Here is a 55,999-nt window from a genome sequence, read left to right as displayed (position 1 = left end):
CTATTATGATCCTCGTGCTGACCGTGGGCGGCGTCACGGCGCTCCTGCGCCGGAGCGTCTTTCTGCCGTTGCAGAGACTGCGCCACCTGGCCGACCAGGTGGAGGCGGGTGAGACCCCCACGGCCCATCCCACCCACTTTCCCCGTGAACTTGACAGAATTGCCCAATCCCTCTATAACCTGAGCCAGAGGATTCGTCCCGCCGGGAAAGAACCGGCCACTACCGAACAGGGAACCGTCCCGAAGGATGTCTAGGTGCTGCAAGAAACCCACAACCGGGGTCTGGCTCCGGTTTCGCGCACATCGGATTATGCGATGACACAGACCGTCGACAATCAGCCGGCAACCGACCTGGCGCCGCAGCAGAGCCAGGTCGAGCTGTTCGAACAGCAGCTCAGGGCTGACATCAAGCGTCTCGGCCGTTTCTCCAACCGGGGTCTGTGGGCCTTTTCCCTGTTCATGCTCGTCTGCATGACGGCATGGCGCGACTTCCCCATGCTCCCCCTGCCCGACACGGTCGTGGCAGCCCTCGGCCCGCCGCCGGCGCCCCACATCATCAGCATCGTCCTCCTGTTCTACACCTTCTCCGCCATCATCCTGAGCCTCTCGCGCATGACGGCGGGCCTGGAGCACAAGAGCAGCTTCTGCCATGTGGGCTACCTGACCGGCTTCTTTCTCTTCTACCACTTCGCCAAGGCGCTGGACGACAACTTCTGGGCCGTCCTCGGCTCCGGGGTCACCATCCTGTCGGTGGAGAGCTACCGTATCTGGAGCTTCTGCCGGGAGGCCCTCGGCCGCAAGGCCGAACAGCTGGAATTCGTCCAGAGGACCGGCCGGATACCGCCGGAGGACGAGTAAGCAGCAGCCCCTCCCCGGCCTCCGGCTCTGGGACCTATGGGTCCTATGGGACGCATAAGTCCCATGAGGGAGAGTTGGGAAGAGGTAATTAATCCACTAGCCACCGGGAACCCAATTAATGCACATCATCAGCATCGACTCCTCCACCGCCATCGCCAGCATCGCCCTGACCTCCGACGAAACCATCGTCGCCGAGACCCTGTTCAGCGCCAACAAGACCCTGTCGGCGCGCCTCATACCGGAGATCGAACGCATGCTGGCCGCCGCGGGGCTCACGATCGACGCCATCGACCTCTTTACCTGCGCCGTCGGCCCCGGCTCCTTTACCGGGGTGCGGGCCGGCGTCGCCACGATTCAGGGGCTGGCCCTGGCCACCGGCAGGCCGTGCGTCGGCTTCTCCACCCTGGCCCTGCTTGCCATGAACTTCCCCCTGGCCTCCCTGCCGGTCTGCCCCCTGCTGGACGCCCGCAAGAACGAGGTCTACGCCGCTCTGTACGACTGCTCCGCCCCGCTCCCCGCCCCCCTCATGGCGGAGTGCGTCATGGGGCCGGAGGCGTTTTTGGATAAACTCTCCGCCGCCACCCATACGCCGGTCATCTTTGCCGGCGACGGCGCGCTCCGCTACCGCCAGGTCATCGCCGAACGCATGGGCGAACTGGCCCGCTTCCCCTCCCCCTTCCACCACGCGGGCCACGCCGCCAACGGCGCGCTCCTGGCCCTTCACGCCTACCGGAACAGCGCCGCCCTGACGCCGGAGCGCCTCCTGCCGGTCTACCTGCGCCCCTCCGAGGCGGAATACGCCAAGATCGACCAACAGAATACCCGCCAGTCACGGTAATTTCAGAACGAAAGCCCAAAAATCGGTAATGTCCGGTTCGTTTCTTTGTACAAGTCAAAATGCCCCTCATCCGCCCCTTCGGGGCACCTTCTCCCGAGAGGAGAAGGGATGCTGATGCGCCCCTCTCCCTGCGGGAGAGGGTGGCCGCAGGGAGAGGGGTCTTTTGAACTTCTGCAAGAGCCTCAAACCTTTCTTCGGTTATCTCCAGGCAAAATAAATTTTATTTAAAATAAAACATTTCACCCATAGTAAAATCCCCTTGTCTCCACCATATTTCTTGGTATACTCCATCAAAATCCCGACGGACGGAGCTTGCCATGAACATCCATGAGTACCAGGCCAAGGAGATCTTCAGCACCTTCGGCATCCCCGTGCCCCGCAGCCGGGTGGCCCTAACCGCCGACCAGGTGGAGCGGGCCGCCAAGGAGATGGGGGGCCACTGCGTAGTCAAGGCCCAGATCTATGCGGGGGGCCGCGGCAAGGCGGGGGGCGTCAAGATCGTCCACCACCCGGAGCAGGCCAACGACGTGGCCAAGGAGCTGTTCGGCAAGAAGCTCGTCACCCCCCAGACCGGGCCGGAAGGGCTCAAGGTCCGCCGCATCCTGGTGGAGGAGGCGGTGGAGATCGCCCGCGAGTTCTACCTTTCCATCACCCTGGACCGGGCCACGTCGCGCTACTGCCTCATCGCCTCCCCCGAGGGGGGGATGGACATCGAGGAGGTGGCCCACAAATCCCCGGAAAAGATCCACGTCCTGACCATTGACCCGCTCATGGGGCTGCGTCCCTACCAGGCCCGCAAGATGGCCCTGGCCCTGGGGCTCTCCGGGGTGGTGTGCGAGGACTGCGTGGAGTTGATCCTCAACCTGTACCGCTGCTGCCTGGACAAGGACTGCAACCTGGTGGAGATCAACCCCCTGGTGGTCACCAAGGCCGGGTGGCTTCTGGCCATGGACGGCAAGGTGGCCTTCGACGACAACGCCGTGTACCGCCATCGGGAATACCCGGACATGGTGGACTACTCCCAGCTCGACCCGCTGGAGATCAACGCCGGCAAGTACGACCTGGCCTACATCAAGCTGGAAGGCTCCATCGGCTGCATGGTCAACGGCGCGGGGCTGGCCATGGCCACCCTGGACGTGCTCAAGGAGTTCGGCGGCGAACCGGCCAATTTCCTGGACGTGGGGGGCGGGGCCACGCGGGAGAAGGTCACCGAGGCGTTCAAGATCATCCTGGAGGACTGCGACGTACGGGCGGTCTTCGTCAACATCTTCGGCGGCATCATGCGCTGCGACGTCATCGCCCAGGGGATCATCGAGGCGGCCAACGAGGTGCAGTGCCACCTCCCCATCGTGGTGCGCATGGACGGCAGCAACGTGGAGGAGGGCAAACGCCTCCTCATGGAATCGGGGCTGAACGTGCAGGTGGGCGACAACCTGGGGGACGGCGCCAAGCGGATCGTCAAGATGCTGGGGGGGGTAAAGTAATATGTCCATTCTTATCGATAAGAATTCGCGGATCGTCGTGCAGGGGATCACCGGCCGCAGCGGCCTGTTCCATACCCAGCAGTGCCGGGCCTACGGCACCAACATCGTGGCCGGCGTCACCCCCGGCAAGGGGGGCATCCACATCGACGGCATCCCGGTGTTCAACACCGTGGAAGAGGCGGTGCGCTACACCAGGGCCAACGTCTCCATGATCTTCGTCCCGCCCCCGGCGGCGGCCGACGCCATCCTGGAGGCCTGCGCCGCCGAGTTGGACCTGGCAGTGTGCATCACCGAGGGGATACCGGTGCGGGACATGGTCCTGGCCCGGTCGGTGCAGGAGCGGAGCCGGACCCTGCTGGTGGGTCCCAACTGCCCCGGCGTCATCACCCCGGGCCAGTGCAAGCTGGGCATCATGCCGGGCTACATCCACAAGCCGGGCAAGGTGGGGGTGGTCTCCCGCAGCGGCACCCTGACCTACGAGGCGGTGAAGCAGTTGACCGACATGGGGCTGGGGCAGTCCACCTGCGTCGGCATCGGCGGCGACCCGATCATCGGCATGAAGTTCATCGACGTGCTGGAGCAGTTCAACAACGACCCGAACACCGAGGCGGTGTTCATGATCGGCGAGATCGGCGGCGGGGCCGAGGAAGAGGCGGCCTACTGGATCAGGGAGAACATGAAGAAGCCGGTGGCGGCGTTCATCGCCGGGGTCACGGCACCTCCGGGCAAGCGCATGGGCCATGCCGGGGCCATCATCACCGGCGGCAAGGGAAAAGCCGAGGACAAGATCCGCACCCTGAACGAATGCGGGGTCGTGGTGGCCGAGAGCCCGACCAGGATGGGGCACGCCATGAAGGAAGCGTTGAAGGCGGCGGGCAAGCACACCGCGCACCCGGCGAAACCGGCGGCGAAAAAGGCGAAGAAGTAGCGTAACGATAGCAAGGGTGTGAGCAAGCCCCGTTTCCCGTGAGGGAGGCGGGGCTTTGTTCGTTGCGAGGGGTGGCGTGAGACATTTTGGAGGGATTTTTGTGGCAATAAATGATATTTCAGCTAAAATTCTGGACGAGTGCCGCGATCATATATCCCTTTGGTTCGATGAATGTGAAATAATCCGAGAAATAATCATAGGCAAAACAATCAGTGACTTTTCGATCATGGAGCATGGATTCTGTTCTTTGTCCTTCGGCAATGGCTATACAATTCCTGATACAGTAAGCGAGGTAACGCTATGGACGCAGCAACATTGACAGCGGTGATCTCTGCGGGTACAGCAATTACTGTCGTGGCACTCACGAACTACTTTGCCAAAAGCCGAGAACATGAAGCTGATTGGAGGAGGTTGAAACTAGAGTTGTATCGAGAGTACATATTTGCGTTATCAGGAATGGTAGAAGGTCGAAATTCACTCGCCGCACAAGAGAGGCATTCGGATGCCGTCAATGGCCTAAAATTGGTTGCGCCGCCTGCCGTTATGCGTTCTCTCAACGCATTTATCGAGTACAACTCATATAGTAATCCAAACAAGAGCCTTGAGCACCATGATCGACTTATCAATGATCTGATAAAAACAATGAGAGCAGACTTACGGCCAAAGTTCCAACGCGGAGATGCCGAACTTACTTTCTACCTGATGGGGATACCGCCTCAAAACACTTAGCAGGTATAAGCAAAAACCGTATCGAAGGGGCTGACGGATATATGATAGGCGGGTTTACAAACGACGATAAACTTCCCTGCGGTGGCGTACATAGTGAATTATGACCGTGCGGTTGGCAAGGTCCAGTTCATAGACGATGCGATAATCACCGATTCTGTGGCGCCAGGTTCGCTCGGTGCCGGATAGTTTGCGGTCGGGAGGGACGGCGGGATCTTCGGCCAATCGTTCAAAAGCTTCAAATACCTGCCGCACAACGGATGCGGGAAGTTTGCGCAGATCTTTCTCAACCGAAGGTTTTAGCAGGATGCTAAACGGGGGCATGGTCGGCCAGGCGTTTCTTCATTTCATCAAGCGAAATGGGATATTCCTCACGCCGTTCGGCAACTACCGTCAGATCATGCAAATCCTCAAGCAGCCGCTGGTATTCGCGGATAGGCAGGATAACGGCTTTTTTCCTGCCGGTGCTGCTGGTGATGTATTGCGCTTCCCCAGGTTGCATGGCGCTGCTCCTTTTTGTACTCTCCTTCATTCCGGCAGGGCTATCATATCATAATTTTTGCAAGAACAAAAACACATGGTCAGACCGACAAACATCAAAAACTTGAAAACTACGCCCTCCCCTGCCTCTCCCCCCACAACGGATCGGTCTTGAACTGCCGCCACATGCGCCTTTGGTGACGGGCCTTGATCTCCACGATGGCCGCACGTTCGCCAAGGCCGAAGAGGTGCAGCGACGTCTTCAAATCCGCAGAGGTCAAGGCCGGCTTCCTTTAGGAACAGCGGCAATCGGCATCCTGTTCGTTGTTGTACATAAGCTTTAATCCGCACTTCTGGCACCGCCAGAAGAGGCCGCCTCAGCCGGGCAGCAGGATCATCTTGCCCTGACATTCGGGACACTGTTTTTCTGTTACCATGATGTGTTCCTCCCCTATTCTGTGATATGCTCCTCACCGCATGAGGCAGCCTTTTAATGGGTGGCCCTCATGGTGTATTCTTACCTATAACAGTAACAAACAAGCATCAATTATTCAATGCCGCCCCGCCTTGCTCAACATCCAGCCAGGCGGCGCGCATCGTTCGAGGCACGTACCATGAAGATCGGCCGCAATGATCCCTGCTCCTGCGGCAGCGGGAAAAAATATAAGAACTGCTGCGGCTCGGGCCACACCCTCCCCTTCAACGAGGATCGCCGGTGGGTGGAGGAGCAGGTCATCAAAGACGGCGACATGCTCCTGTACGGCAATCTAGCGGACGAACCGGCGGATATCCCGGCGGAAGCGCTCTGGAAAGAGTTCCGGCGGATCGGGGAAAGCTATCTGGGCGGCGGCAGGGAGCGAACGCGCGTGGTGCACGAGCTGGTGGATGCCACCATCGACTCCCTGATCGAACGGGACAGGAGGTTCGGCTACGCCCCCCCGTTCTGCCACAAGGGGTGCGGTAATTGCTGCCATGAAGTGGTCTATTGCACTGCCGAGGAAGCGGCGGATATTCATGACTACTGCCGGGAAAACGGCGTCGGGATCGATTACGAAAAACTCGCGCGCCAGCTTGATTACCTGGAATTCGACACCAGCCAGGATCACACGGGGAAAACCACCTGGAATGACCAGAAAACGGAAGACCAGTCGTGCGTCTTTCTGGACCGGGTGGACAACGGCTGCGCCATCTGGCCGGTCAGGCCGCTGGTCTGCCGGGTGCATCTGGCCGAGGATACGGACCGGCACTGCGCGCCGCACAACGGCGTCGTAAACCCTGATGCCCACGGGATCAATTATATCGAACTGAGCTATATCCTGAGCGTCGTTTTCACCATCCACCGGGATTCCATCAAGAAAACCATGGGGAGATTGCTGCTTGACGCACAACCAGGGGGATCGGATGAGGCCGGGCTCCCCGAGTGACAAATCGGGAAGCCTCCCCCCAGAACACAAAAAAATAATGCCAACATTCCGGCCTGTTACGCATAAGTATTTGTAATAAACCGATAACTCCCGATTGACGTACCGCCCGAAACGGGGCATACTATCCCCCACATATCACCGAACGGGAACTCAGAGAGGTCCCGTTCTTTTTTGCATCCGGCTCCGCTTCCCCTTCGTCATTAACGCTGTTCGCTCTCAAAAGGTCGCCCATGGAAACACCGCCCTTCGTCCATCTGCATCTCCATACCCAGTATTCCCTGCTGGACGGCGCCATCCGCGTCGAAGACCTGGTCCACAAGGCCGAGGATTACCACATGCCGGCCCTGGCCATCACCGACCACGGCAACATGTTCGGCGCGGTGGAGTTCTACCTCAAGTGCCAGAAGGCCCACATCAAGCCAATCCTCGGCTGCGAGGTCTACCTGGCACCCGAGTCCCGCTTCTCCAAGGAGGCCAGGGGGATCTCCGACGCGGCCTACCACCTGATCCTGCTCTGCCAGAACCTGGAGGGATACCGGAACCTCTCCTACCTCACCTCGGCCGGCTACAAGGAGGGGTTCTACTATCGCCCCCGCATCGACCGGGAGTTGTTGAAGGAACACAGCAGCGGGCTCATCGCCCTGTCGGCCTGTCTCAAGGGCGAGGTGGCCATGCAGTGCGGCCGGAACAAGATGGAGGATGCGCTGGCCACGGCCCGCTGGTACAGCGAGTTGTTCGAGGATCGCTATTACATCGAGTTGCAGGAAAACACCCTGGCCGAACAGGATGTGGTCAACAAACGCCTGTTGGAGATTGCGGGCGAACTGAAACTGCCGCTCGTGGCCACCAACGACTGCCACTACCTGAACCGGGAGGATGCCCGCGCCCACGAGGTGCTGCTCTGCATCCAGACCGGCAAGACCATGAGCGACCCGACCCACATGAAGTTCACGGCGGACGAGTTCTACGTCAAGTCGCCGGAGGAGATGGCCCGCGCCTTTTCCTACGCCCCCGAGGCCATCGCCAACACCGTGGCCATCGCCGAGCGCTGCGACTTGGAACTCCCCCTGGGCAAGGAATACTTCTTCCCCCACTTCGAGCCGCCGGCCGGCAAAACTCACGGCGAGATGCTGGAGCACCTGGCCACGGAGGGGCTCAAGGAGCGCATGGTCACCATCCTGGCCAAGTACCCGGACATGCCCCTGGAACGGCAGCAGGCCTACTTCGACCGCCTGCGCATCGAGTTGGACTGCATCCACCAGATGCAGTTCCCGGCCTACTTCCTGATCGTGTCCGACTTCATCAACTGGGCCAAGGACCACGGCATCCCGGTCGGTCCGGGCAGGGGTTCGGCCGCCGGCTCGCTGGTGGCCTACTCCATCAAGATCACCGACCTCGATCCCATGCCCTATAACCTGCTGTTCGAACGTTTCCTCAACCCGGAACGCATCTCCATGCCCGATATCGACGTCGACTTCTGCATGGACCGCCGGGAAGAGGTCATCCAGTACGTGGTGGAAAAATACGGGCGGGAGCGGGTCTGCCAGATCATCACCTTCGGGACCATGAAGGCCAAGGCCGTGGTGCGTGACGTGGGGCGGGCGCTGAACATGACCTATGGGGACGTGGACCGCATCGCCAAGCTGATCCCGGACGACCTGAAGATGACCCTGGCCAAGGCCATGGAGCAGGAACCGCAACTGAAGGAACTGGCGGCGGCCGACCCGCAGATCAAGAATCTGCTGGAAACCGCCGTCTGCCTGGAAGGCTTGGCCCGCCACGCCGGCACCCATGCCGCCGGGGTGGTGGTGGCCCCCCGGCAGTTGGAGGAGTTCCTGCCGGTGTACAAGGACCAGAAGACCGGTTCCATCAATACCCAGTACTCCATGAAGTACGTGGAGATGGTCGGCTTGGTCAAGTTCGACTTCCTGGGGCTCAAGAACCTTACGGTGATCCAGAACGCCGTCAGGCTGGTGCGGGAGGGCAAGGACCCGGATTTCGACATCACCCGCCTGCGGGACGACGACAAGGCCAGCTACGAGCTCATCTCCTCGGGCAACACCACCGGCATCTTCCAGCTCGAAGGCAGCGGCATGAAGGAGATGCTGGTCAAGCTCAAGCCCTCCTGCTTCGAGGACGTGATCGCCGCCTGCGCCCTGTACCGGCCGGGCCCCCTGGGGTGCGGCATGGTGGACGAGTTCATCGAGCGCAAGCACGGCCGCCAGAAGGTGGTCTACGACCTGCCCCAACTGGAGCCGATCCTGAAGGATACCTACGGCGTCATCGTCTACCAGGAACAGGTCATGCAGATCTCCCGCACCCTGGCCGGCTATTCCCTGGGGCGCGCCGACCTGCTGCGCCGCGCCATGGGCAAGAAAGACCCGGCGGTCATGGCCAAGGAGAAGGAGCCGTTTTTGGCCGGAGCCAAGGCCCAGAACATCGACCCGAAAAAGGCCGAGGCGATCTTCGACCAGATGGCCAAGTTTGCCGAATACGGCTTCAACAAGTCCCACTCGGCCGCCTACGCCCTCATCGCCTACCAGACCGCCTACCTCAAGTCCTACTACCCGGTGGAGTTCATGGCCGCGCTTCTCACCTGCGACATGGACAACACGGACAAGGTGATCAAGAGCATCGGCGACTGCCGCGAGCAGGGGATCGAGGTGCTGCCGCCGGACGTGAACAAGTCCGGCCTCTCCTTCACCGTGGTGGGCAAATCCATGCGCTTCGGCCTGGGCGCGGTCAAGGGGATCGGCACCGGCGCCGTGGAGGCGATCCTGGAGGCGCGGGCCGAGGGTCCCTTCAAGGATATCTACGACTTCTGCGAGCGGGTCGATATGCGCCGCGCCAACAAGAAGGTGTTCGAGGCCCTCATCAAGTGCGGCGCCTTCGACTCCACCGGCGCCTTCCGCTCGGCCCTCATGGAAGGGCTGGAGCAGGCCATGTCCTACGGCCAGAAGATCCAGGAGGAGAAGGCCAGCGCCCAGGTTTCCCTGTTCGACACCGCCGAGGTGGTGAAACACAACGGCAACGGCGGCATGCACCTCCCCGACGTCCAGGAATGGCCGGACAAGGAAAAACTGGGGTACGAGAAGGAGGCGCTGGGCTTCCTGATCACCGGCCACCCCCTGGACCGCTACGTGGACGACATCAAGCGCCTGGCCAACTCGGAGATCGCCCATCTGGGCGAGATGCCGGACGGTTGCGAGGTGCGGGTCTGCGGCATCGTCTCCGCCTTCCGGGAGATCCCCACCAAGAAGGGGGACCGCATGTGCTTCGCCACCATCGAGGACCTGACCGGCTCGGTGGAGATCACCGTGTTCCCCGACACCTATGTGGAGACCTCCACCCTGCTTAAATCCGACGACCCGCTGTTGGTGACCGGCAAGCTGGAAAAGACGGAAAAGGGGGCCAAGATTCTGGTCAGCCGCCCCAGTCACGACAACGGGCGCCGGGGGGGCCATCACCGCGACCCCGGCCCGGCAGGCGACGTCAAATTGCTCCAGGATGCCCGGGCCATGACCACCAAGCGGGTCTGCTTCACCCTGCGCACGGACGACCTGCCGGTGGAGCGTCTGGATGCCCTCAAGACGATCATCCAGCGCTACCACGGCAGCGTGCCGGCCTGCATCCAGTTTCTCATCCCGCAGCGGAGCCGCGCGACCATGCCGCTCCCGCCGGATTTGAGCGTCATGGCCAGCGATGATTTAAGGCTGGAAGTGGAGCGACTGTTCGGCTATAATGCCGCGACTTTCGAGTAGAATCTTATAGGACCTCTGAGACTCATAGATCCTATAAGTCATATCCCGGCAAAAACACTATTGAGGTATCACTATGGCGACCCCGTTTCATCTGGAATTCGAAAAACCGGTTGTGGAACTTGAGAAGAAGATCGAGGAGTTGAACGCCCTGGCCGCGGACGGCCTGGACATCAGCGCCGACGTGGCCACCCTGGAAGGGCATGTGGAGAAGACACGCAAGGATATCTTCGCCAACCTCTCCCGCTGGCAGACCGCCCAGGTGGCGCGCCACATCAACCGCCCCTTCACCCTCGACTATGTCAAACACATGTTCACCGAATTCGTGGAACTGCACGGCGACCGCAACTTCGGCGACGACCACGCCATCGTCGGCGGCCTGGCCCGCTTCGACGGCCAGCCGGTCGTGGTGATCGGCCACCAGAAAGGGCGCGACACCAAGGAGAAGGTCTACCGCAACTTCGGCATGCCCAACCCGGAAGGGTACCGCAAGGCGCTGCGCCTGATGCAGATGGCCGAACAGTTCAAACTGCCGGTCATCACCTTCGTGGATACGCCCGGCGCCTACCCCGGCATCGGCGCCGAGGAGCGCGGCCAGGCCGAGGCCATTGCCCGCAACCTGCGCGAGATGGCCAGCCTGCGCACCCCGATCATCGTCTGCGTCACCGGCGAAGGCGGCTCCGGCGGGGCCCTGGCCATCGCCGTTGGCGACCGCATCCTGATGCTGGAGCACTCGGTCTACGCCGTCATCTCCCCGGAAGGGTGCGCCGCCATCCTCTGGTCCGACGGCACCAAGGGCGAGCAGGCCGCCGAGGCGCTCAAACCGACCGCCAAGGACATCATCGGCCTGGGGGTCATCGACGAGATCGTCACCGAGCCCGTAGGCGGCGCCCACCGGGACCACGAAGCCATGGCCGCGACCCTGAAGAAGGCCATTGCCCGCAACCTGGCGGAGCTGAACAAGCTTTCCCCGGACGATCTGGTGGAGAAGCGTTACCAGAAGTTCCGCGCCATGACGCGCTGCGCGGAGTAGGGAAAAGATTGGGGGTTAGATGGGACTTATGGGACCTATAGGACTTATGGGACCTATGAAAGGCCTGTCTTTTTGTGACTCTAAACAATTTTTTGGGGCGGCTTGACCGCCCCGTTTTCATTTCAGAGGTCCCCATATGCAAGAACGTCTGCAAAAACTCATCTCCCAGGCCGGCATCACCTCCCGCCGGGCCGCCGAGGAACTGATCGTGAACGGCCGGGTCACGGTCAACGGTGTAGTGGTCACCGAACTGGGGAGCAAGGCCGACCCGGCCACAGACCGCGTCGCCGTGGACGGCAAGCCGCTCCAGTTCAGCGCAAAGCACCTGTATATCCTGCTCAACAAGCCGACCGGCTACATCACCGCCCTGAAGGACTCCCAGGACCGGCCGCTGGTGACCGACCTTTTGCACGGGGTGGAGGAACGGGTCTACCCGGTGGGGAGGCTGGACTACAACACCGAAGGGCTTCTGCTGCTGACCAACGACGGGGATTGGGCCAACCGCCTGATGCACCCGCGCCACGAGGTGGAGAAGGAGTACCACGTCCGGGTGCGGGGCAAGGTGTTGGAACAACAGCTGAAACGGCTGGCGGGCGGGGTGGAGCTGGAGGACGGCGTCACCGCTCCGGCAACGGTGCGCATGGTGAAGAGCAGCGACCAGAACGACTGGATCTCGGTGACGATCCACGAGGGGAGAAACCGCCAGGTGCGGCGCATGTGCGAGGTGGTCAGCCTCTCCGTGGTGCGCCTGCGGCGGGTACGCTACGGCAGTCTGGAGATCGGGGCGCTGAAGCCGGGGCAGTTCCGCTACCTGACCGATGCCGAGGTACGGGGGTTGCTCCAGCCGGGAGGGATATCGGAGCCAGAGCCGCAGAAGGTGCAGAAGCCGCGTCCCCCCCGCAGCACGAACACGACAAAGACCGGCACAGGAGCGCCAGGAAGCCCTCGGAAACCGCGCGACACGACAAAAACCGGTACGGCAACAGGACGCCCCTCCGTCCGGACGGCCGAGAAACAGACCAAAAGGCAGCCCTCCCGCACGAAGCCCGGCGCCCCCCCGCGGACACGCCACCGATAATCTGCCCAAATAACACGACGTAGGGGTGGGAGCCCCCGCCCCTACGAGTAGGCTAGTCCCTCACAGCATATCCATCGGCAATGCCCTGACGACTACGGACTCCTGCCTGAAAAGGCGCTCCAGCCTCTCCCGGAACGCTTTCCACCACCCGCGGTCCAATTCCTTTGCCATGACTTCGTAGATAACGATTTCGTCCTTGACCGCGTCGCTCTGCCCCTCTTTCCATACCCCTTCGGCGGGAGACCTGACGTAGGTGGTTATCCCCCCGAACCGTTCGGTGAGTTCGTCCCTGACCTGGAGATACATTGATTGCGGGAAGGGATGGCCATCGTTGTCGCACAGGGGGAGCAGCAGTTGGATCAGATTCATGGAATCACCTCGTGCCATGTGTATAACGGCTGGAGTGGCTATTTGCCCGTTTTCCTCAGTTGTTCATTCTCTGTCGTGAGGTGGTTAATCTCTGCCTTGAGGCGCACATTTTCGTCCTTGAGCTGCTCGCAGGTGCTTTCCGGGTGCGGTGCTACAGGTTCCGGCTTCTTTACTTCGACTGCCGGGTTGCCCCCGCCACCGTTGCCGCCGCTGACGGCTTGCTTCGCCGGGACAACAGGCAAAACGCCGGAATCGGCATTTTCGGCGCTGCCGATCTTGTTGCATTTATCGGTAGCGGTATACTCCCTCAATGCCTTCTGAGTCGCAAAGCATGCGCTCGGATTCAGGAGATAGCTGAAACCGCTGCACGCGCCGGCCTCCTTCTTCTTCAAGGCATCCTGTTCCTTGATGCAGCGGTCATACCCGCTGCCGGCCAGAGCATTTCCCGAGAGCACAAGAAGTAGGACGGAAAGGGGCAGAAGTATTCTCATAGAACTATAATCCTCGTTTCTCCGCTGTCCAGCGTTCTGCCGGACAGCAAAATTTGTCATTTATATACACTGCTGCGCAAAGAAGTCGTCAAGTTCCCTGATCCATCCCGCCTTGACGCTTTCATCCACAAAACTGGCCTGAAAACTGTTGCGGGCCAACCGGTATGCCTCATGCGCCCCCAGCTCCGGCAGCGCGGCGAAGGTGGCCAGGTAATTTTCGTTCAGGTAACCGCCGAAATAGGCCGGATCGTCGGAGTTGATCGTTGCGGCGATACCGGCAGCCAGCAATCTGCCGATGGTGTGGGCGGCAAGGTCCGGGAATACGCAGAGCTTTACGTTGGACAGGGGGCATACGGTCAAGGGTATCCGCTGCTCCGCCAGCCGCGCCACAAGCAGGGGATTTTCCAGGCAGCGCACGCCGTGGTCGATGCGCTCCGCCTTCAGCAGATCGAGGGCTTGGCTGATGTAGCCGGCCGGTCCCTCCTCCCCGGCATGGGCCACCAGCCGCAGCCCCAACTCCCGGCAGCGGGCGAACACCCGGGCGAATTTCTCCGGCGGATTGCCGCGCTCATTGCTGTCCAGGCCGACACCGATGAACCGGTCGCGGAACGGCAGGGCCTCTTCCAGGGTCGCAAAAGCGGCCTCTTCGCTCAGGTGGCGCAGAAAGCAGAGGATCAGCGAGGCGCTTACCCCCAACTCTTCGCGGCCACGCCGGACCGCCCGGTCCAGCCCGTTGATGACGGTGGCAAAGGGAATTCCCCTCTCCGTATGGGTCTGGGGGTCGAAGAAGATCTCCGCATGGCGGATATTCTCGGCTTTGGCGCGTTTCAGGTACGCCCAGGCCATGGCGAAGAAATCGTCTTCCGTTTGCAGCACGCCGGCCCCGGCGTAGTAGATATCCAGAAAGCTCTGCAGATCGGTGAAGGCATAGGCGACACGCAGGTCGTCCACGGTTGCATAGGGGAGCGGGATATTGTTCCGCGTTGCCAGTGCAAAGATCAGTTCCGGCTCCAGGGAGCCTTCGATGTGAATGTGCAGCTCCGCTTTGGGCATGCGGCAGAGAATGTCGGGCAGGCTCTCCCGCGGGATACAAGCGAAATTCATGGTGACGTGGTTACTCCTGATATTCTTGAGATCACGCTTACAACAAAAGGCCGCGCGATCAACCCATGTTGACCGACACGGCCTTTTTTATACTCATTGAGAGACCGCGTCCCGGACGAAATCATTCTTCCTCCTGCGCCTGCTCTATCGCTACTTTTTCGCCTGGGCCTTCTTGAGATTCTCCTGGAACGACTCCGGCGTAAAGCCGTGCATGACGATCTCGTTCTGCCCCGTTCCCAAGACAATCACCGGAATTCCCTTGCTCTTGTATTTGCCGGTCAAGAGCTTCATGGCCTGGTCATCCTGCTCCACGTCGCGGTTGGTATAGGGGATGTTGTTCTTGGCGAAGTACTCCTTGGTCGCGCGGCAATGGGGGCACCAGGAGGTGGAGTAGAGCACGATCTGGGGGTACTTCCGGGCCTCTACCGCCTTGGCGGGGTTGAGCCTGCTCTGGGGGGCCTGTCCGGCGGCCACGGCCCCGGACGCCACCAGCAGCGTCAGCATGACGGCGGCCAAAATCCTCTTTATCATTATCATTTCTCCTTGGGTGTGGTTACCACCAGTTGTTGTCGCTGCATGGTGAAGGTCAGCGGCTTTTCCACGCCTTCCCGCCTGACCTTCAAGACGACCGGGGTCCCGGCGCGCCCCCGCAGCCGTTTGTGAACCATCTGCCGGAAATCGCTGCCCCGGGTCGGCTTGCCGTCGATATGGGTAATGACATCCCCCACCTTGATCCCGGCCACATGGGCAGGTCCGCCGGCAACAAGCTGCCGGACCGTGATCTGCCCGTCGGGGGCAGCCACGCCGTCGATGCCGACGCCGCCGAAGTTCTTCTCGCCGTTGGCCGCCGCTGCGGAGAGCGCCATCATAGCCACGAATAACATAACCAGCACGGTTTTCATGGATTAAATGTAACACAGGGCAACGGTGGGGTCAAACGAACAAGGGCCTTGAACCCGTGCCCGATTGCACGTATCATCGGGTATTACTCTATCCATGACGCGGGGAACGATAGCTATGAAAACTCGGATACGGACACTTCTGGCGGGCGGCGCAAGCGGCCGGGAATGCGTGGTTGCGGGATGGGTGCGCTCGGTGCGCGCCGCAAAAGAGGTGGCTTTCGTCACCCTGAACGACGGCTCGGACATGGCTGGGCTCCAGGTGGTGGCCGGGAAAGATCTGGCGAACTTCGACGCGGTGTGCCGCCTCGGCACCGGCGCGGCCCTGCGGGTGCACGGCACGCTGGTGGAATCCCCGGCGGCCGGGCAGCAGTGGGAGTTGCACGCCACCAGCGTGGAGATCGTCGGCGAGACCGACGACGCCTACCCGTTGCAGAAGAAGCGCCACACCTTCGAGTACCTGCGCACCATCGCCCACCTGCGGCCCCGGACCAACACCCTGGGCGCCGTGTTCCGCCTCCGTTCGCGCCTGGCCCAGGCCGTGCACCGGTTCTTTGCGGAGCGGGATTTCCTCTACGCCCACACGCCGATCATCACGGCCAGCGATTGCGAGGGGGCCGGCGAGCTGTTCCGCGTAACCACCCTGGATGCGGGCGCGCCGCCCGACTTCGACCAGGATTTCTTCGGCCAGCGGACCGGCCTCACGGTCAGTGGCCAACTGGAGGGGGAACTCCTGGCCCTGGCCTTTTCCGATATCTACACCTTCGGCCCCACCTTTCGCGCCGAAAACTCCAACACGCCGCGCCATGCCGCGGAATTCTGGATGATCGAACCGGAGATGGCCTTTGCCGACCTTGCCGACGACGCCGAACTGGCCGAGGAGTTCATTCGCTATCTGTGCCGTTTCAGCCTGGAGGAGTGCGCCGACGACATGGCGTTTTTCGACAAGCAGATCGAGAAGGGGCTGCTGGAACGCATCCGGCAGGTGGCCGAGGCCGACTTCGTCCGCATGGACTACGGCGACGCCATCGAACGGCTCCAACGATCGGGCGTCAGTTTTTCCTATCCGGTGGAATGGGGCCTGGACCTGCAGACCGAGCACGAACGCTATCTGAGCGAGCAGGTGGTGGGTGGCCCGGTGTTCATCCTCAACTACCCCAAGGAGATCAAGGCCTTTTACATGCGCCAGAACAACGACGGCCGCACCGTGGCCGCCATGGACCTGCTGGTGCCCAAGGTGGGCGAGATCATCGGCGGCAGTCAGCGCGAAGAGCGGCTGGACCGGCTGACGGCGCGCATGGCCGAGATGGGCGTCTCCCAGGAACCGCTCTGGTGGTATCTGGACAGCCGCCGCTGGGGGAGCTGCCCCCACGCCGGTTTTGGTCTGGGCTTCGAGCGGCTGGTGATGTACCTCACCGGCATGGACAACATCCGGGACGTGATCCCCTTCCCGCGCACGCCGCGACACGCCGAGTTCTAGGGAAAAACGGGCCTTGAGTCCAAAGAATAGTTTCACAGAAGGCCGTTAAGGCTCTTCTCCGCGTCCATGCGCCACCTCTCCGTGCGTCGGCGCAATGGCGGAGTTGTACCGCTCGATGGTGGCGTTGCACTTATCCAGGGCGCCCCGATAGATCTCCAGATTCGCCAGGATACCGATGCGTCCTTGATTGCTCAGGCAATATTCCGCCCCCGGCTCCGAGGGGTCGAGGGTATCGACCTCGTTCAAAAGCGGCTGCGGCTCAGTGGGCAGTATGGGCCGGACGCAGGGCGGGCAGGTCCGGCAACCGGCCAGCAGGCACCAGCACGCCATGACGAGCAGGCCGTGGTTGAACACGGAGAGAGCTGATGCGCTGTTGTGTAACCATGTCGATGCTCTGTTTCTCATGCTGAATCCCCCCCAGTAATGTCACGGAACCTTGTGCGGCCTGTACCTGCGCCTTGAGCTCCTGATTTTGCATTTGAAGCTGATCGCGCTCGGCCGGCACATGGAAACCGAACCACCAGACAAGCCCTACCAGCGCGGCACTCCCCGTCACCTCAACAACAACCCTGCGGTTGTCCCACAGCCATGCGGCTAGTGCGGCGGCGGTCATGGTTCCCCACCCGGCTCGGTATGGGCTTTCTGCCCAATACCGAAACCTCCGGCCCCCAGGATCGCGGCAACCGCTCCCCCGAACGCGAGCAGGTCCACCGGCTGTCCCTTCACCAACTGCGTGATGATGGCGCCAATGGCCGTGACCAGGGCGGCGGCGATCCCCACCCTGATGTTGTCATACGTCTGGCCGTCGATGCCGGTCAGAATGTCCCGAATTAATTTCATTGGCCCTCCTTTACGCCTCACGGCGTTATTGTGCGCATCAGGCACGCGCCTTGATCATCTCCTTGAGCCCGGCAACCTCGGCATAGGTCAGCCCGTCCCTGGCGGCCCGCATGACCTGCGTGATCTCTTCAGCCGACACCCCGTCGCGCCGGAGCCAGGACGGGAGGAACTGCACCTGTGACGGATCGGCGGCGGCCCGGTCCAGCCGATAGAAGGCGGCCACGTCCTCGGCCTCCTGCAGGAGCTCGACGGGGTCGGCGGCATTGATGGCCACGATGGTGGCTGGCCCCACCTTGCCGTCCGCCGTCACCCCGGCCGCCTCCTGCAGCCACATGGCACCCCTGGCTCCCCCGTTGACCACGTGATCGTAAAGCCAGGCCGCCACGGACTGGTCGTTGATCTCGGACAGACGGTACTTGTCCCAAAAATTTCGGCGATAGAAGTCGAGCACAACCTGTTGCAGAGAGGCGAGCCCAGCCAGACAACAGTTCAAATGAGAGGCATAGTTGCGATACGCCGTAGTGCCGTAGGCCGGTTGCGGAACGGTATTGGCCTTGACGCCATCCACATACTTCCACCCGACCCAATTCGGCCAGGACTTGCGGGCAATGCCCTTGTAGGTCTCCCCGCCGGCGTCAGCTGGGTTGTTGGCGTAGCCGCCTTCATTACCCATTGCCTTTGCGTGCGCCATGGTGAAATCAGCCATCATTGTCCTCCTTTTAAATAATCGTTCCATCCATCAACCCCGACGGTTTGCCATTTTTCTTCCGCAGGTTGCCGCTACCATCTACCCACAGGTAGTAACTCCCCAGCTTCAACATCTGTTGCGCTTCCAGGATGGCCGGCGCCTGCTCGGTCGCATAGGAGGAGTTTACCGCCAGCCGCTGGATGGCGATCATGAAAGCGGCGTCGACGATGAACATGGTGCCGAGCGGTGAGAATCCCTGGCGCAGATGCAACCGCTTTGCCTTCTCTACCGCCTCCAGGGCCTTGCTGATCTCCCCCCGATATCTGGCCGCGATAAAGGCGGGCATCAATGTGGGGAAGGCATCCATGTTGCGCCCCCACCACGAGGGTTGATCCCGGTCGAGCTTTTCCCAGCCGTGGTTCCACTTCACCCGGTAGATCTCCGGGGTCGTGCCCACCGGTACCTGATAGAGTTCCGGGAAGACCCCGGCCATACATGACGGATACCACTCGCTACCGATCTCATCGGGGATCAGGTTTGTCGTTGACCAGCTCCATTCCTTGCTGGAGGTTTGGTAAAAGAGGCCGATCCCTACGGCCAGGGGCGCGAGGAAAGCGGTATAATAGGCGGTATCCGCATCGCCCCGCGCCGTCATCTCGGCAAGCAGCGCCCGGAGTCCGGCGTACACCTCGCAGTTGTCCATCAGGTAGGAGGTGCCCCAGATGGCATGGTCCCCGGTGAAATCGTTCTGGAAGGTCTTGGTCAGCCCGGTGTAGGTCGGGTTGACGTACATCCATTGGGTGCTGCCGTCTACGATGATCGCCCCGTAAATAGTGCCCGACGGCGCCACGGTCCCCGTGGTCCCCGACAGGATGCAGCGATATGTGTTGCCGTTGGCGGTGTATTCGTCCCCGATCTTCACCGCGGCCGTAGCCGCCCAGGGCGCATAGCCTTTGATCTGGGTCAGCACGTTGTAGTACATCAGGTTCTTCATGGTGGATAAGTTGGTTTCCCCGGCCGCGTTCAGCGTGTCGAACCACGCGAAGTCCATGGTGTTGTTGACGTAGGCGCAGGACAGGGCCACGAACATGGAGGCGTAGGAATCATGGGAATCCGGGTTGCGGTACTGACTCATATCCGCGAGGGTGTCGTACCAGTAATATTTCCACCCGGGCGCGTTCGCCCGCAACCATGTCCACGTGATGCCGCTGTCGGAGAACGTCCCGCCGTTGGCGTTGGTCGATCTGTTGGGCGAGGTGGAGCCACACGCCTGGGTAACCGCCGTTGTCGCCTTCCAGATATCACCATTGGCGACGCGCAGGTCCCCGCTTGCGATCATCTCCCCGGACGCAAAGTTCGGATAATCACCCGGGTTCCTGAAAAGATATTTCCAGGCCACCGTCCCGTCGGTGATCCCGACGCCGGTGCCGCTGGGAGCCGTCACCCCCGTGGTGCCGGCAGTGGTGCATTCGTAAACGCCATGGTTGGCAATCCGCTTGTTGCCGACAACAACCGCCACGCCACTGAGCCACGGGATGACGATGTGTTTTGTCGCGCAGTTCAACAGGGCTTTGATCCGCGCCGGGTTGTAATCAGCGATGGAGTAGAGGGCGCTGAAAACGAAGTACCAAAGGACCCCGTTGTTCTGCCCGTAGCGGAATGCGCCCTTATAGGGGGAGTCGGCGAAGTAGGCCCACCTGACGCTGCCGTCCTCGATCACGTAGACCCCCAGGGCGGCATCCCACGTTGACGGCATACCCGTGGGGGCGAGGGCGCCGGTCAGCCCGTAGGTAAACGCCTGGTAGATCCGCCCGTTGTTCTCCCGCAGGTCGCCGTAAAAGATGGTTTCGTTCGCCGTCCAGGGGGCAATGGTTTCCGGGATATCGAAGGTCTGCATCACGGAATCGGCGTGGAACGCGCCCTGGACCGGTTGCTTTGGTGTTGGCGAGGTCAGACGCCAGTCAAGCACCCCCTGGATGGTATTGACGCCGCTGCTGATGATCCGGGCGATCTTTAGCTTGTCCACGTACCCCTTCAGCTTCCAATAGTTATCACCGGATTCGATTACCACGCCGCCGGCGGAATCGAGGTAGATATCCATGTACCCGACCGGCTGTATGGCGATGATCGCGCCGGTGAACTGAATCAGCCGACCATCCGAGTAATAGCGGCCGGCGCTGATGATGAGCTCCGTTCCCCCGGCCGCCCAGTTCAGGGCCATGCCCGACAGCACATAGGGGTAGAACACATCGGGGTAGACAACGGAATCCGAACCATTCCCCCCGTTGCCGCCGCTTCGCTGCTGCACCACCATTGTTAGGCGATCCAGGGCATCCTCGACAACCTCCGGAAAGAATCCGCCCTGGTTGCGCAGGTCAATCGGTTGCAGTTCCGACACCGTGCGCACAAGTTCGAGGGTTTCCCCCACAGCTAATGGAGATTTGAGCGTAAGTAGGCCTCCCATATATCCACTTGCGCCGGTCAGGGTGTAGTTGGCGTTTTCGATTAGGACCAAAGCGGCACCTTGGGCATTGATTTTTGTCACTGCAACATCCGAATTTTGCAAAAACCGAAAACCGAACGAAAACGGGCCAGGCGAACCGTTTCCGTGGAATGTGGCCGTGCAGGCCGTACTGGACACTGTCATCGTTTGTACCTCCTGTTGTTGATAATATCCGTGGCCGGGCTCCAGGCATAGCTGGGGGCGTAATCCCCGGTCAGCAGGTCGTCCAGGTACTGGCCGGTGCCGGTCGCCTGGAGTACCGGCAAGCCGGTATGGATACCGGCAAATTGAGCCGATTTGGCGGTCGCGGCTACCGGGCTGCTTTTGCCGCCGATGGCGTGCAGCGTGACCTGCGCCGCGTCATAGGTGGCCGAGCCCACCTCCACGAATGCATGGTCTGGCGGCTTTCCCGTGGTTACCCCTTCCCCGTGTCCGGCCAGTTCGTCCACATACGGGATGGCGTCAAAGAGCCCCCGGACCATGCGCGACAGGAACCAGGGGAGGAAGCTGTCGTTCGCCTCGAGTTGGCGATTTTTCAGGACGTCCTGCACAATGCCGGTCGCCACCATACCGCAGATAAAGGGCGTGGTGCCATCGGCCCGGTTTACCCCACGTACCTCCTGGTCGGCGACACGATGGCCGACGCCGGCCGCGTCGTTGTAGCGCACCATGGCCGGGCCGATGAGCGTGGCCAGTTCGTGCGCTTTTGCGGTGCGCTCCGCGGCCGAAAGTTCGCCGGTCCGGTCAGCATTCGGGATCGAGCGGGACACCATGTCGGCATCACGTACGGCATCCATGCCGTCCATGCCTTTGGCCTGGGCCGCCCGGTAGCCGGAGATCCATACCATCATGGCCGCGACCTTGGCGGCCCCCGCCCGGCTCTCCAGGACCCAGCGCCGCACGTCGTCCAGAGTAGAGTCCCCACCGGCCGGTTCATCGAGCGCCCCGGCCATGGTGCGGTCGATTTCGTGGTCCAGATGGCACATATACTCGGAGGCATCAACGGCAAAACGGTGTACGGCCACGGGATTGCGCATATACTCGAATGCTCCGCGCACCACGTGGGCCACCTCCAGGCGCTGCATGCCCCCGGAGGCAGCGGTCACGATATCGGCCACCGTGTCGGCCGCCTGATGGGCAACGATGCTGGCGGAGGCACTGGTGCGCAGCACCCGGCTGGTCTTTTCCAGCCGGGCTGACGCGGCGCGCCCCGGGGTATCCCGGTCGAGAGTAGTGGTCACCCAGTCCAACAGGTTCTTGTGGGCCGGTTCACCCAGGCGGTCAGCGATCGCGGCCTTCACGCCCTTCAGCTTCAACAGTCGGTGGGCCTGGGCGGCGAACTCCCCGAGGGTGATCCGGGTGACGATCCGGTCCAGGTGGCGAACCGCGCCGTTCTCCAGGTCCAGGGAGAGCGGCTCCGCGCCCCCATTCCCCACCCAATCCCGGAGGAACATCCGGGACGGCAGCGCGGCGTCCGCTGACTTCTCCCCGGCATCGGCATGGCGCGGATCAAGTGTGACCGGATAGAAGCCCCCCTCGAGGGTACCGTTGGCGATATCCAGGGGCCTGGTCTCCATAAAGACCGGCACCGCGCCGCTCTGCCTGCGCAGTAGTGCCCCTACCTCCGGCTTCAGGGTTTCAATGGCCTTCCAAACCCCGTTCACCACCGCAATCTCGTCGGCGTTCAGATGCCCAAGGATTTCCTGAAGCGTCTCCGGTGACAGCTCCCTGGCGCTGTCGTCAGGCCGTAAGCGGATTCCACCGCGCATCAGCAGGTTCAGATTGCGCTCATTGCCGCAATTCAGAGCAATGGCCACGATCTCGTCTTTGGCCAGACTCCCTCCCAACCCCTCAATGAATGTTCTGCCCTTGCTTCGGTCGATCCTTGCGCCCCTGATCAGGGCAAAGATGGCGGGGAATAGCGACTTCCGGACCCGGTTCTGGTGATGAGCGGCATCGTTGCAGGGATTCCAGAGGAGGTCGTGCCATGGGCCGGAGGTGGCATGCCCATCCATGCGCTCGAAAAGGGCTTCGGGCCGGACGATGGGGATGTCGATTTCCGGGGCGTGCTCCCGGATCTGGCCGAGAAACGACAGGGTGGAATCATCCACGCCCCCCGCATCACCGGCGGGGATGGAGGCTTCCAGTTGCTCCACCAGTTGTTTTTCTGCATCCCCGAGCGGAACCTGGGTCTCACCCTTGCGGGCCGTGTTGACAACAGCCGCGGCATGCTCGATCATATGCAGCGTTGCAGAAACTGAACGCAGTTCATCCATGGTCAGATCCCGGTAGCTCGCCGTCCTGCTCTGTTCGTCCCGGATGGTGGCCGGGACCGGCAGGTCGATCCCCTCGTCCCGCCGCAAGCGGTCAAGGAATTGTCGCAGACTCTCCCGCGGGGCCAACGACTCGTCGCGGGCCGCGCCGGCCGGTCCGAAGCGGGAGAGGAGCGCTTCCACCTGCTCCCGGAAGGGACGAGTACCCGGCCCGCGCATCTCAGACCTGGCGTCGGCAGGCATGCGGCCAGACTCGGTCAGGATCGCATCGGTCCGAGGCACTACCTGAATATTGACATCATAGTGGCATGGTGAGATAATTTGGTTAAGGGTAGTAATACCCTTGCTGTCCTGAAGGCCTTCAAGGGAGCCGCCACTCTGGCTGGCGCGTGTACCCTTGGAGGCTTTCTTGTTGTCATATTCAAAAGCATCCTCGACAGGCCGCTTGGCCGTCTGATACACATCCCGTGCACCTTCGGTGGCACTGTCAGCCATGTGAGCGGCCTCTGTCCGAATTGCATCTACCTCCCCCAGGGCCGTGACCGCCTCGAAGTAGAGGAAATGATTCAGCAACTGGCGGCTCCTGGCAGCGGCCGCCCTGTTGAAGTCCCCCGTGCCGAGCAGGTCGAGGGCCTCACGGGCCGCCGTGCGCTCCCCGTTCAGGTAGAGGAGCGGGGTGATTGTCCTCACCGGCTTGGCGGCGATCCGCTCTTGCGCCGCCTGCCGGAAGGCCGCCACCGGAGGGACGGCAACGGCATGGGCATTCTCGCCACCTTTCCTGCGTAGCGCCCCGATCTCGGTCCGCAGCACCCCGGCCCATTGGTCGTTGTGCACCGCCTTCAGCGCCTCGTCGGCCATGCGGCCGTCCCGCATCAGGTCGCCGTGCCGCTCCCGCATGCGCGCCTCGGCCTCGGCGGCAACGAAATCCCCCAGGGGCGGGGCCGCCATCATGGCGCGGATCATCTCGTCGGCCGATGTGAAGCCGTAGCGTTCCGCCACCAGTTCCGGGTGCGCGCCCCCCTGAACTGCGTAGAGGTAGTCCGTGGCGCTCCCCTTGGGCAGCCGTTTCAGGAAATCTTCGCCGTACATCCGCGCCAGCACGGCCCGGTCCAGTTTCAGTCCCGGCGTGGCGTCCCCGGCAAAGTCCCTCCCTGTAAGAATCTCCTGCAACGCCCGGTACACCGGCTGTTCCTGAGCCTCAGCCGTCACCTCGTCCCGGAGCCTGGCCAGTCCGTCCCGCCACCACGACGTTTGTTCCCGGCTCTTCTCGGTCATCAGCTTGCGCAGCATCTGTTCCTTTGCCTGTTCGCCGGCCTGTTCGGTTTCTTTCCGGTACAATTCAAACTCGACCGGGGTCATCCCGGCATCCCCGGCCGCGGCAAAGAGCGGTTTCATCTCCTGCGTGCCGCGCATCCGCCCGATCTCGGCGTCGGTGGCCAGCATGCGGTCGAACACCTCCCGGACCTCGGGAGTCAATGGGGCATGGAGGGCGGTCAAATCCCTGTAGACGCCGACCAACCAGGCTTTCATGCGCTGGAACAGGGAGCGCGTCGCCACACTCGGGGCGCGCCCCTCCATGAGGTACGCCTCGAAGGCACGGGCGAGCTTCTCGTGGTGCTCCGTCCCGATGTCGTTGCGGGATTCCACCCCGGCGAACGCGAGCAGGGCGGCGTAATCATCCCTGATCTGCCGGGGGGCGTCGGAGCGCTCGGCCAGATCGCCCAGGACCTCGGTGAAGAAGTGGCCGGATTCGTGGATGAAGGTGGAGAGGTCGGCGTCCTTCAGCAGGCCGATCTCGAAAGTGCGGTTATTGTCGAAACGGATGTAGCCGCGCTTGACATCCTCGCGGTTTTGATGGAGAATATTCTCATAAAGACCGCTTTGGCCCGACAGATTGCGCATAGGGGAGCCGTTATCGGCTGGATTGGTCTGCGCCCTTTCCCAAAGCGGTTTTTTCTTATCAAAAAAATCACCTCTCGCCACAACCGCTGTTTTCACATCATAATAATCACCATATCTTGAAGGATTGAGTTGCACATAAATTACGGTGTTTTTTGCTCCTTTCTTTGCCAGCAGCAGGTTACCTCTTTCACCTTTGTATATGGCGTCACAATTAGTGACTACATCATCAACGAGTTTTTCCGCTGAATCATACCCTTCTTGCTGAATCTGTTTTAATCTCTCGGGACGCTCAATATGGGTCTTACCTTCTTTTGCATCACCAGACCTCAGTAATATAGGAGCTGATTGTCTCCTTATAATTTTCCCAATTTCCGGTGTGATCTCCCCAAATACATATCTCCCGTCAGGCGCAGGTACAAAATCGTGAGATACCGGGGCATTGCCCCCCTGAAAAAATTGTCCTCCGGCCTGAGGCATGCGACCGGTTTTGTCGAAAGAAATTCCGCTCCTGGTCTCGATAACGTCGATCAATGGCGCGCCGAACAGGGTGCCGAAGGTGACCACATTCCGCACCGCGCCCAGGCTGCCGGGAAGAGCGGGGATAACCATGATCATCGACGCGCCGTTCCCCTTGTGAAAGGCGGACATAATCGCCGACGATCCTGTCGCGGGGTCGCCGGTTTTCAGCTTGGCCATCTCCGCGACGGACATGGGGACAAAGGAAACCGGCCGGATTTTGGCGTCGGCGATAATGAGCCCGGAGGCGCCGGCCCCAAGCGACCTGGCATAATCGATCGCCTGTTCGATATAAATAAAGGGCTCCGATGACGGTAATGTGACAATCTCCCGGTCATAGGTAGTTATTTCATGGATGCGTTCTTTGTCCGTGTTCAATGAACCGAGCGGTATCTTCTTAGTCCTGCCGCCGATCCCCTCGGTCCAAACCGCTCCCCCATCCTGACCGACGACAATCATCCCTCGTGTTGTAATCCCCGAGCCATCGAGCAACGCGGCCATCTGTGAGGTTGTCTCGCTATCGGCGGGAGACGGCTCAGGGTCGCCGGTCGGATGATTGTGGGCAAACCAGACTTCGGCGGCGCCGGGGAAGTCGTGGAGCACCCCAAGGAGATCCCTCGGCGACATGATGGTTTTGTCCAGCGCGCCGGTGGAATGCTGGACAACCCCGAGGACGTTGCCCTTTGCATCGGTCACGATGGCAATAGCCGCTTCTTGCGCCCGTTTGGTAAGGGGGAAAGCGATGTGGGCGGCGTCGGCAGGGGTTTTGATTCTGGTGATTGCGGAATGAAGCACGCCCGTAACGACCTTTTTTACATGGTCCCGGTTATCCACATCAGCCCGGGCCGACTGATACAGCTCCCTGACCCCATCGGAGGCAAGACGACCGGCAACGCTCTGGAACAGCGCCTTGACATCATCCCCAGGGTGAACTATTTTGATAGTAGGATTCCCGCCGTCGCTACGGGCGTTAGAAAGCAGGGTTCGGGCAACCGAATCAGAATCTTTCGCGGCGGGATACGTCCGTGCAGTCGCCATCGACAATGTTTTCGAATTAATAATAAAATCAGTAAGAGCCTGGTGAATCGGAGAGTCCGATTCGTCAATACTGGAAGCGCCCGTCCTCTTTCCAGTGCCAGGCTCTTTGTCTTTTTCAAACTCTGTCAATAACCACTGTTTTTCTTTCCCATCCCAATCCAGACGAACGACAGCCTGATGATCGTTTGATTCAAGACGGATTCTGTTTTTGCCTCTGCTTACAACCGACATCGTATCTAAAATATTTTGCAGATCGCCGGCAACCTCAGGATGCTTGATCTTGATCTTTGCAAAACCAAACCCATCCTTGTATTCTTTTTCCGGGGTCCCTTCTTTTCCCCATACAAGATCAATATCCCCAACATCGGGATGATGTAAGGCCGCCATTGCTTCGCCGGTCTGGTACTTCATCAATCTCTCGACAGCTCCTTGAGCATCATGTGTAAGGTCACGCCAGACAGGCCCGAAACTCGAAACTTCGCCGGTCCCATAGTTCGTTTGCCAAAATTTGTTTGCGCTTATATCCCCGGCAAACTCCGATCCCAGGGGCCGGGTCACCTTGAGATGGTAGTTCGAGTACAGTTCATACGGATCGACGCCGGCGCGTTCCCCCAAAACCCGGAAGGCGTTGGCGACCAGGTGGGCGTTATGCTCCGCCGCGCCGCGCTCGGTGCCGATGCTCGCCTGCTGGCCGACCAGGTCGTCATAGACCCTGCGGTACGACTCGGCGCCCTTGGCCGCCTCCCGCGACCGGGCAGCCATGCCTTGCAACGCCTCCACGAAGCCGCCACCCTGGTCGGTGTTTGCCTTCACCGCCTGCACCCGGGCCTCGGCCTCGCGCAGGGAGACATCCACCGGCGACAGCCGGGCATCCTTCACCAGCTCGCCGTACTGTTCCAGCCGGGAGAGCTTCCCGGTAAACTCCCGAAACGGGATCGCGATGTCCGCCCCGGTCGTGAGCGCCTCGTCATACGCCCCGGGGTCGGAGAGGGTCTCCCCGGCCACCCGGGCGGGATCGAGCCCGCTGGATCGAAACAGGTCGTTCCACCGCTCCACCGGGACATAGGCGTTGTCGATGCCCGCATGTTCCGCGGCCACATCGCCCAAATGCCGCTGCACCAGCTCGGGGGTACGGTTATTGGCCTTGCTCTCCCGGACGACCGTGCCGATCCGGGTAAGCGCATCCGCCCGGCGTGCGGCACGGTAGCGGTCGTAGAACGGCACCAAGGACTCCAGCAGGCCGTCGCCGCCCACCGGCCGCCCCGTCTGGAGCGCATGATGGGCGCCGAACAAGAGCCCCATGGCGAGTTCGTGGGCCATGGCCTCGGGGTCGAGCAGGTTGATGGCTCCGGCCTGCCCGGTGTACCCGGCATAGTCCAGCCCGGCTTTCTCCAGGCCGCGGTCGATGGCCCCGAAGGCCGGGTTGAGCGTCGCCCCCCGGACCAGACTGTTTGCCAGGGACGTGCCCCCGAACGGCAGTTTCGTCATGGCGTAGGCGGTCATGCCGGACTTCATGGCCAGGGCCAGGGAGGTGTCCGGGTCAACGCCCCGGGCGGTCAGATTGTCGTACGTGTCGTTGGTCGCCTGACCGGCGATGGCTGCCATGCCGAAGCCGCCGGACAGCACCAGGGGGACCAGCTCCTCGACCGACCGCACCACCTTGCCGCCGAAGGACCGGGACGGGTCGGCGGCGGACTCCTCTTGAATCCGGCTGAACCGGTCATAGAGCTGCGAGGCGAATTCCTTGTAGTAGTCGCCGCCGCTCAACGCATCCACGGCGCCGGCCACCGGGAACGCCAGCCGGGTCGCCAGCTTGCCGAGGCCACCCTGGAGCGCCTGGAAGGGTTTGGTCCCGTACTCTTTCGCGAAGTAATCCGCCTCCGCCCGGTCACGGTCGGTGCCGAACCGCAACGTGGATATCGGGGCGTTGTTGCGGGGGCCGAAGCCGTTTTTGGCCAGATCCTCAATCCGGGTGAACGTGCCGATATCGTCGTGGGCCACGGCGGCATTGTCGGGGTTGGCGAAGAAGCGGGCGGTAACGGGCGGCATGGCTGCCACGGCGGGGTCGCCGGCCACCGCTTTTCGTTCGGCATCGGCCCGGATCTCCGGGGTGGACCACAGGGGAGGCACCTGCGTATATCCGGCCAGCCTCAAGGAGCCGGCGTAGGCATCCGCATCGGTGCCGACAACGTTTTGCAGGTTGAGCAGCGCCTGGGTTTTATCCCTGTTCTGGCTGTTTACCTGATCGGCAAAGGCATTCAGATCGTCGAGCGCCATTATCTTTTCCCCCGTGGCGACCGTACCCGTTCGATGCCATAGGCTACCTGGGCTTCCGTCGGCTGGCCGCCTCCCGCCGAGAGTTTCCGGCGCACGAAGGCCCTCAGCGCCGCATCGTCCATGTTTCTGATATCCTGGTCGGCGATCGCACCCACGGGCTTCTCCGCTGCCCCTGGGTAACCGGGCAATGCGATGAACGCGGCGATGCTCCTGTGGATGATGCCGTCCAGGTCCGCCGGCTTGACGTTGTCGTGCAGCTGGGTTATCTCGCCGATGATCTTTTGGAGGAGCAGGGCCCTGTTCCCGTTCGCCTCGGGGGTATTCCCGGCCAGGCCCCGCAGCGCGGGATAGGTCGTGCCGTCCGGGTCCATTGCACGCAACGACAGGAGTTTTTCCCGTAGTCGCCCGGCCGCCAACCGGGCATTCGGGAGATTGGCGTTCGCGCCATCCACGAAGCGCACGGCCTCAGGCGTCCATTCGCCGAGCACCGGCATCATCCGCTCCGCGGCCTGCTCGGGGGTGAGGCGCCCGTATTTCCCGTTCAGATAGTCGTCCTGGAACTCCTTCAGACTGCCCAGGGTGGCGGCGTCATCGGCCGGGGCCGCCTGTGGCTTCCCGGCGCCGTCCTTGAAGTAGAGCCCTGCGTACTTCAGCAGGTTCTCGACCGCGGAATCCGGGATGGAGCCCCGCTGTTCCAGCGCCTTGTGGTACACCTGGGAGTAGGTCCCGCCATCCAGGATCAGACCGTTGACCGCGTTGGCCGCCGCCTGCGTCCTCTGTTCGATCTGGGCTGCGTAATCCTGAAACATTTGGGCGACCTTCGCCTTTGCCAGCAGGGTGGCTCCGTTGCTCAACGCGAAACCGTCGATCCGGGCGTTCGCGTCCGCCGTATCGAAGGGGTCATTGGGGGATTTCGGCGCGTATGCCACCCAGACCTTCCGCGCAATGCTGCCGGCCTGTATGGAGTTGTCGGCCAGCGCTATCCGGGGGGCCAACTCTTCCCTCTCCCGCTCGTTCAGCACATCGTAATACGCATCAAAGAGGCCCACGGCCGCAGCCAGCTTGCCATCCTCGACCGCCGAATTACCGGCGGTCCCGGCTTGCGTCAGCAATGACCTGATGGCGGTGGCGTGGAGTTGGGACACCACCTTTTTGTCGTATTCCTTGCGCACCGCCTCTTCCATACCCTGATATTTCGGATAGGTGGCGAGCGCCTGGGCCATGTTCTGCGCGGCCGCCCTGATGGAATCCATGGTGGGAGTATCCGCCACGAGCCCGTATTGCCGGGCCGTGAACGCTTCCATCTTCCGGTCGGCCGCCAGGGTTTCCTGGGCTGCGGAATGGTTCATGACCTGGAGTTCCAGGTCGGGCAGATGCTCGACGAACAACTGATTGACCATCTGCTTCTGACCGTCCGTCGCCGCCTTTTCCAGCCACTCCTCCTTCTTTGCCCGGTAGAGGCCGACAACATGATCGACCAGCGGCACACTGGTGCCGTCATCCAGCTCCACCGCACGGGCATCGGTGCCCTGGGTCTTGAGGGCTCCGTCCGCTCCCGTCAGCAGCTCTTTTTTCGTTTCCAGCAGATCCGACAGGGCGTCGATCCTGAAATTCTGGTCCACCGTGCGCCGCATTTCATCGGCCATATCCGCTGCCGACCGGGAAAGCGCCTCCATCCCCCTGCTCAGACCGGCCCCGAACGTCTCGCCGCCCACCGGCGTTGCCTGGGGAGTGGCTGCCGGTCCAACCGGGATCGTGGGGTTGTCGTATCTCGGCACATTCATCGGGTTTCCCTCCTTGTCTCCGCTGTTGCGCACGGCACGGAAGCTCGTCTTCCCTCACCGAAGGGATCGTACTCGGCCTCATGCCGCCCCTCCGGCCGGGGATGGCAGCGGAGGACGGAGAGCGGCGCGTCTTCCGGCGCCACGGCGGTAAAGGGGAAGCAGCGGGCTGCCTCGGGGTGGGAGATCATGGCAGGTATCCCCTGCGCCGGGCCGCCGCCACGGCCGCTTCCACGGCCTTTTGGGAGTTGCCCAGCCCGCTCTCGCCCAGGGCGGCGATCAGATTGGGCACCCGCGCCCCCATCTCGGCCACCACCCGCTGCGCCCCGGCGATGTTCCCGGCGTAATCGGCCCCGTACTTCCGCCGGAGGGCGGTCTCCGTATTCGACCGCTCCCGAAGGATCGCGTCGTCCGACTTTTGGTTGCCCAGGAAGCTCCCCGCCTCGGCCATGACCTCGGCGGCATACTGACGCCCCACGGCGTACTCGCTGAAGACGGTCCCCAACGCCTGCATGGCGCTGTCGATCTCCCGGGCGCCGGCCAGGTCCCCGTTCAGCCGGGCCTCCCGCGCCAAGGGCTCCAGGGCCGGGGCGACGATCGGCTCGAAGCTGTCCGGCACGTCGCCCCCCTCGGGGAAGAGGACACTGGTCCGGTCCGCTCCGCCGGCCCGACCGGCGGTGTCCGCCTCGTGCGGCTTTGACGCGACAGGCGCGGCTTCCCCTGGTACGCCGCCGAGAAGCGAGGCGGCCCCTTCATCCGGGACCGTCGGCGCGGCACCTCCGTAGAGGCGTTCCGCAAGGTCGGTGTCGTTCATGGTTTCCGTTCCTTTCCTGCTCAGGGTTGATGCACAACTGTCTGAATCCGTGATGCCGGAACGGCGGAGCGAGCGACATGCCGGAGTCCATCGCCGCCCATGAAGTCCATTCCGGCGTCACGGATTCAGATGCTACTTCATCTTCGACCCGTAATAGGCCGCGCTCCCCAGCCCGCCCAGGATGCTCCCGGCCGCGCCGAAGTATCCGGCGGTCCGGGCGGCGTTTCCCTTGAACCGGTCCAGATCGGCCTGGGCATTCAGGCCGGCCGCCTGGCGCTGGGCGTTGTTGACGATCCTGAGGGCGTCCAGCTCGCCCATGCCCGCCGTCTCCGTCTGGATCTCCAGGGGGGTGCCGGTGGAGGCGTCCAGCCCGCCGGACGACATGGCCGCATTCTGGCGGGCGGTCATCTGGCGCGTCCTGGCGCGCTGCTCGGCCGCGGCGACGGCCCCCCGCTCATTGGCATCCCGGGCCGCGTTCTCGGCCACCTTGGCGTTGTAATCCGCCGTTTCCCTGGCGTTCTCGCCTGCGGCAACGGCGGAATACGCGCTTACCCCGGCACCTGCAACGGCCATTACCGCCGATATGATTGGGACTGCTGGCATCTCAAACCCCCTTCAGGTACATGCTTTCAAGCTCGAAATATCCCCGGCGCGTCAACAGCGCAGCCATCCTCCCGTAACCGGCGTCCTTCTTGGCTCCGGACGCCATGACCGCGGCCCCCCGTGCGACGCATTCCTGTTCGAAAGCGGCCAAGAGCCGGAGCGACCGACCGCCCCGGTGCTCCGCATGAACGAACCAGGCGAGTTGTTGCCCCACCAGGACGGACCAGTTCCAGTAGGCCGGGACCACCACGCCGCAGATGCCGCCGACGACCGCGCCGTCGCGCTCCATGACCAGGACCACGGACCGCGCCCCGTCACGGATCATCCCGTTCAGCAGACCGGCCACGCTGCCTTCGTCATAGGGGGCCAGTTCCGCCAGGCGCGTGGCGGCGTGGAAGATCCTGCCCAACGCCGCCATGGCGGGGATATCCTCGGTCGTTGCCGCTCGTATCATCGCATCCCTCCCATTCCGAAACGAAAGAATCGCAGCCCGAACGGCCCGAGCTGCTCCGGCGCCGGGCCGATCTCGAACCCCAGCCACGCAAGCCACCGGATGGCCCGTTCATTGCGTGCGTCCACCCAGTTCTCCAGCCGGTCGAAACGCCGCCGCATCTGACCGACGCACCCCCTGCAGCGCCGCAGGAACACGAAGGGGTGCTCGTCCAGGTGGCGCGTGCCCACCATCCAGGGGCGCCCCACGTTGCCCAGGATGGACGAGGGCACCACCCCGAACATGCAAACCGGCCGGTCCGCCATCAGCCCGGTCCAGGCCATGGCGGAGCGTCCCAGGGCGCGGGCCATGCTCTCGGCCGGGGTCAGGCGGGCCGCGGCCCACAACTCGGCTCGGTCGGCATCGCGCACGGCGGTCGCTATGGCCGGGATATGGCAGGCCCGGGCCGGCACCATTTCAGACTTTGCTTTTGGCATGCATCGCATCGCACTTTCCCTGCAATTTGGCAAAACTCGTCTCAATTTCCCGTAATCTCGAAAACAGTTCCGACTGGTTTCTGTCTATTTTGACCAGTACATACGCGCCGCCCACGCTCAGACAGATCTTGACGATTTCCCAAACCTCAGTCGGAATGTTCATCAGTTCCCCCCCAGGGTCACGTCCGGGATCAGGGCCAGGATGGCCAGGGGGAGCGGGTCGGCCTGGCGCACTGTGATGGTGCCGTTCTTGTCCCAGGCCGCAGGGATCAGCACCTCGAAGGCGCCGGTGACCGGGGGGGCGGCCCCGCCGTCCAAGGGGACCGTGCCCTTGTGCTCCCGCAGGTGGGCCGCATCCGGGCCGACCATGATCCCGCGCGAGGCCTCGCAGATCAGGGTGACCTTGGTGATGAGCTTCTTGCTGTCCAGGATGTTCTGCCCCGGCACCGTGAGGTTGAGGGTCCCTGCCTCGGCGGTGATGGGGAGCCCCGCGTGCACCACCGCGGCGTGGTAATCCAGGGTGACGGCGCCCATGCGGACCGTCCGCGGGGCGTGCACGTTGCCGTCCGCCAGGATGGCGACCGTCTGCCCCTCCAGGTGTCCGAGCCCGGCGAACACGTTGCGCTCCAGGGACCACGCCGTGAAGGGGGTGGCGCGGAACGGGGCCGGGATGGTCCGGTCCGGCGCTACCGACACCAGGGAGGGGCTGGTGAGGGCCGTGATCGTCAGCTTGCAGATCGTGCCGTCATGGGTGAAGGAGACCCGGTCCCCCACGTCTTCGGCGGTAAAAAACGCCGTCGATGCCGTAAGCGACAGGCTTTCCGTTTCGTCCCACCCCACCCCGCCCGAGATGGTCATGGCGGTTGCGGACCGGTTCCGGCCGTCGTAGGTCAGGCCGGAATCCACGAAAAAGGCGTCCGCAATGCCGGCGAACGAGCGCGTTTCCAGCTTTTCCACGTAGCGCTTCACGACCCCGCCGATGACGCGCCTGACGATGAAGAACACGGAATCCTCCCTGCCGCCGCTCACGCTGCACACCGACTCGAAAGAGCCGTTGACGGAGTCGTGGCGGTGCCACCCGGCAATTTCCTGTTCCTGCAGGTAGGTGAAGCCGATGAGCGAGCCGTCGTCCTGCACGGCCCAGACGCAGGAGCAGGGGAGGCACTGATAGGCCCACGCCACGATCTCCTTCCCCCGGAAGAGGTGGGCCGACATGACGGTCAGGTCCTTGCCGATGTAGGCGTCGTCCTGGAAGGAATAGCCGATCCCCCGGACCTGGGAGCCGCCCGCCTGCACGTACAGGGCGCTGGGACCGATGGCGACCGGGGGGACGTGTGCGGAGCCGTAGGCCCCCTGGCGCTTGGTGTTGGCGCTGGCCGGGGTCAGCACCCCGTCCTGGGACCCCTTGAGGGTCCAGACCCCGTCCGAGGTCATGAGCAACAGCTCGGTCAGCTCGACGATGTGGCGGATCTCGTTGACCTGGCGGCTGGCGATGGTGAAGGTGAACGCGTCGTCGTCCAGGATCGGGACCCCGGCGCCGAAGTCCCGGTACCCCTGGGTCCGGCTCCCCCAAAGGGTCTGGGGCTGGCCCCCGCTGCCGGCGAAGATCTGGCGCTGCTGGTAGTAAGCGGCCGATCCCGGGTACCCGTCGTCCCGGTTCCAGGCCTCGAAGGCCCACTTGTAGGAGGGGGTGGGGGCGGTCGAAAGATTGGCGGTCCCCCCGCCGGTATAGGACCCGCCGGTCGTCATCTCGGGAATGACGAAAACGTTGGCCTGGTCGGCGGTGACGATGGCGAAGGTGCCGTTCGCCTCCGGTATGCCCTCCACCCCGGTGATGGTGACCGAGGCCCTGTTGGGGAAGCCGTGGGCCTTGGAGCACTGGACCCAGAACGCCGGAGCGACGTTGTCCCCGATATAGGGCGATACCACGATATTCGTGATGCCGACCGCCCCGGTGTCGGCCATGACATTCGCGGGGAGCGTCTTCACCACCGTGGCCCCGGCGCTCCGGGCGCTCGTCACCGCATCGATCCTGACGATGCCGAACCCGGAATGGAGATAGAGCCAACTGACCCCCGGGTCGCCGTCGCACTCGGTCCCCTCGGTGGCGGACGGCCTCACCGTGCCGGTGGTCCCCCCGGTCAGCGCCTTGTAGTAGTTGGCCCCCGCCCTCCTGATATCGTTGATGGCAATGGCCTTCTGCACCTCCCACTTCCTGGTCGAGTTGTCGGGGGACTGCTCGAGGTACATCATCTGCCCGGCATGGGACGCGGTGAAGAGGTCCGACGACGCCGCGAGCGTAATGGCGCCGTTCGTGCCGGAGGCGGTTACGGTGACGCTTTCGTCGGTATTGAGGTCATGGAACGGCCCGTTGACGTTGACGAACTCATCCAGACGCCAATCCGCATGCCCGAGCCGGGACAGTTGCCGCTGCCGGTAATTCGGGTGGCACAGGGTCATGACGTCGGCGGATTGGGTGTATTTGAGCAGCGGGAGATCGTCCGTTCCCCAGGGGGTTGCGATCTCGTACGGCTGGCCGGCCAGGAGATGGCCCGCGGGGAAAACGACCTGCTCCCCCGTGTCCCCCATGAACACGCGCATGGAGTGTTCGCCGAACTCCAGGGCGTAACTCTGCGCGGCGGAGAACTGGAAGGGGATGAGCCGGGAGCGTTTGGAGTTGTCCTTGACCTCGGCCAGCATGCGGGTGCCGGGGCGGTTGGCCACCCCGCCGTACGGCATGACCATGAAGTTGCGGCAGGTCTTGAGCCCGGTCAGGTAGCGTGCCAGGTCCACGCGCCCGTACAGGGACGGCGCCAGTTCTCCGGCGGTAAAGGCGGTTTGGGGGATGCCCGTGCCCATGCTTGACTCCTGTCTGGTGTATGTCAATCAACCGGGCGAGCCGTTGGCGTCGCCCCTACAGCCGATTTTATCGTGGTGAACAACAGGTAGGGGCGACGCCGGCGGCTCGCCCTGACGGCACCCCTACTGCCTTATCGCCGGCACCTGATGAAATCGCTCTCCGGCCCGTCACCGGTCCGTTCCTCGTTCAGGGCGTCGGCCCCCGCCTCCAGCAGGGCCTGGGCGTACATCCTCTGGGCCAGCTGCGCCCGGTTCATGTCCGTGGTCAGGGGAATGGCGATCTCCGCCGCCAGGGCCCACGCCAGGGCCGAGGTGAAGGATTCGGGGAACAGGGCGACGTCGGCGATCCGGGCGGTGTATTCGGCCTCGGCCATTTCCAAGTCGGTGAGGATGGCCCGGGCGGCGCTCGCCTCCGCCTCCCCGATCTCGAAGGGGACCGGCGCGCCCGCGCCCTGCCCCCGCTCCCCAGCCGGCACGAGCCGCCGCACCTTCAGGCAGTCGGAGGGGTAGTGGTAGCGGTACCGCCAGCAGGAGGGGGGCGAACCCAGCTCCTGCAGCAGGGCGTATCTGCGGGCAAAGGGCCAGGGCCAGGCCTGGAGGACCCGGTCCCGCACCGGCACGTAGAAGAGGTTGCAGACGCTCGCCTGCTGGCTCGCCTCCCCCACGGACTCGATGAACAGGGTCACCCCGCAGCGCGCCAGGGCCATGTTGCAGATCGACACCTCGGAGATGCTCGCCGACAGGTATTCCACCACGTACAGGCAGGTGATGCCCGGATCGGCGCCAAGGGCCTGGGCCATGACCACCAGCTCCCCCAGGGTGTCGCACACGGACGCCGCCAGGTCGATGTTGTACCAGCCCAGGCCCCGCTCCGTGACCACCGGGGAGATGGCAACAAAACCGCCGCCGTTCTTGGAGGCCGCCACCGTCAGGGTCAGGCCGGTTTTCCCGGAGACATGGTCGATGGCATCGGTCAGGCGCACCATGATGCTGGTGGCCGTGTTGAGCTGTATGTCGTGCATGGGGAGGCTCCGTGGAAGATCCCCCCTCCCTTGACGGGAGGGGGTCAGGGGGTGGGTGAAGCTGCCACATGCTCATGCCATGGCAACCTCCCCCCCACCCTAGCCCTCCCCCGCAAGGGGGGAGGGAACTTTGTTACTAGCCGACCACAAAGCCGCTTGCGGAGGTGGTATTGTCCGGCGCATCCGAACAGATCCAGGCCGAGAAATCCCCGGCGGTGAGCGGCCCGGTGGCGACCAGGTAGTTCAGGGCCAGGTACTGCTTGAAGGCCGCCGAGGGGAGTTTGAACTTCAGGGCGCTGTTCCCTCCCAAGGAGGCCTTGGGGATGGCGCCGGAATCCAGCACCGTGACGGCCGTGCCCATGGCGGAGCTGCTGTCGGTCTGCAGTTGGAAGTTGACCGTGGCGGCCCCGGCAGCCTGGGCCGCGGCGCCGACCCGGATGTAGAGGAACAGGTCCTCCCCGGCGCCGATGTTGCGTGCCGCCGCGATATCGATCACATTGGCGGACAGGGCCGTGGTCGTGACGGCCTGGGCCAGGCTGAGTTCGAGGGTCTTGTCGAGAATCATGTGAAGCTCCTTTCTAATAAAAGTTCAACGTTCGTTTTTCACCACAAAGACACAAAGTACACAAAGAAAAGCAGCCAGTCGTTTTGCTAAAGTCTTTCATATTCATAAGCATTTGAATTTCTTTGTGCCCTTTGTGCCTTTGTGGTGAATGATTGTAAAAAAACGGTTTACGCCACCGCCGCCTCGGAGAGCGACAACTGGTCGCAGGTCTTGATGGGGATGCCCATGAAGGTGGTCTTGAACTGCTCCGCCGCCTCCCGGATGGCCAGGACGTTGGACGACTTGGCCAGGGCCTGGATGTCCAGCATCTCCCGCACGGTGCGGTTGGCGTAGAACACCGGCCTCCCCATGGTCAAAAACGGGATGCGGTGGATCGCCTTGATCATCAGCTTGATCACGTCGGCGGCCGAGGTCTCGGTGACCAGGTTACTGACGTCCACGTTGCAGATGCGCACGGCATAGCGCCAATCCTTGACCACCAGGCCGTTCTTCCACTGCCACCAGTCCTTGTAGGCCCGGTAGAAGCCGCCGTTGGCGTCGGTCACGTCCTGGAGCCCCAGGTCGTCGTGCTGCAACCCGGCCTTGCTCCCCTTGGGGTAGATGCCGAAGACGGAGTTCTCGCCCCACACCACGAGCCAGATGGAGGTGTTGTCGGAGCCGGTGCCGCCGCCGCTGATGACGTTCTGGGAGACCGGCACGGCGGCGGAGAGGGTGTTGTAGCGGGGGGTGAGGCCGTTGAAGCGCTCCGGGTTCAGGGACGAATCGCCGTAGAACAGGGTCTGGGCCATGGTCTGGTTCATGGCCTCCACCTCGGCCACCCCCTCCGAGAGGCGGAAGGCGGCGGTGTTGCCGTTCAGCTCGGCCACGTCCTTGTCCACGTGGTTCCTGGCCTCCAGCATGCCGCAGGTGTCCACCACCGGTGTGCGGGTGGATTTGGACGGCTGGACCCCTTCGTACAACTTGCGCCAGGTGGCCGAGGGGAGGCCGGTGCGGATCACGGAGCGGTGCCCGGTCTCCAGGTTGGATTCCTTGAAGGGCATGTCCTCCAGGATGGAGTTGGTCTGGTTGAGCAGTTCCGCGACGGCGGCCACCTTGCCGTCGGGATCGAGGCTGTTGGCCACATCGATGAGCGTTGCCCCCTTGGTGCCGATAACTGCCATGGTGATGCTCTCCTTTCATTTCAGGGAATGGCGGTGCTGACTGGTTGCAATACTGGCTATTTTCCGGGAGTTATGGGAACGATGGGGTCCATGATTCCCCAAGGTCCCATAACTCCCCCCCGCAGGGTCGCCCCGGCATTTTCGAGCTGCGGTCATTCCCCGCCGCCGTACAGCCGGTCGGCCACGCTTCGTTTGCCGCCGCCGGGACGGCTGCCGGGGAGGACGATGCTGTCCTCGCGCATGGCGTTCCCCATGCGGACCATGAGGCGGATCAACTCCGGGTGATTGCCCAGGCCGAACCGGTTGAGGGCCGCCGTGAGCTCGGGGGTGCCGAAGGTGTTGAGCGCCCGCTGGGCCACCTCCACGTTGCGGGCGAACCGTTCGCCGCCGATCTCCCGATCCGCCCGGGCCGCATCGGCCCATCCCGCGACAATGCCGTTCCAGGCCTCCAGGCGCCGCGCCTCCATGCGGGGGTGGACCTGGGTGAGGAGCCGGTCGAAGAGGAGCTGCGCCTTTTCCTGGGGCAGCCCCATCTCTTGGGCGACCGGCTTGAAGGCCTCCAGCGCCTCGGCCACCAACTCCATCTCCCGGGCCTCCGCCGGGATGGTGAACTCGCCGTACTCCTCCGGCGCTCCCGCCGCATCCGCGTCGGGGGCAGGTTCCCGCTCCCCCGCCGTAGCGTCGGCCCCGTGCCCTTCCGGGGCCGCCGCTTCCCCACCGGCTCCTGCTCCGGGAGCGGGCGCGCCTTCGAGCGGGGCGTCTCCCGCCCCTGCGGCCCCGGCCTCCCCTGCCGCCCCCATGAGCAGAAACAGCGGGGACAGCGCAATTTTTCTAAGCCATGTGTCGAGCATCTTCATCCTCCTGATCTCCAGGCCCCTTGCCAAGGCGCATCATGGCGATGTACTTCTCCGGGCAGGCGGCCATGATTGCACCCACCACCCGGAGCCCCACGTTGCGCTGCCCCTCGTTCATGGCCATCACCAACGGATCGGTGGAGAACGACGACCGGAACACCCCGCTTTGGGTGAGGAGCCGCCAGAGAAAGCGCCGCCCGGCCGGGATGGACATGAGGCTGTCCAGGTCCAGTAATTCCTGTTTCCTCGCCGTGGGGCGCGCCATGTCAGGCCGCCCCCAGCAGGCGGGCCAGGGCGTTGGTGTCCCCCACGCCGGTCTCGCTCAGGGTCTTGGCCGCCTGCGCCGCATCCGCCATGGCCGGGGCGGCCGCCGCCATCTGCTGCGCCTGCTGGGCCTTGGCTTTCCGGGCCCGCAGCCCCTTCACCGCGTCGGCGGAATTGATCACATTGGGCGGCACGCCGTGCATGCTGGCGTACTCGTCGATGGCCGCGTCGATGTTCAGCTTGTCCACGGCGCCCGCATCCATCCGGGCCAGGTTGCCGATGTACCCCGCCACCCGCTCCATATTGGCCGTGCCGATGAGCTTCTGGGCCTGGGCCATGACGCTGATGTACTCGATCTTCAACGCCTGCCCCTGCAACTCCCGGGGCGGCGTGGGGATCATCCCCCGGCGCAGCATGATGGCGAAGGTCCGGTCGATGGCCGGGTCGTACAACTCCTCGCCGAAGCGCTCCATGGTCGGGCCAAGCACCAGCAGCTTCTCCTGATGGCGCTCCTCCACCTCCCGGGCCGTCACGTTGGAGGAATCCGACAGGGCGAACATCTGCATCAGGTCCTCGAAAAAGATCGTGCGGATCTCCCGCTTGATGGCCTCGATGTCGGCGCGGATCTCGCCTATGTTGGGGTTGAACTGGTAGGCCGGACGGAGCCCCGCGTGCTGCTGGGCCCCCAAATTATCGATATAGGTCACGTCCCCCGGCAGAATGGAGGTGCGCTGGGTGCGCAACGACGCATCGGCCAGCATGGGGGGACGCACCAGCTTGTCCAGGGCCTCGGCCTTGCGCCGCTCGCAGAATTGCAGCCCCTTCACCAGCCCCAGGGCGTCCATGCCGGGGGAATAGCCGTACACGTCGTCCCCCTCCACGTCCCAGCGGGGGGCCATGACCGGGAACTCGTCGAAACCCGACTCCCGCAGCAGGAGGTCGCCGCTCCCCCCGGCCTCGTAGTACACCGAGCGAAACGGCTTGTCTTTCGCGTTCATCCTGGAGCAGTCGCGCCCCTGGTTCGGCTCGATGGCGTGGACCACCTCCACCGGCTGCTCGTAGGAGCCCCGGTCCCACAGGGTCTTGATGGTGGGGGAGACATGGTCGTGGCCGAACTGCTGCACCACCTGGCGCACGGTCATGGGGAATTCGCGGTACAGGGTGTCGCAGCGGAGCTTGCCGGAGAGGGCGATCATGAACGACCCCACCGGGAAGGGGTAGCAGCGGATCACGGTTTCGTCGTCCTCCAGGATCGCCAGGGCCGCCGTGCCGTGGCCGGCCGCGGCGCCGTAGATCTGGGGCATGACGTTGTAGAAGTTGGAGCGGGAGAACACGATGCGCATCTTGTTCTCCACGTCGAAGAGCCACTGTTTGACCGCGCTGGAAGCCATCATGTCCACGTCGTCCGTGGTCAGGCGAAACCAGGGGCGGGCCTGGGAGGTCATGCCGGCGTGCATGCCGGACTTGAGGGTGCGCAGGGCCGTGGTGGCGCAGGAATTGATGATCTTGTCGTTGGCCTTGACCCCTTTGTTGCGGTCGATGACCAGATAGCGGCCCGTGCGGGGGGAGAGGAAATCAGTGAGCTCCCGCCAATGGGGGATAAAGGAACTCCGCTCCTGTTTCAGCTCTCCCAGCCGCCTGGTGACCTGCTCGCGTACCGATTCTTCAGCCATGGAAATGCGCTCCTGTCGTCGCGACGGTGCTTAATAACAAAAAGACTAATCTGCCACAGAGACACGGAGACACAGAGGAAACCAGAAACAAGGCATACAAAAAACAACGACGATTCTTGATTATGGTTTTACCCCAACAAGTCTTTCGCCTTTCTCAGTGTCTCCGTGTCTCTGTGGCGGATGTTGATTTTCTCTCTGACTTTTACGTTTACTGCCCCAACAAGGTCTTGCCGACCGTGGGCGCCGGTGCGGTCACCCCCTGCGCTCCGGTCAGGATCGTGTTGCTGGCCGCCTGCCTCCGGCGCAGGCGTTCCGCATCCCTGGCCGCCACCACCCCGGCATCCTGTTCTTCCGGCGCCGGGGTCACCACCGGCGCGCTGGGCGCTCCTCCTCCGCACATATTCGGCCTCCCGTGACGTGGTGTGTTTCGTAGGGCCATCAAAACAAAAAAACGGGATTGCGTCCATGCCGCAACCCCGGTGTCTTTCCCCAAAAGTGCATGGGGGATGGGTGAGAGTCGAATTTTTCTTACTTTATGGTTTCGGAAAGCAAGAAAGGCGGCCGATTGGCCGCCTTGGGGATTGGGTGCCCTGTTCCTTGAATTTTACCGGAGCTTGACGCTATACAGTTTTTTGGTATAGAATTACTCATGCCGTGGACAGTCACATACAGCAGGAAGGCAGAAAAACAATACACGAACCTGCCGCCCAGCGTTCAAGACCGACTCGACCTCCTCACCGCAGAAATTGAGCATTTCGGCCCGATACGCGGTAACTGGAAGAACTATTCAAGGTTGGAAGGCAGGAAACGGCAGCATCACTGCCATATCAAGACAGGGAAGCCAACCTATGTTGCCGTATGGGAAGAAGTCGACGACACGGTAAAACTGATTGAGGTGATATATGCAGGCACTCACGAAAAAGCCCCGTACTGAAAATCTGGTTCCCCTGCACCTCATGGTGCACCCGGCGAACGTCGCTTCCATCACAAAATATGCGGAGGCACTGGAAAATTCCGAATCTATTCCGTGGCGCGAGGTGGCGGGACGACGCGGCAGCATTCCGGCTTCAATTCTGCGAGGCGCCAGGAGTAAAGCTGAGATGACCCAGACCCGGTTGTCGGAACTGACGGGGATTCCCCAGCGGCATATTTCCGAGATGGAACAAGGCAAACGTCCTATTGGCAGGGAGACGGCCAAGAAGTTGGCAACAGCGCTGGATGTCGATTACAGAGTGTTGCTATAAAAAGAGGGGCATCCACTTGTTTGCTTTTGGAACAACATAACAAGTATGTAATGAGGCTGGTAGAGATTACTGAATCATGAAAATCACGGCACCGACCAAATCACATACACAGATGATGGATGAATGGCAGAAAGATCCCGAATTCAAGGCTGCTTATGATGAGCTTGATACGGAGTTCACCTTGCTTCGTGAGGTGCTGCTGGCCCGCAAGAGGTCTGGACTGACCCAGGCGGAAGTGGCGGAGAAGATGGGAACGAAACCACCGGCGGTTACCCGGCTTGAAACAGCCCTGTCGGACAACCGCCATTCGCCCACAATCGCAACGCTAAAGAAATACGCCCAGGCGGTAGGGTGCAAACTTGAAATACGTCTTGTGCCGAGCAAAGCCGCTTGAGCGGGGCGAATAAGAGTTGCTTGCATTCGCTTTTTAGAATCACGAAAGGCGGCCGATTGGCCGCCTTGAGAATTAAGTATCATGTCTATGGAATTCGACTATATTTACTGTTGTTGCTGCGCTTCAATGACACTTTCGTTTTTATTTAGGGTAGCGGCTATTACACCCCCCAGCGCCATCAATACTATTATTGGTACTATAAATTGCCAAATACTCTCAAATTCAACTTTTTCCATAAATATTTTATAGGTAATCATACTGGATATTATAGCAGCAATCATTACAATAATTACAGCTCTTTTACGTAGTGTCCTTATTGGATCAACCAACACATCAATCATAATAGATAACGCTATAAAGCCTAATAGTGAGTTTAACAGTAGTAATATTATAGTAATATTGTCAATTTTTTCTTTGCTAATGTCTGTAAGTGAAATTTCTGATATACCAACAATCCTAGCTTTTGTATTGAATACAGGATCTTCACCAGAAGTGAGGGCAGTAATTTGAATACTGTCTTTTGGATTTAGCAAAATAGGTTTTAAAGAAATTCGCTTCTGTTCACTTATGATTGAGGCTTCGATATCTTTTGGACTTTTGCTAGTCACTCCTGTTTTGACAAAGGAAGTCTTGGAATCAAGGCGGATTTCTAGAGGGGATTCAAAATCAGTGGCTAAAACAGGTTTCCTACCGTCGTTTCGGATTTCGAAAATGACCAATCTCGGTTTTTCTAACCGTGTGCCATCAACAGATATTTCCATACCCGGAACAGAGTCTTGCTCTTTTGCTTGTAATGGTGCCCGAGTAATAAGCTTGACTGAAAGTGATTTTGAAACTGAATCTGCTTGCCATAGCCATATTGGCACAGCAACGCCTACAACAGTAGCTATTAATGTTAACAGGGATTTCCATTCGCCAAGGATTCTCATCTTAGGTTCCCCTCCTTTTCAAACACATAGATACACATAAGACTGTCAAACCGACATGTCTGTTGCCCATAGCCCAATGAAACAGCAGAAGCTTTTTTGGAGGGTCAATAAGGCGACAAGCGACTTATCGGCCCCAGATCAAGAAACTCTCTTCCCTTCCTACTGAGCCGGGGAAACCCTTTGTCGATAACCACCAACTCCAGCTTCACCAATGCTCGCACACTATCCGCAGCAGAGCCCCTGGCCAGTGCCCGCACATGGGCCATCGCCTCGGAGGTATCCCTAGTGGCGAGCCCCCGCAACAGCGTCACCGAGGTGCTTAACTCCGACTCCCCCATGCCGCGCCACAGCCACCTGCTGCCAAAGATCTCCCCGTAGGAACTTAAGATCAGGTGTGAGATGGACACCACAAAGCCAAGCCCCATATGGGCCCGGTCGATATCGTCCTGGATGGTGAAGGGGTTATCGATCAAAAACGGCCCGGCCGTCCACCCCAGGTAATAATCGTCTTTAGGCTCGTAGGCATGGCCGACACACCCCAGCATGGCCAAGGCCAGCAGCAGGCAGGACGGCCAGAACCACCCCGGATGAGTCCGGGAGAGCGGAGTTGCGTAGGATATGGTGAGGATGCAGCAGAACAGGCCTCCTGCCGCCACCAGCCAAGCGGTGTCGTCGTCCTGTCGCTGGTACTGTTCCTTCGGTCGCAGGAAATACGAAGCAATCATGAACGCCAGGCAAAGGTTTACCCCCGTGACAAACGACAATCGGTAGCCCAGGTGGTCGATCACCGGTAGATCGACAAAGGCCAGGACGAAGAGCAGCATGAGGATGAAGAGCGCCACCGCCAACGGGGTCAGCAGTACCGTCAAGACGGCAAAAAGCTTTGCATCACTGCGTGTGCTGGCGTAGAGTTCCCGCAGTTTCGTGCGGAGCACCCGGTCTACCTTCTGTTGTTCGGTTAGTTCGGCCATGTTTTGGCTGGTCCCTTGAATTTCAGATCCCCTGTAGGGGGCAAGCGGCCTCTCTCAGTAAAACCAGCAAATACCACTGCCCCAGCACACGCTACGCATCTCTTTCTATACTCCCAAACCCCCAATTTCAACGCAAAATCAAAGTGTTAATAAAATTAACACAAAACCACCAATCCCCGTATCCCCCTATTTTCACATTAAAAAAAGGCACCCGAAACCTAGCCGGATGCCTTTTTTTGCGTCATTTTGATACATAAAAAGTTTACAGGGGCACGGGATCGGGCCTGACATGCGCTTTTTTGCCCCCCTGAATCCTTATGGGGTCAGGTCCGCGCCTATGGCAATTTCAGCCTTTCGTCACGATCCCCGACAGAGCCTCTGTTTCCTTGTTTACAGCCTGAACTGCTGCACCAGCCGCTGCAACTCCTCTGCATTGCCCCGCAACTGCGCCGATGCCGTGGCCGATTCCTGCGCGCCGAGGGAGGTCTCCTGCACCACGGCGGTGATCTGCTGCATGTTGCTGGAGATCTCGCTGGTCGTGGCGGTCTGCTGCTCGGCTGCCGTGGCGATCTGGCCGACCTGCATGGCCACGTCGTTGACCTGTTCCAGGATGTCCCGCAACGCCTCGCCGGAACGGGCCGCTTCCATGGTGCCGGCCTCCACCTGGTTCACTCCCTGCTCCATGGCGCTCACGGCGCCTTTGGTTTCGCTCTGGATGGCCTTGATCATCTCGTCGATCTCGCGGGTGGCGCGGGTGGTACGTTCGGCCAGGGCGCGCACCTCGTCGGCAACGACCGCGAAGCCCCGCCCCTGCTCACCGGCGCGGGCCGCTTCAATGGCGGCGTTCAGGGCCAGCAGGTTGGTCTGGTCGGCAATGTCCTCGATAGTGCCGATGATGGCGCCGATCTGGTCGCTGCGCGCCCCCAGACTTTCCACGGTTCGGGCCGACTCCTGCACCTTCTCGGCGATCTGCCCCATGACCGCCACGGTCTTCTCGACCACCGCTGCGCCGTTTTCGGCCGACTGGGAGGCGCGTTGCGCCCCTTCGGCGGCAAGCTGGCAGTTCCGGGCGATATCCCCCGATGTGGCCGACATCTCTTCGCCGGCCGTGGCCACGGTACCGACCTGGACGGCGACCTCCTCGGAGCCGCTGGCGATGCGCTCCGCAGTGGAATGCAGCTGACCGGAGGCGGCGGCAACCTGGGCCGACGTGTTGGACAGGCGGCTGATGATGTTGTGCAGGTTTTCGATCATATGTTTCGCCGATTCGTTGAGTTGGCCGATTTCATCCTTGCGGTCGACAACGACGGACACCTTCAGGTCCCCGTCCGCGATGCTCCGATTGACCTTCACCGCATGACCGAGGGGCAGGATAATGCTGCGGGCGGTCACGAAGCCGATCAGTGCGGCGGCAAGCAGCGAGGCCACGACAACGATGATGATCTCCAGTTGGGCCGACCGGTAGGTTGCCTCCACCGCATCGCCCGCTTTGCCCATCTCCCTGGCCTGGAAGTCGATCATTTTGTTGAGCGAATCCAGGTAGTCATTTTGGAGCGGCTGAAGCTTTGTCAGCAGCAGCTTTCCGGCTTCGGCCTTGTTGTTGGCGTCAAGCAATTCGAAGATCTCATTCTGCGCTGCGTTATACGACGTCTTGCTGGTTTTGATTGCCTGGAGCAGCGCCTTGTCTTCGCCATCGACTATCGTCTTGTCGAGCTTTTCAAAAAAACCGGCGTTCTCTTTCTTAGCTTTCTTGATCTGTTCAAGCCCGTTTTTCAGCGTGGCGGGGTCCTCCGAGATAATTGCGTCTCTCATGAGGCGCGTTATCAGGTTGGTATTGTCCTTGATAACATGGATCGCGACCGTCTTTTGCCACCTGTTGTCGGTAATGACATGGACCTTGTCGTTGATGCGGGTAAAGCCGTTCAGGGCAATCCCGCTGATCACCGCCATAATCAGCAGCATCACGGAAAAACCGAGGGCCAACCGGGCACTGATCTTCAAATCTGACAGCATGCTGCACACCTCCTCATTTTTGTTTCGTGGGATATACTAGACATATAATAATGGACGAAATAGGGATATTTATCGATTAACGAGAGCGTCGGGGGAATCGATCCTCCATCCTGCGGCATGATACGTAGAGTAAGCTCAACCTGATAAAACCTGCTTCCCCCTTCTACCTTACCCGAAACCAAATTTCAATGTAATTTCAGAATGTTAAAAAATTTAAACGGGCATTCCCCTTATCCCCTTGTTTTAGCGTAAAAAAAGGCACCCGGAACGTGGCCGGATGCCTTTCATTATGCCATGGTGATACGAAAAAAGTCCTACCGCCGCCAGTTCCTGACGTTCCCTCAAGAAGCACGCGAGGCGACCACTTGGCCGCCCTCCCCTGATTCTCTCCTACAGCGCCGCCGCAACCGATGTCGCCAACGGCGTCGTGGCCCTGCCGATCAGTTTGCCGAGCTGGCGGCCGTCGTCGAACAGCGCCCCCTTGGCGGCTCCGCTGTCCGAATTGGCGAGCAGTTCCGCGACCACCTCCGGTAGCCCCGCCTTGAGCAGCGCCCCTTTGTAGTCGGCTTCCGACAGGTTCACATACCCGATTGCCGTGCCGGACCGGCGCGAGACCTCTGCGGCCAACTCCGTCAGGGTGTAGGCGGTGTCGCCGGCCAGTTCATAGACGCGCCCCGCCTGGTTGTCCGCGGTCAGCACGGCAGCCGCCGCTTCCGCGTAGTCGGCGCGCGCGGCGGATGAGATCAGCCCGTCGCCCGCGCAGCCGTACACGGCGCCGAGTTGCAGCGCGGCAGGCACGCCGGCCGTGTAGTTCTCGGTGTACCAGCCGTTGCGCAGCAGCGCGAACGGTATCCCGGAGGCACGGAGCAGCGCCTCGGTCTCCCGGTGTTCGCCGGCCAGCCCCAGCACCGACGTGTCGGCGTGCAGGACGCTGGTGTACGCCAGGAATTTCACCCCCGCCCGCTTGGCGGCGTCGATGACCGTTTTATGCTGGGCCGCGCGCTGGCCGATCTCGCTGGAAGAGATCAGGAGCAGCTTGTCCGCCCCCTTGAGCGCTCCGTCCCAGGTGGCGGGCTGGCTGTAATCCCCATGACGCACCTGCACGCCCAATGCGGCAAGATCCTTGGCCTTGTCCACATTGCGCACCGCGGCGACGATATCGGTTGCGGGTATCTTTTTCAGCAGCGCTGCGACGACCAAACGGCCCAATTGCCCGGTTGCTCCTGTGATGACGATCATGACAAAACTCCCTTCAACGGTGATTGATGTATTGTATGTATTCATCATATCAGCTATAATTACTTTTAGTAAGTACGCACAAAAAGGTAAGTGCCATGACAAAAGCCAAAACCCCACGACTCTCCGAACTGCTGCGGCGCGGGGAGATTTTTGCCGTCGAATGCCCCTCGCGGGAGATCCTCAAACACGTCACCAGCCGCTGGGGCGTGCTGGTGCTGGTGGCCCTGATGGAGGGTACGCACCGCTTCAGCGATCTGCGGCGCAAGGTGGGCGGGGTCAGCGAGAAGATGCTGGCGCAGACGCTGCAATGCCTGGAAAAGGACGGCTTCATCCACCGGGTGTCCCTTCCGGTCGTGCCGCCCCATGTGGAATATTCCCTGACGCCCACGGGAACGGAGATCGGCCGCAAGGTGGAGTCGTTGGCCGACTGGATAGAGATCAACCTGCCGACGATTCTGGCGGCGCAGCGGGCAGGGTAACGGGCCGGCCCGCCTCATCCCCCTCTTCCTGTCGGCCTCGCGGTGCATACCTCATATGGGGTATGCACCGGATTATTTGCGGTGGCCGCAAGCCGGGCGCAACCGGGACGAAAAAATTAATTCAAATCATATCGGCATGTTAGCAAAAATATTGCAGTTGGCACCGTTAATGCTATTTACTTGGGCAAGAAGCATTTAAACTCATCTGGAGGCATTAAAAATGAAAAAAGTTCTCTCCACCCTCGTAGCCGCTATCGTTGCTCTGTCCTTCTCCGCCGTTGTTTTCGCTGCTGACGCCGCTGCTCCGGCTGCCGACGCTGCTGCTCCTGCTGCAACCGAGAAAAAAGAAGTGAAGAAACCGGCTAAGAAAGCAAAAAAAGCAAAGAAAGCAAAGAAAGCCGCTAAGAAAGACGCAGCTGCTCCTGCTGCTGACGCTGCTGCTCCTGCTGCTCCGGCTGCAAAGTAATTCTTCCTCCGAAGGAATAAAAAAAGGCCACACCGCAAGGTGTGGCCTTTTTTTATTCCCGCTCCGGCGTTTTGCAGCCCTCACGGGGTGGAGTGGAGAGCAGGTTGCCCCGTATGTGTTGGAGTGGGTGGTAGAGCGTCGAGTTTTAGGGATCAGGAGGGAGTTGAGAGAGGGAGCCTGCTTACATCCGCTTTCGGGAAACACGAACGGCGGCCGATTGGCCGCCTTTGCTATGTCATTACCGCTCAGGTTGCTGCTAGGCGAGCGCTTCCAACCCTTTCCGCCTGACCAGATCGAGCAGCTTCAGTGCCGGACCGCTCGGGTGCTTCTCGCCGCGCTCCCACTTGCTTACCGATCCGACGGACACGTTCAGGTAGTGGGCAAAAACGGCTTGGCTTACACCGGCCCTATTCCGTGTCTCGATGATCTCATCGGGAGCAAATTCCGCAACGGGAATAAGGCACGATTCATCGAACTTTCGCATCGTTCTTTGGTCAACAGCCCCTATATCATGCAAATCCTGCATCGATTCATGCAGTGCCGCCAGTGCGGTGCTTTTATATCTCTTTGTCATGGGTACTCCACCTCCTCCATCTTGCCATGTTGCAGCGCCGTTTCGATATGTGCGTCACTCAAACCCAGATAGAGAGAAGCTGCATCCTTATATTCGCGTTCTTCTTCCCTGGTGAGGTTTTCCTTGTCTTTTTTGGCGAAGCAGAACATGAAAACGCACCTTGTTTCCGACCGGTATGCAATTATGCTCCTGTAGCCACCGTTTTTCCCCCACCATCACGGGCAACGCGCTTTTTGATTAGCCCTCCGCCGTAATCCGCATCAATCAGCCCACGTTCCATCTCCCGTACGGCATCTATCAGCTTACGGTCTTCTATTCCTTCTTTACGGGCGAATCGGGCAAACCATTTTGTTTTGAATAGCCTCACATTCCCCCCTGCTTGTCACATTTTATAGCACTCTGGACCATAGTATCAAGCGAATAAATTACGTGGGGGCTACCGCATCGAAGGGCACCGTGGTGACCTTACCGCTTTGAAACTTGCTCCCTAACCAACATAGACGGCCGGTTGTCAGCCTTTGAATTCCCCATAAAAACACAAAAACATTGCTTCTGTTTTAGTAGCATGCTATACAATCGGTAGCAAGCTACAAAATGAATAGCAAGGAGACTATCATGCCGGTTATCACCGTTGATCTGCACAGCATCGATACGGAACAAAAAAAGGCCCTGATCGAAAACTTGACAAAGACCGCTGTAGAGGTCACAAATATCCCCGCTGAAAAGTTCACCATCCTGATCAACGAACTCGACAGCACCAACATCGGGATCGGCGGCCAGACGCTCGCCGAGCTCAAAGCCGCTCAGGCCCGTTAACACACAATACCCTGATCCGGTTGTCCGCGGCAGCCAGATCAGGGTTTGTTCATCCAATAACCCAAAGGAGACAATCGCTTCCGATGTCCATTCCAAGCCCAGGAAAAAAGGTACGCGGTTCTCTCTCCGGCACGCCGATCAACGCCCTGTTCGACCTGTTGGGCCGCCGCTGGGCGCTCGGCATCCTATGGAATCTGGAAAAAGGCCCCTGCACGTTCCGCAGTTTGCAGGAACATTGCAGGGACATCTCCCCCTCCATCCTCAATAGCCGCATCAAGGATTTGCGCGAGGCGGATCTGGTGGAAAAGACACTCGATGGGTACGTGTTGACGCGGCGGGGTAAGGAACTGCGCGACATCATTTTGCCGTTGGGGAAATGGTCTGCGGTATGGTCGAAAGAGGTCTTCGATTATATTAAGCCGGGTACGCTTGAATAGTTGGAGTATCGATCCTTCGGAATATCCCCCGGCATGTGGGCTTCTCAATAAACAGCCGGCCACCTTATTGTTTCCTGAATTAAGTATTATGTCCCCCCAAATTCCCCATTCTTAGTCCTACCGAAAAGCAATGAATCATAGTTTGTGACTGTCTTTGCAATAGCGGACAGAGAGAATTCCCCGAGAAGAAGTCACCCAGAAATAAATTCATCAGCAGCATTCTTTATAATTCTTGATCGTACATCTTTAATATAAGGTAGCGACATTAATTCAGCCCGCTTCGCTTGAACTATTGCTCCTACAGTTTCAAATTTTGTCTGTACTCTATCTTTCAATCGTCGGCTTATTGAAAGGGCTTCAACAGACTCTTCCAAAAGTGTGCTTACAATTGAAATAGACGTGACAGGCTGACCACATTCGCTACAAAATTTAGCATTTTGTCCTAACGGCAGTGAGCAGGCAGAACAAAGCTCACTAGGTAAGAGCAAAGAATTTAGATATGTGTGTATTTGGCTGTCGGATGATGAAAATTCGCGATAGTCCGTTAAACTCAAACGAGTGATCGCATCAGCAATTTTTGCGGTATCAAATGCTTTTTCCGTAGCCATAAGTGACAGATTGACTAGATAACGAGGCCCCGTGTTGCCACCAGCGATCTTCACTGTTCCCATTTGTGACACCATTCCGGAATAACTGAGCACATCAAAAGCCAATTTCAAATTAGGCGACATGTCTCGCTGTATAGTAAAAAAAGCTGACTGGTACTCGCTTTTTGTCTTTCGGTGATTCTTTGCTCGAATCTCGGGAATTATGTAACCTCTTAATAGATCTAAACCTACGCGAATATGGGACGCGTATTTCGGCAACCTCTTTGCAAGGCTTTGATGATATGGCAATAACTCCTGATCAACATAACTTTGAACGGCTAAACTGACCGAACGTTCAGATAAAGATGACTGCCCAGCCAAGGCACTATTGATAATATGTAACAGAGCTCGGGGATTGCCATTTGAAAGGTCAATACATAAATCTAATTCAGCCCCACGCTGGAATATCTTCTTTCTTATAGAACTAGTTTTAGGCAATCGCTTATCCAAAATACTACGAAAGTGTTGCCGGTTTTCTCGCCTCCCAGCCTCTCCAGGGTCGAAACGAAAAACTGGCAAAACTATTGCGTCTTGGCCAACCTCAAAATTGCGACCATAATTTGTGACAGTCGGATACACCGCAGCCTTGCAGGCAACCTTTCCGCCGTGAAGCAATTTAAATATCTCGAAAAAAATTGTTTGTTGGGTTGGAATAAAAGTGTGAGCAGCTTCATCAAAAAAGAAAATTATTTTTTTGATTGAAAAAAGCTCTGTTACCTCCTTGATTATATTTGTGAGAAAAGAAGTGTCTTGGGCTTTGGATATAAACTCCTTACCTATCTGGTCAATAATGGCGTTCTGATCTGTTTTCAAAAAAGCAAGTTTCTGAAGAAGGTGAATTTTATCTTCAAGATGAGCTTTGGTTTCTCGAACCGACTTAATACCAAAAACCCTGTAGTATGGATCATCGCTTCCCCCCTTAGCAATCAAGCTCATGCCAAGCAATTTTTCATGTAGTGCCTCAAGTAATTTAATATTTACCCAGATTTGAAAAGCATCTTTCTGATCCGCTTTTACACCTTCAAGAAGTGTACTAGTTTTAAAATTAACATAGACCCCAAGCTTTCGTCCCTCATTAAACTCAGCATCAAGCTCTATCTCTGCCATCCGCAACAACATTGATTTACCAACTCCACGTGCACCTTCAAGCAAATTAGCACCGCTTCCTTTAAGTGAATCGATAATTCTTCTTTCAAATTCACCAAGAACGGATACTTGACTAATTTGTTCATAGAGCAAATCCTCACATCTTGCGGTTTGCAGCAAGTCTTCGCTAGTGGTCATTATTATCTCCCAACCTGTGGAAAAGCCTTTTCAATATCTGCTTTAAGCCCATGGAATCTCCCGTATAGGAGGTCTATAATAGCCTTTTGTACATCCATGGTCAATTTCAGATGCTTAGAAATACCATTTTTATCAGCAGAGAATCGCTCAGGGGAAAGTGGCGGAAGACCTTCGACCTTCCCGTGTACAGTATTACTCAGTTTACGGTAAAACCGTTGAAAACGCACTGAATCACAAATTACATCAATATCATGGCATCCATGAACGTTGGCTAAATACTTAAGATAACTTGCTGAATTCAGGTGGGAGACCATATTGGAGTAACTTAGGTCAGCATCGAGTTGTCGCCATCCCCAGTACTCATGCGGTAGATCCCACATAAATACAACTGCCAGACCTTCTTCAAGTGCACGGCGGACCGACATTCTAGCCGGAACTATTAGCCCTATGGCGAAGAGATATAATGCTATAGTGAAATCAGTAAAAACTTCATCGAGGATATCAGAACAAATATCTTTCTGATAGTTTGTTACGCAGTAATTTTTAATCAATGTAGCTCGTATCTCATCTATAATTCTTGAATTTAAATCAATTTCATTAAAAAGAGGTATTGCATCATTTGAAAAAATAGAAATGTTCCGACCAAGGTGCTCATGAAAAGATGCGATCAAATCTGTAACTTTCTGTCGAGGGGCGTGATGAGTCATTTGTTGTCAGTCATCCTTCCTGATTATTTTCCATTGGTTATATAATTTGTATTATGTTCTTATCATATCCACATATCCTGATTACAGGAGCATCCTGTAGTCAATATGCAGCGCCGCCGCCAGCTTTTGGGCGCGCTCTTTTCCAATAACCCTTTTGCCGTTCTCCATCTCGCTGATATGCCGCCGAGGGATGCCGGTAGCCTCTGCAAGCTGCACCTGTGTGAGGTCTTCACGATAGCGAATACCCTTGAGATAACCCCCATGGGGGTTAGTCACCAGGTCAGGGAACAATTCCGTCGCGGGGATAGAGTCCGGGCTGCCAACGAAGTTGATATTTTCAGCAGGATGCTCTTTCATGTGTACTCGCATATCTAGGGCCAACAAAGTCTGACAGCCCCCCACCCTCACATAAACTTCCTCCCAACCGAGTAAGCCTTCCCCAGCAGCGGCCCGACGGCATGATACCCCTTGTGGGCGGTATCGTAGATGAGTGGCTGCAATTTGAGGATGTCGGGGAGACCGTCTTCACTCAGGGTATCCCGGTCCGCCTTCACATCGATAATCTCGCCGACAAACTGGGTGTGTATCCCCAGATCAAAGGTATGCACCAGCCGGCACTCCAGGACAAGCGGGTACTCCTCCGCATAGGGGGCATCCACCACGTCGCTCCTGACCACCGTCAACCCGGTCACGCCGAACTTGTCCGCGCTACGCCCCGAGGCCATCCCGGCATAGTCGGCTTCCGCCATGTACGCCCCGTTGGCGATCCCCACGGTGAACGCCTTGCGCTCCACAATACTGTCGTAGGAGTGCCGGGACTTGCGCAGGGATACGGCGATGCAGGGGGGCTCGGAACAGCAGACGCCGCCCCACGCGGCGGTCATGATGTTCGGCTTGCCTGCCTTGTCATAGGTTCCGACCATGAGTACGGGGGTGGGAAAAAGCAGTGTCTTTGCGCCAAGCGATTGTTTCATAGTATCTCCAGTGTAATTAGTAGCCCCGCAAGGATCAGGCGGGATACGTGCACTTTACCACCTTCACCCGCGCCCCGCTACTCGAACTGGTACAGCACCGTGTCGGAACCGATAAAGATGTCCTTCCTGCCGTTGCCGTTGACGTCCTTGACGGCAATGTTGTTGCCTTTCCCCAGGTTAGAGCCAAGGGGGGAACTGCGCCATTTCAACCCGCCCTGGGCATCGAGGATGGAGAATACCCCGTTGCTGGCCATGAGCCAGGACAGGCTGCCGTCGCCCTTCAGGTCCGCGATGCGCAAGGCGTCGAGCGCCGTCGTGCCATAGGTGAAAACGCTCTTCTTAACGGCGAAGGTGACGCCGTCGTAAACGTCGATATAACCGTCGTTGCGGCCGACCAGAACTTCCAGGCGGCCGTCCACGTCCACGTCCGCCACCTCGACAGCCCGGGCAGGGGTGGCAATAAGCTGTTTCTGGACGTGGGTCACCCCGTCGTAGACGATCAGGCGGTTGTCGGCCATGGTGAGGATGATATCCGGGTGGCCGTCCTTATCCAGGTCGGCGATCTTTATGCTGTGGACAAAGCTGCCTCCCAGATCGACGCTGCGCCACTTTTCCTGCATCGTGGCGCCGTCGAGAGCGACCAGGTACGCGCCCGTTGCCCCGCTATCCGCACGCCCCATGCCGGCAACGATTTCCGTAGTGCCGTCATTGTCCACATCCCCCAGGGCGACGGCGGAAAAGTAGTTGCTGCTGTACGTTGCGCTCTGCCGTTTCAGGGTGCCGGTCGCGCCGTCGTAGACGTTGATGAGGCCGCTGTACAGGTATGCGGAGGTGACGACAAGTTCGGCATGGCCGTCCCCGTCCACATCGCCGATGCTCACCGCACGGCTGCCCCCCATCCAGTCCAGCGGTTCGAGGTCTTTCCGGTATTTCAGGGCATGGGTTGCGGCGTTGAAGACATGGATTATCCCGCTGGCATAGCCGCTGTTGCTGGAAGCGGTGACCATGACGACCTCGTCCGTACCGTCGCCGTCCACATCCCCCGCAGCCAGGGCGCTCATGCCGTAGAGATCCTGGTTCTGCCACTTGACCGTGCCGGCCAGCGGGTCGGCAATGTACAGGTAATCGGGACCGCTCGACGTACCGCCGGCTCCCCACAGGAGTTCCTTTGCCCCGTCCAGGTCCACATCCCCCATGGCGATGCCGGAAACGCCGTGTTCGGGATTGGCGACGGCCCACCGTTCGGCATGGGTGCGGGCATCCACGGCATGGACCTTGCCCCACTGGCCATCGCCGTAGATGATCTCGGGGATGTCG

57 protein-coding genes and 2 pseudogenes (2 of these 59 cut by a window edge) are annotated in these 55,999 nt (G+C 60.3%); 19 read left to right on the top strand and 40 right to left on the bottom strand.

Features of this window, described 5'->3' with window-relative positions; all coding sequences use genetic code 11:
* The 6 genes from F6V30_RS09520 to F6V30_RS09495 all read left to right on the top strand — a co-directional run.
* Positions 1–254 carry the final stretch of a HAMP domain-containing protein gene (locus tag F6V30_RS09520; RefSeq protein ID WP_151156741.1) on the top strand. 589 nt of this gene lie to the left of the window's left edge, so only the last 254 of its 843 coding nucleotides appear in the window; its start codon lies beyond the left edge, outside the window; it ends in the stop codon at positions 252–254.
* A gap of 60 nt (positions 255–314) precedes the next feature.
* A complete protein-coding gene (locus tag F6V30_RS09515; RefSeq protein ID WP_149306289.1) occupies positions 315–857 on the top strand; it encodes a menaquinol oxidoreductase in 543 nt (180 codons plus the stop codon).
* A 118-nt stretch (positions 858–975) separates the two neighbouring features.
* Positions 976–1,695, top strand: a complete 720-nt coding sequence (gene tsaB / locus F6V30_RS09510) for a tRNA (adenosine(37)-N6)-threonylcarbamoyltransferase complex dimerization subunit type 1 TsaB (RefSeq protein WP_151156740.1) — start codon at positions 976–978, stop codon at positions 1,693–1,695.
* Between the two features lie 317 nt (positions 1,696–2,012).
* A complete protein-coding gene (sucC, locus tag F6V30_RS09505; RefSeq protein ID WP_151156739.1) occupies positions 2,013–3,179 on the top strand; it encodes an ADP-forming succinate--CoA ligase subunit beta in 1,167 nt (388 codons plus the stop codon).
* A 1-nt stretch (position 3,180) separates the two neighbouring features.
* Positions 3,181–4,107, top strand: a complete 927-nt coding sequence (sucD, locus tag F6V30_RS09500; protein ID WP_151156738.1) for a succinate--CoA ligase subunit alpha — start codon at positions 3,181–3,183, stop codon at positions 4,105–4,107.
* A 300-nt stretch (positions 4,108–4,407) separates the two neighbouring features.
* A complete protein-coding gene (locus F6V30_RS09495; protein WP_151156737.1) occupies positions 4,408–4,836 on the top strand; it encodes a hypothetical protein in 429 nt (142 codons plus the stop codon).
* 54 nt (positions 4,837–4,890) lie between these two features.
* On the opposite strand, the gene F6V30_RS09490 is transcribed toward F6V30_RS09495, so the two are convergent.
* The 3 genes from F6V30_RS09490 to F6V30_RS17085 form a co-directional block, all read right to left on the bottom strand.
* The gene (locus tag F6V30_RS09490; RefSeq protein ID WP_151156736.1) at positions 4,891–5,157 is read right to left on the bottom strand and encodes a type II toxin-antitoxin system RelE family toxin; all 267 of its coding nucleotides are present in this window, start codon (positions 5,155–5,157) and stop codon (positions 4,891–4,893) included.
* Positions 5,144–5,335 (bottom strand): type II toxin-antitoxin system Phd/YefM family antitoxin, encoded by a 192-nt coding sequence (locus F6V30_RS09485; RefSeq protein WP_151156735.1) that lies wholly within the window; start codon positions 5,333–5,335, stop codon positions 5,144–5,146. The genes F6V30_RS09490 and F6V30_RS09485 overlap by 14 nt, the downstream gene beginning before the upstream one ends.
* Positions 5,336–5,444: 109 nt before the next feature.
* A complete protein-coding gene (locus F6V30_RS17085) occupies positions 5,445–5,594 on the bottom strand; it encodes a hypothetical protein (protein WP_191965637.1) in 150 nt (49 codons plus the stop codon).
* 324 nt (positions 5,595–5,918) lie between these two features.
* Here F6V30_RS17085 and F6V30_RS17370 point away from each other — a divergent pair.
* From F6V30_RS17370 to F6V30_RS09465, 5 genes and pseudogenes are all read left to right on the top strand, one after another.
* Positions 5,919–5,996 (top strand): annotated as a pseudogene (locus F6V30_RS17370) (SEC-C metal-binding domain-containing protein); the annotation flags it as partial.
* 66 nt (positions 5,997–6,062) lie between these two features.
* A complete protein-coding gene (locus tag F6V30_RS09480) occupies positions 6,063–6,737 on the top strand; it encodes a YkgJ family cysteine cluster protein (RefSeq protein ID WP_246163440.1) in 675 nt (224 codons plus the stop codon).
* A gap of 230 nt (positions 6,738–6,967) precedes the next feature.
* On the top strand, positions 6,968–10,498 hold the full coding sequence (gene dnaE, locus F6V30_RS09475; RefSeq protein WP_151156733.1) for a DNA polymerase III subunit alpha: 3,531 nt from the start codon (positions 6,968–6,970) through the stop codon (positions 10,496–10,498).
* Between the two features lie 73 nt (positions 10,499–10,571).
* Positions 10,572–11,528, top strand: coding sequence for an acetyl-CoA carboxylase carboxyltransferase subunit alpha (locus F6V30_RS09470; RefSeq protein WP_151156732.1), 957 nt, complete (start codon positions 10,572–10,574; stop codon positions 11,526–11,528).
* 136 nt (positions 11,529–11,664) lie between these two features.
* Positions 11,665–12,606, top strand: coding sequence for a pseudouridine synthase (locus F6V30_RS09465; RefSeq protein WP_151156731.1), 942 nt, complete (start codon positions 11,665–11,667; stop codon positions 12,604–12,606).
* A gap of 60 nt (positions 12,607–12,666) precedes the next feature.
* On the opposite strand, the gene F6V30_RS09460 is transcribed toward F6V30_RS09465, so the two are convergent.
* The 5 genes from F6V30_RS09460 to F6V30_RS09440 form a co-directional block, all read right to left on the bottom strand.
* Positions 12,667–12,975 carry a hypothetical protein gene (locus tag F6V30_RS09460; RefSeq protein WP_151156730.1) on the bottom strand — a complete coding sequence of 103 codons (309 nt, stop codon included), beginning with the start codon at positions 12,973–12,975 and terminating at the stop codon, positions 12,667–12,669.
* Between the two features lie 38 nt (positions 12,976–13,013).
* Positions 13,014–13,466: a bZIP transcription factor gene (locus tag F6V30_RS09455; protein WP_151156729.1), complete on the bottom strand. Its 453-nt coding sequence runs from the start codon at positions 13,464–13,466 to the stop codon at positions 13,014–13,016.
* 60 nt (positions 13,467–13,526) lie between these two features.
* On the bottom strand, positions 13,527–14,570 hold the full coding sequence (locus F6V30_RS09450; protein WP_151156728.1) for an adenosine deaminase: 1,044 nt from the start codon (positions 14,568–14,570) through the stop codon (positions 13,527–13,529).
* A 150-nt stretch (positions 14,571–14,720) separates the two neighbouring features.
* Positions 14,721–15,101 (bottom strand): glutaredoxin domain-containing protein, encoded by a 381-nt coding sequence (locus F6V30_RS09445; protein ID WP_151156727.1) that lies wholly within the window; start codon positions 15,099–15,101, stop codon positions 14,721–14,723.
* Between the two features lie 2 nt (positions 15,102–15,103).
* Positions 15,104–15,454: a S41 family peptidase gene (locus F6V30_RS09440; protein WP_246163400.1), complete on the bottom strand. Its 351-nt coding sequence runs from the start codon at positions 15,452–15,454 to the stop codon at positions 15,104–15,106.
* Positions 15,455–15,587: 133 nt separating this feature from the next.
* On the opposite strand from F6V30_RS09440, the gene asnS reads away from it, so the two are divergent.
* The gene (gene asnS, locus F6V30_RS09435) at positions 15,588–16,949 is read left to right on the top strand and encodes an asparagine--tRNA ligase (RefSeq protein WP_151156725.1); all 1,362 of its coding nucleotides are present in this window, start codon (positions 15,588–15,590) and stop codon (positions 16,947–16,949) included.
* A 45-nt stretch (positions 16,950–16,994) separates the two neighbouring features.
* On the opposite strand, the gene F6V30_RS09430 is transcribed toward asnS, so the two are convergent.
* The 21 genes from F6V30_RS09430 to F6V30_RS09330 all read right to left on the bottom strand — a co-directional run bounded on the left by F6V30_RS09430 (position 16,995) and on the right by F6V30_RS09330 (position 41,908).
* Positions 16,995–17,195, bottom strand: a complete 201-nt coding sequence (locus F6V30_RS09430; RefSeq protein WP_151156724.1) for a hypothetical protein — start codon at positions 17,193–17,195, stop codon at positions 16,995–16,997.
* A gap of 13 nt (positions 17,196–17,208) precedes the next feature.
* On the bottom strand, positions 17,209–17,562 hold the full coding sequence (locus F6V30_RS09425; protein ID WP_151156723.1) for a hypothetical protein: 354 nt from the start codon (positions 17,560–17,562) through the stop codon (positions 17,209–17,211).
* On the bottom strand, positions 17,559–17,789 hold the full coding sequence (locus F6V30_RS09420) for an amino acid ABC transporter substrate-binding protein (protein WP_151156722.1): 231 nt from the start codon (positions 17,787–17,789) through the stop codon (positions 17,559–17,561). Before F6V30_RS09420 ends, F6V30_RS09425 begins: the two co-directional genes overlap by 4 nt.
* Positions 17,790–17,826: 37 nt before the next feature.
* Entirely contained in the window at positions 17,827–18,495 is a 669-nt protein-coding gene (locus F6V30_RS09415; RefSeq protein WP_191965636.1) for a glycoside hydrolase family 108 protein, read from the bottom strand.
* Positions 18,496–18,508: 13 nt separating this feature from the next.
* On the bottom strand, positions 18,509–20,992 hold the full coding sequence (locus tag F6V30_RS09410; RefSeq protein WP_191965635.1) for a hypothetical protein: 2,484 nt from the start codon (positions 20,990–20,992) through the stop codon (positions 18,509–18,511).
* 128 nt (positions 20,993–21,120) lie between these two features.
* Positions 21,121–28,986, bottom strand: coding sequence for a JAB domain-containing protein (locus F6V30_RS09405; RefSeq protein WP_151156719.1), 7,866 nt, complete (start codon positions 28,984–28,986; stop codon positions 21,121–21,123).
* Complete coding sequence (locus tag F6V30_RS09400; RefSeq protein WP_151156718.1) at positions 28,986–30,770, bottom strand: hypothetical protein; 1,785 nt, start codon at positions 30,768–30,770, stop codon at positions 28,986–28,988. Before F6V30_RS09400 ends, F6V30_RS09405 begins: the two co-directional genes overlap by 1 nt.
* Entirely contained in the window at positions 30,767–30,958 is a 192-nt protein-coding gene (locus F6V30_RS09395; RefSeq protein WP_151156717.1) for a hypothetical protein, read from the bottom strand. The genes F6V30_RS09400 and F6V30_RS09395 overlap by 4 nt, the downstream gene beginning before the upstream one ends.
* Entirely contained in the window at positions 30,955–31,581 is a 627-nt protein-coding gene (locus F6V30_RS09390; protein ID WP_151156716.1) for a hypothetical protein, read from the bottom strand. The genes F6V30_RS09395 and F6V30_RS09390 overlap by 4 nt, the downstream gene beginning before the upstream one ends.
* 132 nt (positions 31,582–31,713) lie before the next feature.
* Positions 31,714–32,184, bottom strand: a complete 471-nt coding sequence (locus tag F6V30_RS09385; protein ID WP_151156715.1) for a hypothetical protein — start codon at positions 32,182–32,184, stop codon at positions 31,714–31,716.
* Position 32,185: 1 nt separating this feature from the next.
* Positions 32,186–32,638 (bottom strand): GNAT family N-acetyltransferase, encoded by a 453-nt coding sequence (locus F6V30_RS09380; RefSeq protein ID WP_151156714.1) that lies wholly within the window; start codon positions 32,636–32,638, stop codon positions 32,186–32,188.
* Positions 32,635–33,111: a hypothetical protein gene (locus F6V30_RS09375; protein ID WP_151156713.1), complete on the bottom strand. Its 477-nt coding sequence runs from the start codon at positions 33,109–33,111 to the stop codon at positions 32,635–32,637. The genes F6V30_RS09380 and F6V30_RS09375 overlap by 4 nt, the downstream gene beginning before the upstream one ends.
* The gene (locus F6V30_RS09370) at positions 33,092–33,274 is read right to left on the bottom strand and encodes a hypothetical protein (RefSeq protein WP_151156712.1); all 183 of its coding nucleotides are present in this window, start codon (positions 33,272–33,274) and stop codon (positions 33,092–33,094) included. The genes F6V30_RS09375 and F6V30_RS09370 overlap by 20 nt, the downstream gene beginning before the upstream one ends.
* Complete coding sequence (locus F6V30_RS09365) at positions 33,274–35,970, bottom strand: phage tail protein (protein WP_151156711.1); 2,697 nt, start codon at positions 35,968–35,970, stop codon at positions 33,274–33,276. Before F6V30_RS09365 ends, F6V30_RS09370 begins: the two co-directional genes overlap by 1 nt.
* 131 nt (positions 35,971–36,101) lie before the next feature.
* On the bottom strand, positions 36,102–36,992 hold the full coding sequence (locus F6V30_RS09360) for a phage connector family protein (protein ID WP_151156710.1): 891 nt from the start codon (positions 36,990–36,992) through the stop codon (positions 36,102–36,104).
* 136 nt (positions 36,993–37,128) lie between these two features.
* Positions 37,129–37,557, bottom strand: a complete 429-nt coding sequence (locus tag F6V30_RS09355) for a Bbp16 family capsid cement protein (protein ID WP_151156709.1) — start codon at positions 37,555–37,557, stop codon at positions 37,129–37,131.
* A 167-nt stretch (positions 37,558–37,724) separates the two neighbouring features.
* On the bottom strand, positions 37,725–38,717 hold the full coding sequence (locus tag F6V30_RS09350; protein WP_151156708.1) for a major capsid protein: 993 nt from the start codon (positions 38,715–38,717) through the stop codon (positions 37,725–37,727).
* Between the two features lie 152 nt (positions 38,718–38,869).
* A complete protein-coding gene (locus tag F6V30_RS09345) occupies positions 38,870–39,568 on the bottom strand; it encodes a peptidase (RefSeq protein ID WP_151156707.1) in 699 nt (232 codons plus the stop codon).
* Positions 39,549–39,836 (bottom strand): Bbp19 family protein, encoded by a 288-nt coding sequence (locus tag F6V30_RS09340; protein ID WP_151156706.1) that lies wholly within the window; start codon positions 39,834–39,836, stop codon positions 39,549–39,551. Before F6V30_RS09340 ends, F6V30_RS09345 begins: the two co-directional genes overlap by 20 nt.
* Before the next feature lies 1 nt (position 39,837).
* Positions 39,838–41,508, bottom strand: coding sequence for a portal protein (locus F6V30_RS09335; protein WP_151156705.1), 1,671 nt, complete (start codon positions 41,506–41,508; stop codon positions 39,838–39,840).
* A 208-nt stretch (positions 41,509–41,716) separates the two neighbouring features.
* A complete protein-coding gene (locus tag F6V30_RS09330; RefSeq protein ID WP_149306316.1) occupies positions 41,717–41,908 on the bottom strand; it encodes a hypothetical protein in 192 nt (63 codons plus the stop codon).
* A 249-nt stretch (positions 41,909–42,157) separates the two neighbouring features.
* On the opposite strand from F6V30_RS09330, the gene F6V30_RS09325 reads away from it, so the two are divergent.
* The 3 genes from F6V30_RS09325 (at position 42,158) to F6V30_RS09315 (ending at position 43,146) form a co-directional block, all read left to right on the top strand.
* Complete coding sequence (locus tag F6V30_RS09325; protein ID WP_151156704.1) at positions 42,158–42,442, top strand: type II toxin-antitoxin system RelE family toxin; 285 nt, start codon at positions 42,158–42,160, stop codon at positions 42,440–42,442.
* Complete coding sequence (locus F6V30_RS09320) at positions 42,411–42,752, top strand: helix-turn-helix domain-containing protein (protein WP_149209552.1); 342 nt, start codon at positions 42,411–42,413, stop codon at positions 42,750–42,752. Before F6V30_RS09325 ends, F6V30_RS09320 begins: the two co-directional genes overlap by 32 nt.
* 76 nt (positions 42,753–42,828) lie before the next feature.
* On the top strand, positions 42,829–43,146 hold the full coding sequence (locus tag F6V30_RS09315) for a helix-turn-helix domain-containing protein (RefSeq protein WP_151156703.1): 318 nt from the start codon (positions 42,829–42,831) through the stop codon (positions 43,144–43,146).
* Positions 43,147–43,250: 104 nt separating this feature from the next.
* Here the strand turns inward: F6V30_RS09315 and F6V30_RS09310 are convergent, their stop codons facing one another.
* The 4 genes from F6V30_RS09310 to F6V30_RS09295 all read right to left on the bottom strand — a co-directional run bounded on the left by F6V30_RS09310 (position 43,251) and on the right by F6V30_RS09295 (position 48,298).
* On the bottom strand, positions 43,251–44,075 hold the full coding sequence (locus tag F6V30_RS09310; protein WP_151156702.1) for a hypothetical protein: 825 nt from the start codon (positions 44,073–44,075) through the stop codon (positions 43,251–43,253).
* Positions 44,076–44,179: 104 nt separating this feature from the next.
* Positions 44,180–45,046, bottom strand: coding sequence for a hypothetical protein (locus F6V30_RS09305; RefSeq protein ID WP_151156701.1), 867 nt, complete (start codon positions 45,044–45,046; stop codon positions 44,180–44,182).
* A gap of 390 nt (positions 45,047–45,436) precedes the next feature.
* Entirely contained in the window at positions 45,437–47,059 is a 1,623-nt protein-coding gene (locus F6V30_RS09300) for a methyl-accepting chemotaxis protein (protein WP_151156700.1), read from the bottom strand.
* A gap of 390 nt (positions 47,060–47,449) precedes the next feature.
* Complete coding sequence (locus F6V30_RS09295) at positions 47,450–48,298, bottom strand: SDR family oxidoreductase (protein WP_151156699.1); 849 nt, start codon at positions 48,296–48,298, stop codon at positions 47,450–47,452.
* Positions 48,299–48,393: 95 nt separating this feature from the next.
* Between F6V30_RS09295 and F6V30_RS09290 the strand changes: the two genes are divergently transcribed.
* On the top strand, positions 48,394–48,777 hold the full coding sequence (locus F6V30_RS09290; RefSeq protein WP_151156698.1) for a winged helix-turn-helix transcriptional regulator: 384 nt from the start codon (positions 48,394–48,396) through the stop codon (positions 48,775–48,777).
* Between the two features lie 220 nt (positions 48,778–48,997).
* Positions 48,998–49,243, top strand: a complete 246-nt coding sequence (locus F6V30_RS09285; RefSeq protein ID WP_149306323.1) for a hypothetical protein — start codon at positions 48,998–49,000, stop codon at positions 49,241–49,243.
* 256 nt (positions 49,244–49,499) lie between these two features.
* Here the strand turns inward: F6V30_RS09285 and F6V30_RS09280 are convergent, their stop codons facing one another.
* Together F6V30_RS09280 and F6V30_RS17365 are read right to left on the bottom strand one after the other, a co-directional pair.
* A complete protein-coding gene (locus tag F6V30_RS09280; protein WP_151156697.1) occupies positions 49,500–49,817 on the bottom strand; it encodes a helix-turn-helix domain-containing protein in 318 nt (105 codons plus the stop codon).
* A pseudogene (locus F6V30_RS17365) lies at positions 49,814–50,184 on the bottom strand (type II toxin-antitoxin system RelE/ParE family toxin). Before F6V30_RS17365 ends, F6V30_RS09280 begins: the two are co-directional and overlap by 4 nt.
* Before the next feature lie 248 nt (positions 50,185–50,432).
* On the opposite strand from F6V30_RS17365, the gene dmpI reads away from it, so the two are divergent.
* A complete protein-coding gene (gene dmpI, locus F6V30_RS09270) occupies positions 50,433–50,633 on the top strand; it encodes a 4-oxalocrotonate tautomerase DmpI (RefSeq protein ID WP_151156696.1) in 201 nt (66 codons plus the stop codon).
* Between the two features lie 83 nt (positions 50,634–50,716).
* The gene (locus F6V30_RS09265) at positions 50,717–51,070 is read left to right on the top strand and encodes a winged helix-turn-helix transcriptional regulator (RefSeq protein WP_151156695.1); all 354 of its coding nucleotides are present in this window, start codon (positions 50,717–50,719) and stop codon (positions 51,068–51,070) included.
* Positions 51,071–51,261: 191 nt separating this feature from the next.
* Here the strand turns inward: F6V30_RS09265 and F6V30_RS09260 are convergent, their stop codons facing one another.
* From F6V30_RS09260 to F6V30_RS09240, 5 genes are all read right to left on the bottom strand, one after another.
* Positions 51,262–53,001: a zinc ribbon domain-containing protein gene (locus tag F6V30_RS09260; protein WP_151156694.1), complete on the bottom strand. Its 1,740-nt coding sequence runs from the start codon at positions 52,999–53,001 to the stop codon at positions 51,262–51,264.
* 2 nt (positions 53,002–53,003) lie between these two features.
* Complete coding sequence (locus tag F6V30_RS09255) at positions 53,004–53,708, bottom strand: hypothetical protein (protein ID WP_151156693.1); 705 nt, start codon at positions 53,706–53,708, stop codon at positions 53,004–53,006.
* 81 nt (positions 53,709–53,789) lie between these two features.
* Positions 53,790–54,065 (bottom strand): helix-turn-helix transcriptional regulator, encoded by a 276-nt coding sequence (locus F6V30_RS09250; RefSeq protein ID WP_246163398.1) that lies wholly within the window; start codon positions 54,063–54,065, stop codon positions 53,790–53,792.
* A 47-nt stretch (positions 54,066–54,112) separates the two neighbouring features.
* Positions 54,113–54,682: a flavin reductase family protein gene (locus F6V30_RS09245; protein ID WP_151156692.1), complete on the bottom strand. Its 570-nt coding sequence runs from the start codon at positions 54,680–54,682 to the stop codon at positions 54,113–54,115.
* Between the two features lie 77 nt (positions 54,683–54,759).
* A protein-coding gene (locus F6V30_RS09240; protein WP_151156691.1) for an FG-GAP-like repeat-containing protein crosses the window boundary here: on the bottom strand, positions 54,760–55,999 show its 3' end. It continues 2,108 nt past the right edge of the window; only the last 1,240 of its 3,348 coding nucleotides appear in the window; its start codon lies off the right edge, out of view; it ends in the stop codon at positions 54,760–54,762.

This window comes from Oryzomonas sagensis (assembly GCF_008802355.1).
In the GTDB taxonomy this organism is placed as follows: domain Bacteria; phylum Desulfobacterota; class Desulfuromonadia; order Geobacterales; family Pseudopelobacteraceae; genus Oryzomonas; species Oryzomonas sagensis.
This window is presented reverse-complemented; position numbering and strand designations above follow the sequence as displayed.

Coding starts and splice junctions, on each gene's coding strand:
- F6V30_RS09515 (WP_149306289.1), top strand. CDS start 315: ATGACACAGACCGTCGACAATCAGCCGGCAACCGACCTGGCGCCGCAG.
- tsaB (WP_151156740.1), top strand. CDS start 976: ATGCACATCATCAGCATCGACTCCTCCACCGCCATCGCCAGCATCGCC.
- sucC (WP_151156739.1), top strand. CDS start 2,013: ATGAACATCCATGAGTACCAGGCCAAGGAGATCTTCAGCACCTTCGGC.
- sucD (WP_151156738.1), top strand. CDS start 3,181: ATGTCCATTCTTATCGATAAGAATTCGCGGATCGTCGTGCAGGGGATC.
- F6V30_RS09495 (WP_151156737.1), top strand. CDS start 4,408: ATGGACGCAGCAACATTGACAGCGGTGATCTCTGCGGGTACAGCAATT.
- F6V30_RS09490 (WP_151156736.1), bottom strand. CDS start 5,157: ATGCCCCCGTTTAGCATCCTGCTAAAACCTTCGGTTGAGAAAGATCTG.
- F6V30_RS09485 (WP_151156735.1), bottom strand. CDS start 5,335: ATGCAACCTGGGGAAGCGCAATACATCACCAGCAGCACCGGCAGGAAA.
- F6V30_RS09480 (WP_246163440.1), top strand. CDS start 6,063: ATGCTCCTGTACGGCAATCTAGCGGACGAACCGGCGGATATCCCGGCG.
- dnaE (WP_151156733.1), top strand. CDS start 6,968: ATGGAAACACCGCCCTTCGTCCATCTGCATCTCCATACCCAGTATTCC.
- F6V30_RS09470 (WP_151156732.1), top strand. CDS start 10,572: ATGGCGACCCCGTTTCATCTGGAATTCGAAAAACCGGTTGTGGAACTT.
- F6V30_RS09465 (WP_151156731.1), top strand. CDS start 11,665: ATGCAAGAACGTCTGCAAAAACTCATCTCCCAGGCCGGCATCACCTCC.
- F6V30_RS09460 (WP_151156730.1), bottom strand. CDS start 12,975: ATGAATCTGATCCAACTGCTGCTCCCCCTGTGCGACAACGATGGCCAT.
- F6V30_RS09455 (WP_151156729.1), bottom strand. CDS start 13,466: ATGAGAATACTTCTGCCCCTTTCCGTCCTACTTCTTGTGCTCTCGGGA.
- F6V30_RS09450 (WP_151156728.1), bottom strand. CDS start 14,570: ATGAATTTCGCTTGTATCCCGCGGGAGAGCCTGCCCGACATTCTCTGC.
- F6V30_RS09445 (WP_151156727.1), bottom strand. CDS start 15,101: ATGATAAAGAGGATTTTGGCCGCCGTCATGCTGACGCTGCTGGTGGCG.
- F6V30_RS09440 (WP_246163400.1), bottom strand. CDS start 15,454: ATGTTATTCGTGGCTATGATGGCGCTCTCCGCAGCGGCGGCCAACGGC.
- asnS (WP_151156725.1), top strand. CDS start 15,588: ATGAAAACTCGGATACGGACACTTCTGGCGGGCGGCGCAAGCGGCCGG.
- F6V30_RS09425 (WP_151156723.1), bottom strand. CDS start 17,562: ATGACCGCCGCCGCACTAGCCGCATGGCTGTGGGACAACCGCAGGGTT.
- F6V30_RS09420 (WP_151156722.1), bottom strand. CDS start 17,789: ATGAAATTAATTCGGGACATTCTGACCGGCATCGACGGCCAGACGTAT.
- F6V30_RS09415 (WP_191965636.1), bottom strand. CDS start 18,495: ATGGCTGATTTCACCATGGCGCACGCAAAGGCAATGGGTAATGAAGGC.
- F6V30_RS09405 (WP_151156719.1), bottom strand. CDS start 28,986: ATGGCGCTCGACGATCTGAATGCCTTTGCCGATCAGGTAAACAGCCAG.
- F6V30_RS09400 (WP_151156718.1), bottom strand. CDS start 30,770: ATGAATGTGCCGAGATACGACAACCCCACGATCCCGGTTGGACCGGCA.
- F6V30_RS09395 (WP_151156717.1), bottom strand. CDS start 30,958: ATGATCTCCCACCCCGAGGCAGCCCGCTGCTTCCCCTTTACCGCCGTG.
- F6V30_RS09390 (WP_151156716.1), bottom strand. CDS start 31,581: ATGAACGACACCGACCTTGCGGAACGCCTCTACGGAGGTGCCGCGCCG.
- F6V30_RS09385 (WP_151156715.1), bottom strand. CDS start 32,184: ATGCCAGCAGTCCCAATCATATCGGCGGTAATGGCCGTTGCAGGTGCC.
- F6V30_RS09380 (WP_151156714.1), bottom strand. CDS start 32,638: ATGATACGAGCGGCAACGACCGAGGATATCCCCGCCATGGCGGCGTTG.
- F6V30_RS09375 (WP_151156713.1), bottom strand. CDS start 33,111: ATGCCAAAAGCAAAGTCTGAAATGGTGCCGGCCCGGGCCTGCCATATC.
- F6V30_RS09370 (WP_151156712.1), bottom strand. CDS start 33,274: ATGAACATTCCGACTGAGGTTTGGGAAATCGTCAAGATCTGTCTGAGC.
- F6V30_RS09365 (WP_151156711.1), bottom strand. CDS start 35,970: ATGGGCACGGGCATCCCCCAAACCGCCTTTACCGCCGGAGAACTGGCG.
- F6V30_RS09360 (WP_151156710.1), bottom strand. CDS start 36,992: ATGCACGACATACAGCTCAACACGGCCACCAGCATCATGGTGCGCCTG.
- F6V30_RS09355 (WP_151156709.1), bottom strand. CDS start 37,557: ATGATTCTCGACAAGACCCTCGAACTCAGCCTGGCCCAGGCCGTCACG.
- F6V30_RS09350 (WP_151156708.1), bottom strand. CDS start 38,717: ATGGCAGTTATCGGCACCAAGGGGGCAACGCTCATCGATGTGGCCAAC.
- F6V30_RS09345 (WP_151156707.1), bottom strand. CDS start 39,568: ATGCTCGACACATGGCTTAGAAAAATTGCGCTGTCCCCGCTGTTTCTG.
- F6V30_RS09340 (WP_151156706.1), bottom strand. CDS start 39,836: ATGGCGCGCCCCACGGCGAGGAAACAGGAATTACTGGACCTGGACAGC.
- F6V30_RS09335 (WP_151156705.1), bottom strand. CDS start 41,508: ATGGCTGAAGAATCGGTACGCGAGCAGGTCACCAGGCGGCTGGGAGAG.
- F6V30_RS09330 (WP_149306316.1), bottom strand. CDS start 41,908: ATGTGCGGAGGAGGAGCGCCCAGCGCGCCGGTGGTGACCCCGGCGCCG.
- F6V30_RS09325 (WP_151156704.1), top strand. CDS start 42,158: ATGCCGTGGACAGTCACATACAGCAGGAAGGCAGAAAAACAATACACG.
- F6V30_RS09320 (WP_149209552.1), top strand. CDS start 42,411: ATGCAGGCACTCACGAAAAAGCCCCGTACTGAAAATCTGGTTCCCCTG.
- F6V30_RS09315 (WP_151156703.1), top strand. CDS start 42,829: ATGAAAATCACGGCACCGACCAAATCACATACACAGATGATGGATGAA.
- F6V30_RS09310 (WP_151156702.1), bottom strand. CDS start 44,075: ATGAGAATCCTTGGCGAATGGAAATCCCTGTTAACATTAATAGCTACT.
- F6V30_RS09305 (WP_151156701.1), bottom strand. CDS start 45,046: ATGGCCGAACTAACCGAACAACAGAAGGTAGACCGGGTGCTCCGCACG.
- F6V30_RS09300 (WP_151156700.1), bottom strand. CDS start 47,059: ATGCTGTCAGATTTGAAGATCAGTGCCCGGTTGGCCCTCGGTTTTTCC.
- F6V30_RS09295 (WP_151156699.1), bottom strand. CDS start 48,298: ATGATCGTCATCACAGGAGCAACCGGGCAATTGGGCCGTTTGGTCGTC.
- F6V30_RS09290 (WP_151156698.1), top strand. CDS start 48,394: ATGACAAAAGCCAAAACCCCACGACTCTCCGAACTGCTGCGGCGCGGG.
- F6V30_RS09285 (WP_149306323.1), top strand. CDS start 48,998: ATGAAAAAAGTTCTCTCCACCCTCGTAGCCGCTATCGTTGCTCTGTCC.
- F6V30_RS09280 (WP_151156697.1), bottom strand. CDS start 49,817: ATGACAAAGAGATATAAAAGCACCGCACTGGCGGCACTGCATGAATCG.
- dmpI (WP_151156696.1), top strand. CDS start 50,433: ATGCCGGTTATCACCGTTGATCTGCACAGCATCGATACGGAACAAAAA.
- F6V30_RS09265 (WP_151156695.1), top strand. CDS start 50,717: ATGTCCATTCCAAGCCCAGGAAAAAAGGTACGCGGTTCTCTCTCCGGC.
- F6V30_RS09260 (WP_151156694.1), bottom strand. CDS start 53,001: ATGACCACTAGCGAAGACTTGCTGCAAACCGCAAGATGTGAGGATTTG.
- F6V30_RS09255 (WP_151156693.1), bottom strand. CDS start 53,708: ATGACTCATCACGCCCCTCGACAGAAAGTTACAGATTTGATCGCATCT.
- F6V30_RS09250 (WP_246163398.1), bottom strand. CDS start 54,065: ATGAAAGAGCATCCTGCTGAAAATATCAACTTCGTTGGCAGCCCGGAC.
- F6V30_RS09245 (WP_151156692.1), bottom strand. CDS start 54,682: ATGAAACAATCGCTTGGCGCAAAGACACTGCTTTTTCCCACCCCCGTA.